Consider the following 56059-nt stretch of genomic DNA (forward strand, 5'->3'; position numbering starts at 1 on the left):
CGGCGTCCAGTTGAGGGATCTCACCGGCGGACGCCGCCGCGCGCAGCTCCCGCGCCAGCAGCCGAACCCACGCTCCCTGATCGCGGAGCAGGGCGTCGCGCACCGGGCCCGGCTTGCTGTCGTGCTCGGCCATGGTCGCGACGCGGAAGCATCCGCCCGCGAACAGCGGCGTCGTGGCATAGACCATCCAGTGCTCCACCAAGGCCCGCAGACGGGCGACGCCGTGCGGCGCGGACCGTGCGGGTTCGACGACCGCTTCCACGAAGCGGTCGCGTGCGTGATCGATGGTGGCCAGCTGGAGTGCTTCCTTGGTGCGGAAGAGGGTCTGGATTCCGGCCTTGCTCAGACCGGTGTCTTCGGCCAGCCTGCCGAAACTCAGGCCGTCCAATCCGTCGAGCGAGGCGATGTCGACCGCATGCCGCAGCACCGTGGCACGCGTCTTCGCACCGCGCAACAGGCGCTTGTCGGTGATCTCGGCGGTTCGCTGACCACTTTCCATACGGTCGATCGTACTTTCTGCCGCCGGGTTCGTGGGGCTCAGTTCCGCTGGTAAGGCCAGTTCCAGTCGGCGACCTCGGGGAGGTCCTCGCCGTGTTCCCTGGTCCACGCACGGGCCGTCCACCGCGCGTCGACCATCTCTTGCCGCAGCCCCGCGGCCCGCTCGCGCAGGGACGGCACCCGATCGATCACGTCCATCACCAAGTGGTAGCGGTCCAGATCGTTCAGCATCACCATGTCGAACGGCGTGGTCGTGGTGCCGCGCTCCCGATAGCCGCGCACGTGCAGTTCGTCGTGGTTGGTGCGCCGATAGGTCAGCCGGTGGATCAGCCACGGATAGCCGTGGAAAGCGAAGATCACCGGCCGGTCCTGGGTGAAGAGCGTGTCGAACTCACTGTCCGGCAGGCCGTGCGGGTGCTCGTCCTGCGTTTGCAGCCGCATCAGGTCGACTACGTTCACCACCCGGACGCGCAGGTCGGGCAGACGTTCGCGCAGGATCGCGGCCGCGGCGAGGGTCTCCAGCGTCGGTATGTCTCCCGCGCAGGCGAGCACCACGTCCGGCATGGTGCCCACCTCGTCGCCGTGGCCCGCCCACGGCCAGATCCCGATCCCGCGTGCGCAGTGCTCGGCGGCCTCGGTCACCGACAACCAGTCGGCCTGCGGCTGCTTGCCCGCGACCACCACGTTCACGTAGTGGCGGGAGCGCAGGCAGTGGTCGTAGGTGGACAGCAGCGTGTTCGCGTCCGGCGGCAGGTACACCCGCACGATCGAGGCCTTCTTGTTCAGCACCACGTCCAGGAATCCGGGGTCCTGGTGGGTGAAGCCGTTGTGGTCCTGGCGCCACACGTGCGAGGACAACAGGTAGTTCAGGCTGGGGATCGGACGCCGCCACGGCACCGCCGAACTGGCGTCGAGCCATTTGGCGTGCTGGTTGAACATGGCGTCCACGATGTGGATGAACGCCTCGTAGCAGGTGAACACGCCGTGCCTGCCGGTCAGTAGATAGCCCTCCAGCAGTCCCTGGCACATGTGTTCGGACAGCACCTCGATCACCCGGCCGCCGCGGTCGAGTTTCTGGTCGCGGCGGTCGATCTCCGCCTGCCAGTTGCGGCCGGTGACCTCGAGGATGTCCTGCAAGCGGTTGCTGGCCAGCTCGTCCGGCGCGAAGATGAGGAAGTTGTCCGGATTGTGCCTGGTGACCTCACGCAGCCAGCCACCGAGCACCCTGGTGGCCTCGTGCCGGGTCGCGCCCGGCGCGGTGACCTCGACGCCGAAGTCGCGCCAGTCCGGCAGGTACAGATCGCGCAGCAGCGTACCGCCGTTGGCGACCGGGTTGGCGCTCATCCGCCGTTCGCCGACGGGTACCTGAGCGGTCAGCTCCGGCACCGGCTTGCCGTCGTCGTCGAACAGTTCCTCCGGACGGTAGGAACGCAGCCACTGTTCCAGCACCGCGCGGTGGTCCGCGTCGGTGCGCGCGCCCGGCAACGGCACCTGGTGCGCGCGGAAGGTGCCCTCGACCTGGTCGCCGTCCACCACCGGCGGACAGGTCCAGCCCTTCGGTGTGCGCAGCACGATCATCGGCCAGCTGGGCCGTGCCCCATCGGCGCCGTCGCGTGCGGCGCCCTGGATCCGCCCGATGCGTTCCATGCTCGTGTCCACCGCCGTGGCCATCGCCTGGTGGACGGCCGCGGGATCGTCGCCGGCGACGACGATCGGCTCGTAACCGTAGCCACGCAGCAGCGACAGCAACTCCGGCTCCGGGATGCGCGCCAGGATGGTCGGATTGGCGATCTTGTACTCGTTCAGCGCCAGGATCGGCAGCACCGCGCCGTCGCGCGCCGGATTGAGGAACTTGTTCGCATGCCAGCTCGTGGCCAGCGGACCCGTTTCCGCCTCGCCGTCGCCGACCACGCAGAACACGGTGAGATCGGGGTTGTCCAGGGCGGCGCCGAACGCGTGCAGCAGCGAATAGCCGAGTTCGCCGCCCTCGTGGAAGGAGCCCGGCGTCTCCGGTGCGCAGTGACTCGGCACCCCGCCGGGAAAGGAGAACTGGCGGAACAGCGCGCCCATCCCCGCGGCGTCCTGCGGAATGTGGCTGTAGACCTCGGAGTACGTCCCCTCCAGCCAGCCGCACGCGTTCGGGCCCGGACCGCCGTGCCCGGGGCCCGCGACGAAGACGGCGTTCAGGCCGCGTTGCCGGATCGCGCGATTGGCATGCACCCACACGAGATTCAGGCCGGGCACCGTGCCGAAGTGCCCGAGCAGCCTGGGTTTGACGTGCTCGGCGCGCAGCGGTTCGCGCAGCAGCGGATTAGCCGTCAGGTAGATCTGGCCGACCGCGAGATAGTTCGCGGCGCGCCACCACGCGTCGATCGCCGCCAGCTCGTCGCGTGCCAGTGGCCCCGGCACGTCCGCCAGCCGGTAGGGACGCGGTGCGACGGTCCGGCCGCCGGTGCTGCCGACGTTGTCCGCCGAAGTATCGCCACCCGCACTCGCCATGTGGGTCATGTGCCGACTCTCCTCACGCTCATGGCATCGGGGACGGCGGCGCCACGACCGGCCGCCGTCGCGGTCCTGCGAAGGTTGCCGATCGGAATCGACAACGCCGGATGGAGAATTCACCGCCAGCCTAGCCGCAGCGGGCCGCGCGGCGGTCCGAGCGTGTCGCGGGAAGCTCGTCCCACCCGGGGCCCGTTCGTGGTCTAGGGTCCGCGGCATGCACATTCTCGGCAGGATCATCGGTATCGGCGCCGTCGCCGCGACCACCATCGTGCTGGCGGCCTGCGGCTCGGACGACGAGTCCGCTCCCGCCGTCTCCACGACGCGGACCACCGCGGCGGCTGGGCCTTCCGCGCAGCGCCCGGCTACCCAGAGCAAGGGCCGCGAGTGCACCGCCGACGACATCCGCGTCACCGGAGATTTCGGCGCCGCGCCGAAGATCACCCTCCCCGACAACTGCGACCCGCCCAAGCAGCTGATCGTCAAGGATCTGAAGGAGGGCAGCGGGCCCGGCGCCGCGCCCGGCCAGCAGCTGACCATGAATTACGCGCTGGTCACCTGGTCGGACAAGAAGACGCTGGACAGCTCGTTCCAGCGCGGCAAGCCGTTCCAACTCACCCTCGGCGGGGGACAGGTCATCCCCGGCTGGGATCAGGGACTCGTCGGCGTCAAGGAGGGCGCGCGCCGCTTGCTGATCGTGCCGCCGGAGCTGGGCTACGGCGCGGGCGGGCGTGGCATCGCCCCGTACGAGACGCTGGTATTCGTCACCGACGCGGTCTCGGTGGGGAAGTAGCCCGGCCGCTCGCGTCGCCCGCCGGGCACCGCCGGATGCAGGTCCGCTCGGCCGGTCAACTAACCTGGTCGGGATGCGTGGCGTACGCCGCACCCCTCGTCGTCTCGGCCGAGGCCGGGACTCCGGTTCGGATCGGCGCCGGTGGGGGAATGCGGCAGCCGGCGTAGGGCCGCCTCGCCCGCCGTTCCGATCCCGGAATGCCGGGGGCGGGGCGCCGCAAGACGAACGTCAACCAGTACGAACAACGAACAAGGAGCATGTCCGTGAAGAGCACCGTCGAGCAGCTGAGCCCGACCCGGGTCCGGATCAACGTCGAGGTGCCCTTCGAGGAGCTGAAGCCGGATTTCGACCGCGCGTACAAGGCACTGGCCAAGCAGGTCCGCATCCCCGGCTTCCGTCCCGGTAAGGCGCCAGCGAAGCTGCTCGAGGCCCGTCTCGGCCGTGGCGCGATCCTGGAGCAGGTCGTCAACGACGCGCTGCCCGGTCGCTACAGCGAGGCCGTCACCACCTCCGAGGTGAAGGTCATCGGTCAGCCCGAGATCGAGATCACCAAGATCGAGGACGGCCAGGAGCTGGCCTTCACCGCCGAGGTCGACGTGCGGCCGGAGATCACGCTGCCGGACTACGCGAGCATCGCGGTCACCGTCGACGCGTTCACCGTCGGCGACGAGGACATCGAGGAGCAGTTGCAGTCGCTGCGCCAGCGCTTCGGCACCCTGACCGGGGTGGAGCGTCCGGTGCAGGACGGCGACTTCGTCTCGATCGACCTGTCGGCGACCGTGGACGGCCAGGAGGTGGCCGAGGCCGCCACGACCGGCCTGTCCCACGAGGTCGGTTCCGGTCAGCTCATCGAGGGCCTGGACGAGGCGCTGGTCGGATTGTCGGCGGGCGAGTCGAAGGAGTTCACCTCGAAGCTGGTCGCGGGCGTGCACGCGGGCAAGGACGCGGTCATCACCGTGACCGTGCAGACCGTCAAGGAACGTGAGCTGCCCGAGGCCGACGACGAGTTCGCGCAGCTGGCCAGCGAATTCGACACGCTGGAGGAGCTGAAGGACGATCTGCGCGGCCGCGTCGAGCGGGTCAAGAAGGTGCAGCAGGCGGGCGAGATCCGCGACAAGGTGCTGGACACCCTGCTCGAGCAGGTCGAGGTGCCGCTGCCCGAGGCCGTGGTGAAGGCCGAGATCGACGCGGTGACCCACGACGCGGTGCACGGCTTCGACCACGACGAGGCCAAGTTCGCCGAGGCGCTCGAGGCGCAGGGCAGCACCCGCGAGGAGTTCGACGCCGACACCAAGCAGGCCGCCGAGAAGTCGGTCAAGACCCAGCTGCTGCTGGACGCGATCGCCGAGGCGGAGGGCACCCAGGTCGGCCAGGAGGAGCTCACCGAGCGGATCCTGTTCCAGTCGCAGCGCTACGGCCTGTCGCCGGAGCAGTTCATCCAGCAGGTGCAGCAGGCGGGCCAGCTGGGCGCGATCTTCGCCGACGTGCGGCGCGGCAAGGCGCTGGCGGGCGTGGTCGGCCAGGTGACCGTCACCGACTCCGCGGGCAACTCGGTGGACACCACCGAAATGTTCGGCGCCCCCGCCGATTCCGCCGACGAGGACGCGGCCGTCGAGACGGCCCCGGCGGACGCCGAATAATTCCATGGAATGTCGGCGTGATCGACGCCCGCGAGGTGCGCTGATTGCGCTGTGAGCGAAGAAAGGGCGGTACCGGGAGTTCGGTGCCGCCCTGCTTCGTTAATGTTTGTGACGACAAGTTGGATGGCCATGTCCGACCGGGTGCGGCATATCCAACCAGTGATGGCTATGTGGCAATCCGCAACGAGCCGGCGAGAGAAGGCAGGTATCCGTGACAATCAACCAGGCAGGGGTCATGACAACCGCGACTGCTGGTCTCAACCTCAGTGATTCGGTGTACGAGCGCCTGCTGCGTGAGCGCATCATCTTCCTCGGCACACAGGTCGACGACGACATCGCGAACAAGCTGTGCGCGCAGATCCTGCTGCTCTCGGCGGAGGATCCCACCAAGGACATCTCGCTCTACATCAACTCGCCGGGCGGCTCGGTGACCGCGGGCATGGCCATCTACGACACGATGCAGTTCGCCGAGTGCGACATCGCCACCTACGGCATGGGCCTGGCCGCGTCCATGGGGCAGTTCCTGCTCACCGCGGGCACCAAGGGCAAGCGCTACGCGCTGCCGCACGCGCGGATCATGATGCACCAGCCCTCGGCGGGGATCGGCGGCTCGGCGGCCGACATCGCGATCATGGCCGAGCAGTTCGCGCACACGAAGCGTGAGCTGAACGAACTGCAGGCGCAGCACACCGGCAAGTCGGTCGAGCAGGTCACCGCCGATGCCGACCGCGACCGCTGGTTCACCGCGGCCGAAGCCCTGGAATACGGCTTCATCGACCACGTGATCAGCCACGCGAATCAGGCCAACGGCGCCAAGAAGTAACGCACCGGATCACCCACAGGCCCCCGGACACCTCGAACGTCCGGCCGCCGCACCGACTTTGGAGACGAAGATGGCCAATTCGATCGACCCGCGCGCCGGCCTGTCCGGCATGGCACCGCAGAGCCCGCAGGCGCGCTACATCCTGCCGTCGTTCATCGAGCACTCGAGCTTCGGCGTAAAGGAGTCCAACCCGTACAACAAGCTGTTCGAAGAGCGCATCATCTTCCTCGGCGTGCAGGTGGACGACGCCTCGGCGAACGACATCATGGCGCAGCTGCTGGTGCTGGAGTCGCTGGACCCCGACCGCGACATCACCATGTACATCAACTCGCCGGGTGGCTCGTTCACCTCGCTGATGGCCATCTACGACACCATGCAGTACGTGCGCGCCGACGTCGCCACCGTCTGCCTGGGCCAGGCCGCCTCGGCCGCCGCCGTGCTGCTGGCCGCGGGCACGCCGGGCAAGCGCGCCTGCCTGCCCAACGCGCGCGTGCTGATCCACCAGCCCTCGCTGGAGGGCGGCATCCAGGGCCAGGTGTCGGATCTGGAGATCCAGGCCGCCGAGATCGAGCGCATGCGTCGCCTGATGGAGAGCACGCTCGCGCGGCACACCGGCAAGGACGCCGACACCATCCGCAAGGACACCGACCGCGACAAGATCCTGACGGCCGAGGAGGCCAAGGAGTACGGGATCATCGACACGGTGTTCGACTACCGGAAGCTGAGCGCGCAGAAATAAGGCGCGAATCGTCGTTTCCGGCCGGGGCCGGGACGGCGGGGGCGAATTGCCGATCCCGGGGCTGTTCGCTCTAAATTGCTTTGTGACAGGGAATTCCGGCCGGGAAGTACGCAACGGGGCATACCGCCCGGCCGGGCCGCCCTCGCGCCGCCGCGGTTCGAGAATTTGTTCGAACCGACGGCGCCGCGCGGCGGGCGGTGCGGAGGTATGGCTCGTGACGACTCGCACAACCCGCGCGAGAAACATGCGCGAGTTGTCGACCTCCATCCCGAACACCGGGTACGGTCAACCTAGGGACCTTTGCTCCCGGTTGACGGCACTGCCCCACCGGCCACGAAATCAGCCGATGCGTTTGCGGCTGCGAAAGTGGTGGACAGCTGGCAACCTGGACGGACGGTTGCACGCGGACAAGGAAGTAGGGACCCACGAGATGGCGCGCATCGGAGATGGCGGCGATCTGCTGAAGTGCTCGTTCTGCGGAAAGAGCCAGAAGCAGGTCAAGAAGCTCATTGCGGGACCAGGGGTGTACATCTGCGACGAGTGCATCGATCTCTGCAACGAGATCATCGAGGAGGAACTCGCCGAGTCCAGCGAGGTCAAGCTCGATGAGCTGCCCAAGCCCGCCGAGATCCGGGATTTCCTGGAAAACTACGTGATCGGCCAGGACACCGCCAAGCGCACTCTCGCGGTGGCCGTCTACAACCACTACAAGCGCATCCAGGCCGGTGACAAGGGGCGGGACAGCCGCGGCGAGACCGTCGAGCTGGCCAAGTCCAACATCCTGATGCTCGGTCCCACCGGTTGCGGCAAGACCTACCTCGCCCAGACCCTGGCGAAGATGCTGAACGTCCCGTTCGCCATCGCCGACGCCACCGCGCTGACCGAGGCCGGGTACGTCGGCGAGGACGTCGAGAACATCCTGCTGAAGCTGATCCAGGCGGCCGACTACGACGTCAAGCGCGCCGAGACCGGCATCATCTACATCGACGAGGTCGACAAGATCGCCCGCAAGAGCGAGAACCCGTCGATCACCCGTGACGTGTCCGGCGAGGGCGTGCAGCAGGCCCTGCTGAAGATCCTGGAGGGCACTCAGGCGAGCGTGCCGCCGCAGGGCGGGCGCAAGCACCCGCACCAGGAGTTCATCCAGATCGACACCACCAACGTGCTGTTCATCGTGGCGGGCGCCTTCGCCGGTCTGGAGAAGATCATCTCCGACCGCACCGGCCACCGCGGCATCGGTTTCGGCGCCGAGGTGCGGTCGAAGGCCGAGATCGACACCACCGATCACTTCGCGGAGGTCATGCCAGAGGACTTGATCAAGTTCGGCCTGATCCCGGAGTTCATCGGCCGCCTGCCCGTGGTCGCGTCGGTGACGAACCTGGACAAGGAATCGCTGGTCAAGATCCTCTCCGAACCGAAGAACGCGCTGGTCAAGCAGTACGTCCGGCTGTTCGAGATGGACGGGGTCGACCTCGAGTTCACCGACGACGCGCTGGAGGCGGTCGCCGACCAGGCGATTCTGCGCGGCACCGGCGCGCGTGGCCTGCGGGCGATCATGGAGGAAGTCCTGCAGCCCGCGATGTACGACATCCCCAGCCGCGACGACGTCGCCAAGGTCGTCGTCAACGCGGATACGGTCAACGACAACGTTCTGCCCACCATCGTGCCGCGCAAGGCGCAGCGGCCGGAGCGCCGGGAGAAGTCGGCGTAATTCGGGTGTGGCGACCCGTCGCAGGGGGTACTCCTCGGTGAGGGTTGAGCAGACAGCCTAGTTCCGGCGTTTTTCTCCGGGGCGCATCATTGAACCCGCGAGCAAGCCCGTTTCCGAGATTGCTCGCGGGCGACTGGACCGAGGTCCTCATGTCGACAGGCTTGGCCAACCCCACGTACGTTCTCACCGCCGCTCGCAATGCCGATCACCCCGCCGAGCGGCTCAAGATTTCGGTCACAGTGCCGAGCGACTCGGTCACGCTGTGCGCGCTCGCGGGCGAAGTCGATCATTACACCGTCGAAGTGTTTCGACGCAGGCTGATCGGCTCGCTGGGCACGGCGGCGCCTTTGGTGGTCGTAGATCTGTCGAAGATCACGTTTTTCGGCGTCGCCGGGTTGCACGTCCTGGTCGACGCGCGGTCCATGCTGGCCCAGACCGGCCGTAGGATGCGCCTGGTGACCGGACCCCGGTGTGTGGACCGGCTGCTGGAGCTGGCGGGAGATCTGGCGCGCTTCGAGACGATGTCGAGTCTCGCCGACGCCGTGCTCGACGCGGCCTGACGCGGCCGGGGTCGATACCATCGGGGCATGTTCGCCAACCGGCGCTTGGAGCGCAAGGTCGACGCCCTGCACGCCAAGCTCGACCTGATCATGACCCATCTGGGCATCGAGGCGCAGGCAGCGGCCGTGCCGCCGCGTGCCGTGCCTGCGGTCCCGCGCGGCGACGGCATGGCCGAGATCGATGCGCTTCTGGCGCAGGGCAAGAAGATTCACGCGATCAAGCGGTATCGCGAACTCACCGGGTGCGGCCTGAAAGAGGCCAAGGAAGCGGTCGAACGCCGGTATCCGTACTGATCACCGGGGCGCGAGCACAGGGCCCGACGGCTCGCGCGCCGGCGCGGAAGTAGAGCGGGCATTCTTCGACGACTTGCCCCGCACCGCAGGCTGATAGGTCTAGCTGTGTGCGCCCTGCACCACGGGGGTGTGCAGATCCACTGGGAAGTCGGCGTCCGCGCTGGACAGGCTGTCCGCCGCGGAGCGTTCCGGCAAGGGGTCGCGCCCGGTCGGGTCGGGCAAGCTCCGCACCTGCTCGGTGGCATAGCCGATCGCGCGTCCGTATCGCGCGCTCGCGGCATCGTGGATGAGCAGGGCGACGCCGATCATCACCGGGGCGACACCGTGCACGGCGGCGTCGAACCATCGCCCGGCGCTCACGTATGGGTAGGTGTTCAGTCCGACGGTGAGCGCGAGCAGGGCCATTTCCGCCGCCGCCACTTGGCTCCGGTTGTCCAGCACGCCCCATTCGGTGACCTTGTTCGTGCCGATCATGATGATGATCAGCGACACGCTGATCATCGCCTCGAGCAGGTAGCTGAACCAGTACAGTGGGTCGTCCGGGCCACCTGGGGCGATGTTGTGCTGAACGTTGACCGCCGACCACAGCATTCCGGCGGCGACCACGCCGGCCAGCGCGCCGAGCGACCAGGAGCGGTGCCGGTACAGCGACGCCAACCTGGCGTGCGGGCTGGACGCGCGCCGCTGCGCGGCAATCGCCTTGCGCGCCAACAGCAGGTCCCTGATCTCGGCCTTCTCGATGGCCTCCGCGGTGTGCCGCGCCCGGTCGGAGGCCGCGGCGCCCGCCTCGGCGTGCTTCCAGCGCTGTTCGCGGTCCTGGGTCCGGATCCGTTCGGCCAGTTCGCGTTCAGCGAGCAGTTCCTCCTCCGACAGCGCGCCGGTCAGAGCCGGGTCGAACTGGTAGGCGAGACGGCCGCGGGCCTTCTCGACTCGTCTCGCCAGCCGTGCGACGTCGTCGTCCGGGGTCTGTTCGTCGAGCATGCGGCTCCAAACGGTCGGGCGGAGGGGAACTCGAGAAACCGAAGACGCCGTTACCCCGCACCGAAACTCGCGAAGGTAGCCCGCCGGCCGCGGCACGGCCAGGCGACGTCAACACCTCTTATTCTTAGTGCATTCCGGGCCGTAACGACAGCCCCGGGTGAACGCGGCGCCGAAGTACCAGGTCGGATCGCACCATTCCCGCAGCGCCGCGGCCCTTTTCACGACCAGGGCACCCGGCACGAATCGGTGCTGAAACCCTGCGCCGTGATCCCGAGCGCCGAATTGAACCGGGCGCGTGAGTTTTCCAGCGCGATCTGATAGCTGAGCTCCACCACACCCGCTCGGCCGAAGCGCCGCTCCAGGTCGGCGACCTGTTCGTCGGTGACCGTGGTCGGCGTTGCGGTCATCGCGTCGGCGTAGGCGATGGCGGCGCGCTCGTCGTCGGAGTACAGCGGCGAGGTCGCGTAGTCGGCGATGTGTTCCAGCCGCGCGACGTCCAGCTCGCCCAGGCGCATGAGCATGGCTCCGAAGTCGACGCACCACGAACAGCCGATCGTCCACGCCGTGCGATACACCGCGATCTCGCGGATGACGGCGGGCAGGGCGGTGCTGGCCTTGCCGACCATGGTCTCGTGGACCGCGCTGGCCCTCAGCAATTTCGGATGGTTGGCGGTGACGGCGAAGGGCTCCGGCACTTCGCGGAAGCGGCGCTTGGCCAGCCGGTAGAGCAGCTTGGTCGTCGGTCCCGCGTGTTGCGGGGTGACGGCGGCGATACGGGTGGCGCTCATGTCGATCTCCTTCGATCAGCGGATGTGGTTCCTACTTCTCGGACGAGAGACCGTGCCGGAATGTGATGGGGCCGCGATGTGACCTGGCGCACCCGGCCGCCGCGCGCGCTACTCGGGCTCGACCCGCATGTCCTCCTGGCTCCAGTAGGCGCGCATCCCGGTGATCCGGCCTTCTTCGTCGAACTCCATCACATCGATCGGTGACAGGACGAAGCGCTGTCCGCCGACCTTGGTGACGATGGTGAATGGGAACGCGGCCTGATTGCCCGCGATTCTCACGTCCTCCGGCCGCAGCTCGGTCTCCCGATCCAGTGCGGCGATCACCTCGTAGAACTCGCGGATGGCCTCGTGGCCGCGCTTGGGTGGAGTGCCGACGGGGTCCTCCACGATCGCGTCGGGCGCGTACAGGGCGACGATGTCCTCGGTCGGCCCCGAGCCGACCAGCTTGACGTATTGCTCCACCACGTCGCGAATCTGTTTGGCCATCGAGTCTCCTCTGAAATGAAACGTGTTCTAATTTGTAGCCTAGCGCGTTCGGACGCCCGATTCGATCCCTTCCGCTTCGTCCAGCACGACGATCCGTACTCCGGTGGCGAGCAGTGTGGTGGCCGACAAGCCGAACAGGGTGCGGAAAGCGTCGCTGAAGTGTGAGGGGCTGGCGAAGCCCGCGTCGGCCGACGCGGCGGTGAGGTTCGCGCCCTCGGCGAGCGCGCGGCCGACGCCGAGCATCCTGGCCCACAGCCGGTACCGCCGGAACGAGGTGCCCGCCTGGGCGGCGAACAGATGCAGGAAGCGCGACTCCGACAGGTGCGCGGCCGCGGCGAACCGGGCGGCGGTGAACTCCCGCGCGGGATGGGCGAGGAGGGTCGCCATCGCCTCGGCTACCCGGTCGTCCGGCGTGGGGACCGGCCCGGCGCCGATGAGTTCGGCCAGCGAGCGCGGATCGGGGCACGTGCCGCTCGCAGCCGTGGCGAGCGCGGCTTCCGCCCGATGGCCGAGTCCGAATTCAGCGTGCCACCGGATCATCCGATCCCGGCAGGCTCGGGCGCCCCGCGACCCCGGATCCAGATAACAGAACATCATCTGGTCGCCGCCCGCGACGACGCGGTGCACCCGGCGCGGCGGGATCAGCGCGCTGCGCACGGTGTGCGTGACGGCATCGGTCGCGAGTGTGAACGGCGCGTCCAACCCAACGGCCAGACAGTTCACGGCGGTGGAATGCGCGTCCGGACGCAGGGACGGTCCGCGATAGATCGCCTGCCCAGGCCATAGCCACAGAATCGCGGACGCAGTCGTCCCCGGCGGAGTGCTCGGCTCCATGCCGTCATGCTGTCACGGGCCGTGCGAACCGCGATATTTTCTGTTGTCCGGGGTGAAGGCTCCGCTCGGTGTGACCCGAGCGGGCCCGGGGGATCGCCGTTGATCCCCCTTGGTTCGCCGTTGAACCAGACCCGCGTTCGGTATTTGCTGACTCTGTCGGTAACGGCTCATCCCGCGTTACCGTGCGGCGACGGCCGCTTCGGAGTAGTCGCCGTCCCGGCGCACCGCTTCTGCTCGGGGTTCTCGGTACGTGTCGTCCGACGCGACGATCCGTGCGAGGGACAGCTCCGTGACGTGGTGTTCCTTTCGTCCTATTCGTCTGTAGCCCGTCGGCCGTCCACTGATTCCGACGGCGCGAACCGGGGAAATTCATCGTCATTTCCGCAGTTCGTGCCCGGTGTGTCGAGCTTGCGCTCCCGGTGCCGTGCTGTTTACTCGGTCCGGTCAACCAGATGTTCGAGTGACGAGTGGAAGCGGAGGAGACATGGCACTGCCTACCATGACCGCAGAGCAGCGCACCGAGGCCTTGGCCAAGGCGGCTGCGGTCCGCAAGGCACGCTCCGAACTGATCGGCAAGGTGAAGGCGGGCAAGGTTTCGGTCGCGGATCTGCTGAAGAAGGCAGACTCCGACGAGCTGGTGAAGAAGACCAAGGTGGCCGCGGTGATCAAGGCCCTGCCCGGTGTCGGGCCGGTGAAGGCCGCGAAGTTGATGGACCAGGCGGAGATCCCGGAGGATCGCCGGATCGGCGGGCTCGGTGCGCGTCAGCGCGCGGCACTGCTCGAAGCGCTGAAGGACTGACGGTCGGGGAATTCGCCAAGTCGCGGCGTCATCCGCGGATCCACCGGATCACGCCCGTGGTGATCTCCCACGGGCGTCCCGGACTCTGCTGCCGGGTTCGCCGATCAGCGGACGGCGCGCGGACGGCGGCGCGGGAAACGCAGCGTCACCGGTTGCGGGTCCGAGAGGGGCAACTCGCCGCGCGGCGGCAGGAAGAGGCAGGCCGCTCCGCCGATCACGAGCAGCAACGCCGCGATCAGGCTGGCCGTGAAGCTCGCCGCGCCCATGTCCGCGGGCTTGTGGAAGAGGTGGTAAAGGGAATGGGGGACACCGAAGGTGAGCCAGCCGACGCCCCCGATCCGGGCCGCCGTGGTTCGGTTGACCGCGAGCGCCGCGATCGTCACCGCTGTCAGCGCCAGGAAGAAGGCACCCACGTCGGCCGCCAGATGGTGGTTGTAAGGGCCGTCCGCCGCCACCCACTTGGCGCCGAACCCCGGAAAACTGGTGTACCAGGAATGCGGCGCGAACGTGGCCCAAAGGCCGACGATCGCTCCTTGTACCGCCAAGACGGCCAGCACGATCCGCGTCAGCAGCAGGCGGCGGTACTGCTCGAACCGCATCCGGACCCGCAGGCCCTCGGAGGTCCCCTCCACCGATATCCGCATCGGCCGCTCCGTTCTCGCCGAATCCGTTCCGGCTCCGTGCAGTCACGGTAGAACGGGCGTCCGGCGCGGGCAATAGTGAGTCAGGCCAACAACGAGTCGGCGCCCGGATCGGTGCGCAGCCGCTCGGGGACGGTGTAGACGTTCATCGTGTCGCCGCGGAGGAAGCCGATCAGACTCAGTCCGGCGTCGGCGGCGAGATCGACGGCCAGCGAACTCGGCGCCGAGACCGCGCCGAGCATCGGGATTCCGCCCATGACGGCTTTCTGCACCAGTTCGAACGACGCGCGCCCGCTCACGATCAGCACCAGATCATGGGCGGGCACCCTGGATTCGCGCAGTGCCCAGCCGATCACCTTGTCCACCGCGTTGTGCCTGCCGATGTCCTCGCGCACCGCCAGCGCTTGCCCGTCGGTGGTGAACAGGCCCGCCGCATGCAAGCCGCCGGTGGCTTCGAACACCGATTGGCGGTCACGCAGCATGCCGGGCATCGCGGCCAGTACCCGGGTGTCCACCACCGGGCCTGCGGCGGGCAGAGGGAATCGGGTGCGCTTGCGGACCTCGTCCAGGGCGGTCTTTCCGCACAGTCCGCAGGCTCCGGTGGTGAGGAACGAGCGGGTCGACACCGGCACGGGGGTGCGCAGGGTGACGTCGAGGACGTTATACGTGTTGTGGCCCTGGTCGTCGGTGCCCGCGCAGTAGCGGGCCGCCACGATGTCCTCGGCGGAACCGATGACGTCTTCGCTCAGCAGGAATCCGTGCACCAGGTCGATGTCGTTGCCGGGGGTGCGCATGGTGACCGTCAGCGACTGCCCGTCGATGCGGATCTCGAGCGGTTCTTCGACGGCCAAGGTGTCCGGGCGCTGGATCTGCCCGCTGGGCGAGATCCGGCGCATCCGGCGGCGAGCGGTGACGCGGCTCATGCCGTGTTCCCTTCGGCGCGAGCACTGTCCTGCGGCCGGACCCGGCTGGTCATGCCTTGCTCGCCTCGAAACGAATGGTGACCGCTTTGGAGACTGGCGTGTTCGATCGTTTCGCGACGTGGTCCAGTGGCACCAGGGGATTGGTCTCGGGGTAGTAGGCGGCGGCGTTGCCGCGCGGTGTGGGGTAGGAGACCAGGCGGAAGCCTTCGACGCGGCGTTCGGTGCCGTCGGTCCACTCGGAGACGATGTCGACCAGATCGCCGTCGCGGAAACCGAACGCGGTGATGTCCTCGGGGTGGACCAGCACCACTTTGCGGCCGTTGTGGATGCCGCGGTAGCGGTCGTCCAGGCCGTAGATGGTGGTGTTGTACTGGTCGTGACTGCGCAGGGTTTGCAGGATCAGTCTGCCCGCGGGGACCGGCAGCCAGGTCAGCTCGTTGACCGCGAAGTTGGCCTTGCCGGTGGCGGTGCGGAATTCGCGGGCGTCGCGCGGCGGATGCGGTAGCTGGAAGCCGCCCCGGCCGCGAACTTTCGCGTTGTAGTCGGCGCAGCCGGGCACGACGCGGGCGATGGCGTCGCGGATGCTGTCGTAGTCACGGGCGAAGCGCGCCCACGGCACCGGGTGGTCGGGGCCCAGGACTGCCCGGGCGAGTTCGCAGACGATGGCGACTTCACTGCGCAACTGGTCGCTGACCGGCCGCAACCGTCCGGTGGACAGGTGCACCATCGACATCGAGTCCTCCACCGAGACTTGATTCTTGGCGCCGTCCGGGGCCAGGTCGAGGTCGGTGCGCCCGAGCGTCGGCAGGATGAGCGCGGTACGGCCGTGCACGACGTGGCTGCGGTTGAGTTTGGTGGAGACCTGCACGGTGAGCGCGCAGTCGCGCAGCGCGGCTTCGGTCACGGCGGTGTCGGGGGTGGCGGAGACGAAGTTGCCGCCCATGCCGATGAAGACTTTCGCCTGTCCGTCGCGCATGGCGCGGATGGCGGCGACGGTGTCGAGGCCGTGCTCGCGCGGGCTGCTGATGCCGAATTCGCGGTCGAGGGCGTCGAGGAAGGTGTCGGGCATCTTCTCCCAGATGCCCATGGTGCGGTCGCCCTGCACATTCGAGTGACCGCGCACGGGGCACACACCCGCGCCCGGTTTGCCGATCATGCCGCGCAACAGCAGCAGATTGGTGGCCTCCTCGATGGTGGCCACCGCATGGGCCTGCTGGGTCAGGCCCATGGCCCAGCACAGGATGATGTTGCGCGAGCGGGCGAACAGCTCGGCGGTGTGCTCGAGTTCGGCCGCGGTGAGACCCGTCGCTTCCAGTACGGTGTCGAGATCGACCGTGCGCGCGTGCTTTTCGTATTCGGCGTAGCCCGCGCAGTGGGCGTCGACGAACGCCCGGTCGACCACCGTGCCCGGTGCGCGGTCCTCCGCTTCCAGCAGCAGGCGGCCGAGCGCCTGGAACAGGGCCAGGTCACCGCCGAGGCGGATCTGCAGGAAGTCGTCGGCGATCGGCACGCCGGTGGTGACGCCCTTGATCGTCTGCGGGTCGCGGAAGCCGAGCAGCCCGGTCTCGGGCAGGGGGTTCACCGCGACGATCCGGGTGCCGTTCGCCTTGGCCGCGGCCAGCGCGCTGAGCATCCGGGGATGATTGGTGCCCGGATTCTGTCCCGCGACGACGATCAGGTCGGCCTTGGCGAAGTCGTCGATGGAGACCGAGCCCTTGCCGATCCCGATCGAGCTCGACAGCGCCGCGCCGGAGGACTCGTGGCACATGTTGGAGCAGTCCGGCAGATTGTTGGTGCCGTAGCTGCGCACCAGCAGCTGATAGAGGAACGCGGTCTCGTTGCTGGTGCGGCCGGAGGTGTAGAACACCGCCTCGTCCGGGGAGTCCAGCCCGCGTAGCGTGTCGGCGATCAAACGGTAGGCGTCGTCCCAGGCGATCGGCCGGTAGTGGGTGTCTCCGGGACGCAGCACCATCGGGTGGGTCAGCCTGCCCTGCTGGCCGAGCCAATAGCCGGATTTGTCGCTCAGGTCCGCCACCGAGTGGGTGGCGAAGAACTCGGGAGTCACCGTGCGCAGCGTGGCTTCCTCGGCGACGGCCTTCGCGCCGTTCTCGCAGAACTCGGCGGGCCTGCGATGGCCGCTCGGCTCCGGCCAGGCGCAGCCCGGGCAGTCGAAGCCGTGCACCTGATTGACCCGGGCCAGGGTGCGCGCCGTGCGGATGACGCCCATCTCCTCGATCGAGCGTTTCAACGCCACCGCCACGGCGGTGACGCCCGCGGCCTGCTCTTCGGGCGGGGTCACCGTCAGCTCGGACTCGTCGATGTCGCGGCTCGGTCCGTTTCGGTGCATGTCGCCATTGTGCTCCCCGCGCGATCCGGGCTCGACTCGACCGGTTGATCGGCCGTCCCCGGCGCGAGGCCGATGAGCCGGGCGCGAAGCCGTCCGGTACGCGGCCGTGGTGCGGCCTGGCCTCGGCCGTGCGAGGGGCCGACCCGGAGCCCGGTTCCGCGAGCGCGGCGGCTCGGCGAGCCGTTCACGCTGTGCGGCGCCCTGGTGCGAGGCAGCCGCGAGCGCCGGGGTCATGACATGCTCGAACGGTGGTCGGCGCCGGTCCGGGTGCCCGATGCCGTGCGTGTGCGGGCGCGGCGACGCTGTTCGAGTACCCGGGCGCCGGTGCTGGCAGGCGAACTTGTCACCGCGGCCACTTTGCCAGGCGCCCTCGGCGGCTACGAACGGCGGCGCGCTCCCGCGATATCCGCCGTGCCCGTGCGCTGCTCGTCGCCTCGGTAGGTGAGGACCCGCTCGCTGATGCGGACCCGCCAGCCGGGCGGGAGCTCGGTCGGGGACGTGCTGATCCTGGTCCACTGGTCGGTGCCGGGACCGGCGATGAAGGTGCCGGAGGTAGCGGCGGCGTCCCGGATGTACACCTTGCCGCCGTCCACCGACACATAGGCGTGGACCCGCGAGACATGCCGATCGCGCTGGATGACGATCGGAGTGGCGGCGGCGGTGCGGACCGCCTCGTCCACCTGCGGTCCGCGCCCGATGACGTAGGCGCGGTCCAACGGGTAGGCCGCCCCCTCTTCGGTGACCAGCGCACCGACGGCGTCTCCGGACAGCGCCGCCGGGCTCATGGCTCGCGTTCCGCCGTTCTCGGGCGCTTTGCGCAGGGCGACCGGTTCGCGCGCGGGCTGCACCTGGGACCACGCCGGCGGTCGGTCCGGGACCGGCCGGGGCGGACGCGGTTTGGCAAAGGGGCGGACCGACTCGTTCGGCCTGGGTGTCGCTGGTGCGAGGGCGTCGGCGGCGCTGGTCTGCCGAGGGATCGGCGTTGCCTGTGCGGCGGCGTCGGACGCGCCGGTCGGTCGCGGAGCGGGCGATGCTTGCGCGACGGCGTCGGACGCGCCGGTCGGTTCCGGCATCGCCGCGAAACCGGCCGCCGCCGTCGCCTCGGGCTCGGCCTGCGCGGAAGGCTCGGACGTGCGTGGTTCGGCGGCTTTTCCGGTGCGTCGTACCGCGGCGTGCAGCACGAAGCCGCCGCCGGGGACCACGCCGGCGCGCAGGTCGGTGCGAGGCAAGGCGGTCGGCGGCTCGCCGGTGTCCGCGCCGATCGTGATGCGGCGCACCGGTTCGCGCACGATCTCGTCCACCCAAGTGAACGCACGCCCGCCGTCGAGGCGGCGGGTGCCCTCGGCGCCTTGGATCTCCGCGGTGACCGGTCCGCGCAACAGGATCAGCACGCCGTCCGCGGTGGGGGCGACCACACCGAACGGCGGCGGTTGGACGGTGCTGCCGAAGATCACCGCGGCCAAGCGTTGCGCCAGCGCGGCGCCGGGATGCTCGCCTTCGGCCACGGCTTCGATGGTGCCGAGTATTCGGTCCGTGGAGGTCGTTTCGGCCCCGAGGTAGGCGACGACCGCACCGAAACGGGCGACGAGTCCGTCGCCCGGTGCGACACCCACGGTGGACGGTTTTCTGCGCACCCGCGCCCTCCTTCCCGGCGCACTACCGGCATACCGAAGCCAGCATAGAGCGTCGGCGACAACCGAACCGGGGTCTGCGCGCATCGCGAAGCGGACAGTGCGAACGTCTCGCCGTGTCATCGGATTCTCGAATCACGCTCTGTCGGGCGGGTTCTCGCGAGCGGTCGCCGTCAAGCTTCGCAAGGCTGTGAGCTGCGTGTTGTGGTGTTTTCCGCAGCAAGCGGCGTTCGGCGGCCTGCTCCGTCCCGCCGGATCGGCCTCTTCGCGGCAGCTCCGGACGCGCATGGACTTGCGCCGCTCACCCGAACGGCGTTCGTCCCTCGTTATGCTCGGCTCATGAGCGCAGCAGCCGTCAGCCGCAGGGCCCGCCCGGCCAAAGCTCCGCTGAGCCGCGAGGTGATCGTCGAGACCGGCCTGCGCATCCTGGACCGGGATGGAGCGGCGGCGCTGACCATGCGCCGGGTCGCACAGGACTTGGACACCGGCGCCGCCTCGCTGTACGTATACGTCGCCAATCGCGACGATCTGATGGCCGCCATGCTCGACCATGTCCTCGGTTCCGTCCCCGAGCCCGCCGGGGCGAGCTGGCGCGAGCGGCTCACCGAGCTGGTCGATGCCACGGTGGCGGCGATGAGCAGGCACGAAGGGCTGGCGCTCGTCGCGCTCGGTGTGATTCCGAGCAGTCCGAACGCCCTGCGGCTGGTGGAGCTGATGCTCGGTGCGCTCACCGAGGCGGGACTGGACGAGCTGACCGCGTCGTGGGCGGTGGACCTGCTGTTCCTGCACATCACCGCGTCGGCGTCCGAACAGAGTGCGCACCGCATCGGGGGCGGCAGCGAGCAGGAGTACCTCGCCGCGATCGAGCGGCGCTTCGCCGAACTGCCCGCCGACCGCTATCCGACCGTCGTGGCCATGCGGGAGGCTCTGCTGGCGGGCGGCGGTGCGGCGCGCGCGGCCTGGGCCGTGCAAGTGCTGCTCAACGGCATCCTCGCCACGCGGGCGCAGTGAAATTCGCTGGCTTATGTCGTGGGGGCGGACCGACAATGGGCCGGTGATCCGACCCGCGACATTCCGAGACCTCCCCGTGCTCCAGGACATCGAGCGCGCGACGGGTGAGCCGTTCGCGCGAATCGGGATGACGACCGTGGCCGACGACGAACCGCCCTCGCTGGCGACTCTGCGACAGTTCCAGCAGGCCGGGCGGGCCTGGGTGTGGACCGACGACGACCTGCCGATCGGCTACCTCGTCGCGGCAGTGGTCGACGGGAACGCCCACATCGAGCAGGTCTCGGTGCGCCCGGATCACGCCCGGCGCCGGATCGGCAAGCGCTTGCTCGACCAGGCCGCCCGATGGGCCGCCGTCGCGGGCCTACCCGCGATGACGCTGACGACGTTCACCGAGGTGCCGTGGAACGGGCCGTATTACGAGCGGCTCGGCTTCCGGTACCTGTCGGCGGGGGAGGAGACGCCGGGGCTGGTCGCGCTGCGCGCCGCCGAGCAGGCCCACGGCCTCGACCGCTGGCCGCGCGCGTGCATGCGCGCGGAACTGTCCGCATGGTCGATGGACTGAGCCGCCCGGACGCGTCGTGCCGTCAGGCGAGGGCGCGTACGGCCGCGGGCGCCGCGGCGGCCCGATCTTCGGCGATCAGGCCGATGCGCGTGCGCCGATCCAGCAGGTCGTCGGCCTCCAGCGCGCCCTCGTGGGACACCGCGAACGCGAATTCGGCTCCGAGTACGTCGATTCCGGGCGCGACCGGCTCGGCGAGGGCAGGATCACGGCGCGCGGCGGCCAGCACGGCGTCCGCCTCACCGCCGTAGCGTTCGATCAGCACCGGCGGCGCGTCGATGCGGTCGCGCGCCGCTCCGGAGACCGCGCCTACCAGTGGTAGCCGCCGGGTGCGGCACGGTGCCGCGGCGAGACCGTTGTGCGTGACGGCGGCGTCGATCACGTCCTCGGCCATCTTGCGGTAGGTGGTGAGTTTGCCTCCCACGATGGTGACGATCCCGCTCGGGGAACGCAGCACCGCGTGTTTGCGCGAGATGTCGGCGGTGCTGTCGTCGGCGGTCTCCAGCAGTGGGCGCAACCCGGCGTAGGAGCCGCGAATATCGGCGCGGGTCAGCGGCTCGCGCAGGGCGGGATTGATGGTCTCGAGCAGGAAATCGATCTCGCCGTCGGTGGCCTTCGGCTCGTCGGGAACCGGGCCCGGCGCGTCCTCGTCGGTCAACCCCAGGTACACCCGGCCGTGCGCGGCGGGGAAGGCGAAGACGAAGCGGCCGATGCTGCCGGGCACCGGTACGGTGAGCGCCGCGGACAGGCCGCCGAAGGACGCGGCGGAGAACACCAGGTGGGTGCCGCGGCTCGGGCGCAGCCGGATGCTCGGATCCACCTGATCGGCCCAGACTCCGGTGGCGTTCACCACGGCGCGCGGCCGCACCGCCAGGGTCTCGCCGGTGCGTGTGTCACGCAGGGTCGCCGAATTCCCGGTCACGTCGATCGCTTCGACGCGGGTCAGAATGCGCGCGCCGTTGGCCCCCGCGGTGCGCGCCAGTGCGACGACCAAGCGCGCGTCGTCGACCAGCTGTCCGTCCCATGCCTGCAGCCCGCCGCGCAGGTCCGCGCGGCGCACGGTCGGTGCGAGCCGTACCGCCTCCGCGGCGGCGACGTGCCGGGACCGGGGCAGCAGCGCCGCGGGGGTGCCCGCACCACGCCGCAACAGATCACCCGCCAGGAAACCGGCGCGCACCAGTGCGGCTTGCGTCGTGCCGATATTCGGCAGCAGCGGGACCAGTTGGGGCAGCGGGCGCACCAGATGTGGCGCCGTGGTGCGCATGAGAATGCCGCGCTCCGAGGCGCTTTCGTGGGCGATGCCGACGCGGCCGCTCGCGAGATAGCGCAGGCCGCCGTGCACCAGCTTGGAACTCCAGCGGCTGGTGCCGAAGGCCAGGTCGTGGCGTTCCACCAGCACGGTGCTCAGCCCGCGGGCCGCGGCGTCCAGCGCCGCGCCCGCGCCGGTGACGCCACCGCCGATCACCAGCACGTCGACCTCGGCGCCGTCGCCGAGCCGCGACAGATCCGCCGCACGGCGGGCGGCGTTCAACGCGGAGTCCCCGGTGTGCCCCGGATCAGTGCTCATCACAATGCCTTTCGGTTACGGCGAGAAGGGTGCGAAGACGGCTCATCGCGCTTGTCTCCGGTCGGTGTCCTCGGTCGTCTCCCGGGCGTGGTCGTCCAGGTACCCGTCGATCGCGCGACGGAGTTCGGCGTCGAGATGCTCGCCCGACAGCAGCGGCGCGACGGTGCCCGCCGATTGCACCGCGGATTGGGCGATCAGCAGCAGCATCGTGGCCATCCGTTCCGGGTCGCCCCCGCGAATGGAGCCGTCCCGCTGGCCGTCGCGGATACCCGCCGCGAACAGCTCGATCAGAGCGCGCTGGTTGCGCCCCAGCCTGCCGAAGACGTAGGTGAGCATCAGATCGGTGTCGGTACGGAAGATCTTGCCGAACAAGGGATTCGACCGGACCGTCGCCGCTCCCGCGACCACGCCCTCGACCAGCCTGACGCGCGCGCTGCCCGCCGACGGCATGGTCGCCGCCACGATCCCGCGCAGCTCGCGGACCAGCAGCTCGGCCACCAGCGCGCCGGTGTCCGGCCAGCGGCGGTAGACGGTCGGCCTGCTGACGCCCGCTCGCCGCGCCACTTCGGTGAGGGTGGTGCGGCGCACGCCGAATTCCTCCACGCACGCGCGAGCGGCGTCGAGGATCGCCAGGTCGGTCGCCGAGAGGCGCTCGGCGGAGTCGTCAGGAGCGGTCAAGGTGTCACCACCGGGGGTTGATCGGCCGACGGCTGGCGTCGACCAGGGGAATGGTCCGAACCTTCGTTACTGCTTGACAGTATATGTCAAACTGTAACGCATGGTGGAGACACGGCAGCACTCCGCGGGCGATTCGGCTTCCGCGGCAAAGACCGGCGTGAGCGGGTCGGCGGCGAGTATGGTCTGGGATGCCTGGGGAATCCCGGCTGGGCACCAGCCACTTTCGGAGCGGATCCGTGGTCTGCTGACGCAGGTGTTCGGGGTGTCCGGCGATCCGGTGGCGCGCCGCGATGAGGGCGACGTGCCACTGCGCGAATCGGCGTTGACGCCCGCGCGGCGGGCCGGGTTGGTCGAGGTGGTCGGTTCCGGGAACGTGTCGGCCGACCACCGCGATCGGTTGCGGCACGCAGGGGGGAAGAGCACACCCGATCTACTGCGCCGCCGGGCCGAGGGCCCGCAGGACGCGCCGGACGCCGTCGTCTTCCCCGCCGACCACGACGAGGTGCTCGCCGTGCTCGCCTACTGCGCGGCGAACGCCGTCGCGGTGGTGCCGTTCGGCGGCGGCACCAGCGTGGTCGGCGGCGTCGAACCCGTGCGCGGTCGCTTCGACGCCGTGATCGCCCTGGATCTGCGCAGGCTGGACACGATCACCGCGATCGATCCGATCAGCGGCACCGCCACACTGGGCGCGGGACTCACCGGCCCGCGCGCGGAGGAACTGCTCGGCGGGCACGGCTTCTCCCTCGGCCACTTCCCGCAGAGCTTCGAGTTCGCCACCATCGGCGGCTTCGCGGCGACGCGATCCTCTGGCCAGGCTTCGGCGGGCTACGGCCGTTTCGACGACATGGTGCAGCGGCTCGAGATCGCCACGCCCAGTGGCACGCTCGTCCTCGGGCGCGCCCCCGCCTCGGCGGCGGGCCCGGATCTGCGTGAGCTGTTCGTCGGATCGGAGGGCACGCTCGGCGTGATCACCGCGGTCACCTTGCGCGTGCACCCGGTCCCGGAAACCGTCGCCTATCAGGCGTGGTCGTTTCCCGATTTCGCGACCGGCGCCGCAGCGTTGCGCGCGGTGGTGCAGGAGGGTGCGGCGCCGACCGTGCTCCGGCTGTCCGACGAGGCGGAGACCGGGATCAACCTCGCCCGCTCCGGCGATATCGGCGGCAACCCGGTGGCCGGATGTCTGGCCGTCACCACCTACGAGGGCAGTGCCGCGCACGTCGCCGCGCGCAGCGCCGAGGCGGGTGCACTGCTGGCCGCGGCGGGCGGCTCGGCCCTGGGCGAGGCAGCGGCCAGGGAATGGGAGCACGGTCGTTTCGCCGCGCCGTACCTGCGCGACGCGCTCCTGGATGTCGGGGTGCTCTGTGAAACGCTGGAAACCGCCACCACTTGGTCGAATCTGAGCGCGCTGAAGGAGAAGGTGACCGGGGCGCTGACCGATTCGCTCAGTGCGCAGGGGACGCCCCCGCTGGTCATGTGCCACATCTCGCACACCTACCCGACCGGTGCGTCGCTGTACTTCACCGTCGTCGCCAAGCAGTTGGACGACCCGCTGGCGCAGTGGCAGGCCGCCAAACGCGCCGCGGGCGACGCCATCGTCGCGGCGGGCGGCACCATCACCCACCACCACGCGGTGGGCACCGACCACCGCCCCTGGTTGCCGGACGAAGTGGGTGACCTCGGCGTGCGCGTCCTGCGCGCGGTGAAGGCCGAACTCGATCCGGCCGGCATCCTCAATCCGGGAAAGCTGGTGCCGTGACCGAATATTCGCCGGTACGCAAGGTCACCGTGGTGACCAACCCGCGGTCCGGGCACGGTAAGAGCGGCGCGGCGGCGAGCGCCGCGATCGCCCGTCTCCGCGCGGGCGGCGCCGAGGTCGCCGAGGTGTGCGCGCCCTCGGCCGCCGAAACGGTTCGGCAGGTGCGAGATGTCATCGCGGGCGACGCGCCGCCCGATGCCGTGGTCTGCGTCGGCGGCGACGGCTTGATCAACCTGACCCTTCAGGCCGTCGCGGAGACCGGCGTCCCGCTCGGCATGGTTCCCGCGGGCACCGGCAACGACCTGGCCAGGGAACTCGGTGTGCCGACCGACGACCCGCTCGCCGCCGCCGCGCTCGTGCTGCGCGGGCGGACCAGGACGATCGATCTCGGCCGGATCGAGTCGCCCGGCGCGCCGATGTGGTTCGCCACGGTGACCGGCACCGGATTCGACGCGCGAGTCACGCTGCGCGCCAATGAGATGCGCTGGCCGAAAGGCAGGCTGCGCTATACCGTCGCCGCGCTGGCCGAGATCTCCGGGCGCTTCACCGTTCCTTACCGCGTCGAGTTGGTGGACGCGGTGACCGACGGGCTCACCAACCCCGGCATGGGCTCGCTGCTGGAGACCGAGGCGGTCATGGTCGCGGTCGGCAACACCCGCACCTACGGCGGCGGCATGTTGATCTGCCCGGACGCGATCATGGACGACGGACTGCTCGACTTGACCGTGGTCGGCGCGCTGTCGCGGCGGGAGATGCTGCGCTTGCTGCCCGCGCTGTCGGCGGGGAAACGCCAGAATCACCCGGAGGTCAAGCAGTTCCGCGCCGCGGCCGTCACGTTGACCGCCGCGGGCGCGCCCGCCACGGCCGACGGCGAACCGGCGGGCACCCTGCCGCTCACCATCAGGGCCGTCCCGGCGGCACTGACCGTCCTGGTGCCCTGAGGCGCACCGAGGCGGCGGTTTCGCCGGTCAGGCGAAGGTCACGCACCCAAGGCGGTCGACGGCCGCGCGGTCGACGATGACGACCGACCGGGAACCGCGGGCCGCGGGTTCCGTCGCCACCACGCTCATCAATCGCCGCCAGCCGCGCACGTGCAGCCGGAAGGCCACGTGATTGATCCGTCGTCCGCGGCTGTGCTGGCCCGCCCTGGCCACCGGCGCGGGCACATCGAGCAGGAGCAGGTGCAATTCACGTCCCGCCGCCCAGCGCGCGATCAGAACGCGCGCCCACCGGAAGGTGGCGCAGTCGTGGATGACGACCGGGCCGTCGACCTCACGCAGCGCGGCGCGAACAGCGACGAAGTGCGCCACGTGCACCACCGGACGCCACAGCAGGTAGGGCAGCCACCAGAGTCTGGGCCGCCAGCGATTGCGCGCCTGCATCGAGTCGAGCACCAGCACCCCGGCGGGACTGTGCGACGGTGCGGTGGCCGCCGCGTCGGCGCCGAAGAATTTGCGCAAGGCGGTGCTCTTACCCGCGCCGGGGACGCCCGCGACGATCAGCGCCGCCGCGGCGGGGTATCGAATCTCCGCGACCGCGCGACCGCGTAGATCGTGCAGCGCATCCGGGACCAGGATCGGCGGTCGCGGTTCGGGGGCGTGCCCGGGCACGGCTTCCAGCGGGGGGTTCACCTCTCCCAGCGTCCGCAGCCGAGACGGGTTCGGCATCCGGGAAAACCCCCGTTTTTCTTGGTGATTCGCCGAGTGAGATGCGCGTGGGGTGTTCACCCTTCCCAGAGTCCCGAGGTTTCGTCCTTTCGGCAATACTGGACATTTCGGACACTATCGGTTCATGTGGGTTTCCGGCCCGCCGACCGCGCGCGAAGATGCATTCGTTCACCCTGGGACCCGAAAAGGCTGAGAATTTCCACCGGTCCCCGGCCCGCGCTACCGAACCAATGCGGTTGGCGGGTGTCGAATTCCGCGGCCTCGCCGGGGCCGAGCACCAGATCGTGTTCGCCCAGCACCAGCCGGAGTCGTCCGGACAGGACGTAGAGCCACTCGAAACCCTCGTGCACCTTCGGGTCGGGCTCACCACGCTCGGGCGGGATGATGATCTTGAACGCCTGCAACGGCCCCGGCTGCCGGGTCAGCGGAAGAATGCTGAGCCCGTTCATCTTCCGTGCCGTCGTGTGGACCCGAGGGTCGGCGATCCGCGGTGCGGCCACCAGTTCGTCCAACGGCACCTGGTGGGCCATCGCGATCGGCAGCAGCAGTTCCAGGCTGGCTTTTCGCTGGCCGGACTCGAGCCGCGACAGCGTGCTCTTGGAGATCCCGGTGCTTTCCGCCAGCGCGGTGAGCGTGACGTTGCGTCGAGTCCGCAGCGCTTTGAGTCGCGGACCGATGTCGGCGAGGGCTTGGGCGACGCCTGGTGGTGTGGACATGTCACCAGTGCACCGCGTCGTCCCGGATTTGGCAACAATAGTTGCTGATATGCGCCGAGCCACGGCACTGTGTCGGTGGAGGTGATCGCGGATGAGCGAGACATATGACGTGGTGATCGTGGGTGGCGGTGCGGCGGGGTTGTCCGCGGCGTTGGTCCTGGCCCGGGCGCGGCGGCGGGTCGCGGTGGTCGGAGGCGGCGCGCCGCGCAACGCGCCCGCCGAGCACATGCACGGGTTCCTGTCCCGGGACGGGATGCCACCCGCGCAGTTGCTGGCGGCCGGAGCCGAGGAGGCGGCGGGCTACGGCGCAAAGGTGATCTCCGATGTCGTCGTCGGCGCGGAACGGGTGGGTGAGTCGGAGTTCGTGCTGCGGCCGCGGGGCGGTGCGACGCTGCGGGCGCGCCGCCTGCTGGTCGCGACCGGGCTGCGCGACGAACTGCCGCGGCTGCCCGGAGTGCGCGAACGATGGGGGCGCGACGTGCTGCACTGCCCTTATTGCCACGGCTACGAGGTGCGTGACCAGCCGCTCGGCGTGCTCGGCGGGCGGGAACCCGGCGCATCGGCGCGGGCGGTGCACTTGGCCCTGCTGCTGCCGCAGTGGTCGGACGACGTCATTTTCTTCCCGAACACGATGCCACTGTCAGACGACGACCGCGCTCGCTTGGACGCGCGCGGCGTGCGGGTGCTCGACGGCGAGGTCGCCCGGTTCGTGGTGCAGGACCGGCTGCGCGGTGTGGAGCTGGCCGACGGGCGAGCGGTGCCGAGGACGGCGATGTTCGTCGCGCCGACCTTCCGCGCCAACGACGACGTGCTGGTGGCGCTCGGGTGTGCGTTCGACGACAGCGGCTGGGTGGTGACGGACGCCACCGGGCGCACCAGCGTGGCGGGCGTATGGGCCGCCGGTAATGTGAGCGATCCGGCTGCGCAGGTGATCTCCGCGGCGGGCGCGGGCTCGACCGCCGCGATCGCGATCAACGGCGACTTGGTGTCGGCCGACGTCACCGTGCCGGCCCGATAAGGGGAATATCCGGGGTAGAAAATGCCGGAAGCTGAGAATTGCTTATGGATTCCGAGTCCGGCCTCGGATCGCCGGTAAGCTACTGGCATAGGCGGAGTGTTCGGTGTCCCTCATCCACCGAAGACTCCGCCTTTCTTTGTCTCCGTCGCGAAATACCGCTCCGCGCGATTCGTCCGGAGCGCCCCGCGGGCCGATATCCCGCCCGATTTCCGCAGCGCTGCCGCCCGGCGGATCCGCGGGTAGCGGCGAGCCGGGTCGACCGACCCGAAGTCGGCGCGGCGACGCGCTCTAGAATCGCGGGGTGACCAGCGCAGCCCCTGACAACACGCGTAATCGTGCCGATGCCCTCCCCAAGAGCTGGACTCCCAGCGAGGTGGAGGCCGAGATGTACGAGCGCTGGGTAGCCGCTGGCTATTTCACCGCCGACACCGGCAGCGGCAAGCCGCCCTACTCGATCGTGCTGCCGCCGCCGAACGTCACCGGCACGCTGCACATGGGCCACGCGCTCGACCACACCCTGATGGACACGCTGTCGCGCCGCAAGCGGATGCAGGGGTACGAGGTGCTCTGGCTGCCCGGCATGGACCACGCGGGCATCGCCACCCAGACCGTGGTGGAGAAGCAGCTCGCGGTGGACGGCAAGACGAAGGAAGACTTCGGCCGCGAACTGTTCGTGCAGAAGGTCTGGGATTGGAAGCGGGAATCCGGCGGCGCCATCCAGTGGCAGATGCGCGCGCTCGGTGACGGCGTCGACTGGAGCCGGGACCGCTTCACGATGGACGAAGGCCTGTCGCGCGCCGTGCAGACGATGTTCAAGCGGCTCTACGACGCGGGCCTGATCTACCGCGCCGAGCGGCTGGTGAACTGGTCGCCCGAATTGCGCACCGCGATCTCCGACATCGAGGTCAAGTACGAGGACGTGGAAGGCGAGCTGGTCTCGCTGCGCTACGGCTCGCTCCGCGACGACGAACCGCACGTCGTCGTCGCCACCACCCGGGTGGAGACCATGCTCGGCGACACGGCGGTGGCCGTGCATCCGGAGGACCCGCGCTACCGGGCGCTGATCGGCACGACCCTGGAGCATCCGATCACCGGACGGCAGATCCCGATCATCGCCGACGACTACGTCGATCCCGAATTCGGCTCCGGCGCGGTGAAGATCACACCGGCGCACGACCCCAACGACTTCGAGATGGGTCTGCGGCACGGGCTGCCGATGCCGACGATCATGGACGAGCGCGGCCGGATCACCGGCACCGGAACCGAATTCGACGGCATGGACCGCTTCGAGGCCCGCGTCAAGGTGCGCGAGCGGCTCACGCGAGAAGGCCGCGTGGTCGCCGAGAAGCGGCCGTACCTGCACTCCGTGGGGCACTCCGAGCGCACCGGCGAGCCGATCGAGCCGCGCCTGTCCATGCAGTGGTGGGTGAAGGTCGAGTCGCTGGCCAAGGCCGCAGGCGACGCCGTGCGCAGCGGCGACACCGTGATCCACCCCAAGAGCCAGGAGCCGCGCTGGTTCGGCTGGGTCGACGACATGCACGACTGGTGCATCTCGCGTCAGCTGTGGTGGGGCCACCGCATCCCGATCTGGTACGGCCCCGAGGGCGAAGTGGTGTGCGTCGGGCCCGACGAGCAGGCGCCCGAGGGCTGGGTGCAGGACCCGGACGTCCTCGACACCTGGTTCTCCTCCGGCCTGTGGCCGTTCTCCACGATGGGCTGGCCGCACGCCACCGCCGAACTCGAGAAGTTCTATCCCACAAGCGTGCTCGTCACCGGCTACGACATCCTGTTCTTCTGGGTGGCGCGGATGATGATGTTCGGCACCTACGTCGCCGAGGACGCCGTGCTGACCACGGGCAAGGGCGGCGCGCGGCAGGTGCCGTTCAAGGACGTGTTCCTGCACGGCCTGATCCGCGACCAGTTCGGCAAGAAGATGTCCAAGTCGCGCGGCAACGGCATCGACCCGCTGGACTGGATCAACGCCTTCGGCGCCGACGCCACGCGCTTCACCCTCGCACGCGGCGCGCAGCCCGGCGGCGACCTCTCGGTCGGCGAGCCGCATGTGCTCGCCTCGCGCAGTTTCGTGACCAAGGTGTTCAATGCGACGAAGTTCGCGCTGATGAACGGCGCGCGGGTAGGCGACCTGCCCGATCGCGCACAGCTCACCGACGCCGATCGCTGGATCCTGGACCGGCTGGACGCGGTGCGCGCCGAAGCGGACGCCGCGTTCGACGCCTACGAGTTCGGCAAGGCGTGCGAGGCGCTCTACCACTTCGCCTGGGACGAGCTGTGCGACTGGTACCTCGAGCTGGCCAAGGTGCAGTTCGCCGCCGACGGCGCGCGGGCGGAAGCGACCCGGTTGGTGCTCGGTACCGTGCTCGACGCGGTGCTGCGCCTGCTGCACCCCGTCGTGCCGTTCGTCACCGAGGCGTTGTGGCAGGCGCTGACCGGCGGCGAGTCGATCGTGATCGCGCCGTGGCCGCAGGCCTCCGGGGTGCCCGTTGACCAGGAGGCGGCGCAACGTATCTCCGACACTCAGCGGTTGATCACGGAGATCCGGCGGTTCCGCAGCGACCAGGGCTTGGCGGACAAGCAGAAGGTCGCGGCCAAGCTGATCGGGGTCGGCGAGGCGGGGCTCGGCGAGCAGGCGGCGTCGGTCGCCAACCTGGCGCGGCTCACCGAGCCGGACGCGGGCTTCGCCGCGACCGCGTCGGTGGAGGTCCGCCTGAGCGCCGGGACGGTCACCGTGGAGCTGGACACCTCGGGCGCGGTCGACCTGGACGCCGAGCGCCGCAGGCTGGAGAAGGATCTGGCCGCCGCGCAGAAGGAACTCCATGGCACCGCCGCCAAGCTCGGCAACGAGGCGTTCTTGGCCAAGGCGCCCGACCACGTGGTCGAGAAGATCCGCGGCAGGCAGCAGGTCGCCGCGGACGAGGTGGCGCGCATCGGGGCCCGACTGGCGGAGTTGAGCGGCAAGTGAACCACGAGCCGGAACCGCAATACGGCGACGACGAGGGCCGTGGCGGCGGAGCGCGGCTCGGCTCCGGTCCGTCGCCGGTGGAACTGGCCGAGATGGCGCTGGTCGAGGCGGAACTCGACCAGCGCTGGCCGGAGACCAAGATCGAACCGTCGCTCACCAGGATCGCCACGCTGATGGATCTGCTCGGCTCGCCGCAGCAGAACTATCCGGCGATCCACATCGCGGGCACCAACGGCAAGACCTCGGTGACCAGGATGATCGACGCGCTGCTCACCGCACTGCATCGGCGCACCGGCCGGATCACCAGTCCGCATCTGCAGCTGGCCACCGAGCGGATCAGCATCGACAACGCGCCGATCACCCCGGCGAGGTATGTGGAGATCTATCGCGAACTGCTGCCGTTCGTCGAGATGATCGACAAGCAGTCGGCGGCCGCGGGCGGGCCCGCGATGAGCAAGTTCGAGGTGCTCACCGGCATGGCCTACGCCGCCTTCGCCGAGGCGCCGGTCGATGTCGCGGTCGTCGAGACGGGAATGGGCGGCACCTGGGACGCCACCAACGTCATCGACGGGCAGGTGGCGGTGATCACGCCGATCGGCCTGGACCACACCGATTACCTGGGTCCGGACCTGGCCTCGATCGCGGGGGAGAAGGCCGGGATCATCAAGCGCGCCCCGGAGAGCCTGGTGCCGCGCGACAACGTCGCGGTGATCGCGCAGCAGGAACCCGAGGCGATGGAGGTGCTGCTGCGCCGTGCCGTCGAGGTGGACGCCGCGGTCGCGCGCGAGGGCTCGGAGTTCCGCGTGCTCGCCCGGCAGATCGCGGTGGGCGGGCAGCAACTCGAGTTGCAGGGCCTGGGCGGGGTGTACGACGAGATCTTCCTGCCGTTGCACGGCGAGCATCAAGCGCGCAACGCGGTGCTCGCGCTCGCGGCGGTGGAGGCTTTCTTCGGTGCGGGCGCGCAGCGCAGGCTCGACATCGACGCCGTGCGCGCGGGCTTCGCGAGCGTCATCAGTCCCGGGCGGATGGAGCGGATGCGCAGCGCGCCCACCATCTTCATCGACGCCGCGCACAATCCGGCGGGCGCGCGGGCGCTGGCCGCGGCGCTGACCGACGAATTCGACTTCCGCAAGTTGGTCGGCGTGGTCGCGGTGCTCGGTGACAAGGACGCCGACGGCATCCTCACCGCGCTGGAGCCGGTGTTCGACGAGATCGTCGTCACCAGCAACGGGTCGCCCCGCGCGCTGGACGTGGAGACCCTCGCCGACCTCGCGGTCCAGCGGTTCGGCGACGAGCGCGTGGTATCCGCCGCCACCCTGCCCGACGCGCTGGAGACCGCGATCGCGATCGCCGAGGAAGTGGGCGACGCGGGCGAGATGGTGTCCGGCGCGGGAGTGATCATCACGGGATCGGTCGTCACAGCGGGCGCGGCTCGCGCGCTGTTCGGAAAGGACCCGGCGTGAGCGGCAGGTGCGTGCACCGCGGCCCACTGGACCATCGTGGGACCGGGAACCACCGCATGAGCGCCGGTCACCGCACGAGCCCGGCGGATGCCGAGGAGGGCACAGCATGAGCGAACCGGCCGAACGAGACGAGCAGTCGGTGCCCGCGCCCGCGACCGACCCGTGGAAGGGCTTCCGCGGGGTGATGGCGGGCACGCTGGTGCTCGAGGCGATCGTGGTGTTGCTCGCGTTGCCGGTGGTTGCCGACGTCGGCGGCGGCGTGACCTGGTTGTCCGGCACCTATCTCGTGGTGCTCGCGGTGGTGATGTTCCTCGGGGCCGGGTTGCAGCGGCGGTCCTGGGCGCTGCCGTTCAACCTCGGGTTGCAGGTCCTGGTGCTGCTCGGCGCGTTCATCCATGTGTCCATCGGCGTCATCGGTGTGGTGTTCGCCGTGGTCTGGGGCTTCATCCTGGTGCTGCGCGCCGACGTGCGCGGCCGGATGGAGAAAGGGCTGCTGCCGAGCCAGCGCATCCAGCGGTCGTAGCCGCAGGGCCGCCAAGGACGCTGCCGGTCGCACTTTTTCCGGCGGAGGTCTCCCTGCCGAGCGCCCGGGAAGCCGATCAGCCCGACCGCTGGTGCGGTGCCCGGAAGTATGCCGGATAGGCTGTGCGCCGTGACTGAGCAGACGTTGGTACTCATCAAGCCGGACGGTGTGGCCCGTGGCCTTGTCGGCGAGGTGCTGGCACGGATCGAGCGCAAGGGCCTGAAGATCGTCGCCCTGGAGCTGAAGCACGTGTCGGAGGAACTGGCCAAGGGCCACTACGCCGAGCACGCCGAGAAGCCGTTCTTCGGGTCCCTGATCGAGTTCATCACCTCGGGCCCGGTCGTCGCGGCCATCTTGGAGGGCCCGCGCGCCATCGCCGCGTTCCGCCAGATCGCCGGCGGCACCGACCCGGTCGAAAAGGCCGTGCCCGGCAGCATTCGCGGAGACTTCGCTCTGGAGACCCAGGAGAACCTGGTCCACGGCTCCGATTCACCCGAATCGGCCAAGCGGGAGATCGCCCTCTGGTTCCCCGAACTGCCCGCCTGACCGAGTCTCGATCGTCGTGCCCGCGCCGCCGCGAGACCCGCGTTCGCGCCGCGGGCGGGACCGAGTCGAGCGCCGATGGCGAACGCCCGGCGCGCGGTATGGGATACTGGCATCGGCTGCTTTCGACGCCGACTGTTCGTGCAGGTGCGCGAACGAAACGTGACGAGGGCAGCCGGATGACACCACGGTTCGATGCCGATCATCGCTGCCATGGACAAACGGCCTGGTCACCGGGTCCGCTGTTCGTCTAGGCACGCTGGATGAGCGCTCGCGCCGCGGAGTTCAGCCATACAGCCAGGCGCCGCGTGACCAGTTAGCCCGACCGACGCACAACCGAGGAGATAACCGGGCACGCGGGGCGAGACCACTTGATCTCGCGCCCACCGGGTGCGAGTCGAACGGACAGCGCCCCCGCGTCGGCCGCGTCACTCCCGCCGGGAGGGACGCGCCCGGGGGCCCGAGGAGACTTCGTGGCCGATCAAGAGCCGCTGGAAACAACATCACAGGATGCCGAACAATTGCCGGAGCGAATCCGAGTTCACGCACTCGCCAAGCTGCTGGGGGTGACGAGCAAGCGCATCCTGGCCAAGCTCACCGAGATGGGGGCGGACGCGCGCAGCGCCCAGTCGAACGTCGACCGAGCCGTCGCGGAGTCCGTGCGCGACGCCTTGGTGACGGTCGAGGCGGACGCCGCGGCCGAGCAGCCCGCCGCCGGGCCGGGAGACGCCTCCGTACCGGCGCAGCCGGAGGAAGGCGCGCCCACTCGGGCGCCCGTGGCCGAGCAACCGGCGCCGGAACAGCCGACGCCCGCGGCCGAACGACCCGCGCCTGCCACGGAACCACCGGCACCCGCCGGTGACGTTCCGTTCTCCGGTGCGGGCGTCATCTTCTCCGCGCCGGACACGGTGTCCACCGCGCAGCCGCCGCTCAGCGCGCCGGCCAACCACACGCACCTGTTCACGCACTCGGTGCGGCCGGAACCGGAGCCGGTGACTCCCGCGGTGTTCGAGGCCGCCGCCGTCGTGCAGGCGCCGCTGTTCCTGTCGCCGGACGCCGCGGCCGCCGAGGAGGCGCGCAAACAGCGCCGCGCCGAGCGTGCGGGCCGCCGCGCCGACGAGCAGGCACCCGAGCCCGTCGAGGACGAGACCGAGGTCACCGAGGACGAGCGCGAGTCGTCCGATCAGCACGGCGACGCCGACCAGCCGCGGCGCCGTCGCCGTGGCCGCCGGGGGCGCGGTCGCGGCCGGGGCGAGCAGCAGTCCGATGGCGACGGCGAGGGCGAGGACACCGAGACCGACGACGAGTCGGCTCCCGCAGCCGCCGAGTCCGCCGAAGCCACCGATGCGGCGGAATCCGCCGAGACCGCCGAGGGCGAAGGTGAGGACGAGGACGGCGTGCCGGAAGGCTCGAGCCGCCGTCGCCGTCGCCGCCGTCGGCGCAAGGTGGCCGGTGACTCGGGCGAGAACGAACCCGCCGACGACGATCCGCCGAACACGGTCGTGCACGAGCGCGAGCCGCGCAACAAGAGCCGCGGCCGCGTCGCGGTCGACGAGGTCCAGGGCATCACCGGCTCCACCCGGCTGGAAGCCAAGCGGCAGCGCCGTCGCGACGGGCGCGAGGCGGGCCGTCGCCGCCCGCCGATCCTGACCGAGTCGGAGTTCCTGGCCCGGCGCGAAGCGGTGGACCGCGTGATGGTCGTGCGCGAGAAGTCCTTCCCGGATCACCCCACCGCGACGCAGGTGGCCGTGCTCGAGGACAACGTCCTGGTCGAGCACTTCGTGACGAGCACAGGTTCCGCGTCCATGGTGGGCAACGTCTACCTGGGCAAGGTGCAGAACGTGCTGCCCAGCATGGAGGCCGCGTTCGTCGACATCGGCCGCGGCCGCAACGGCGTGCTGTACGCCGGTGAGGTCAACTGGGAGGCCGCTGGGCTCGGCGGCAAGGAGCGCAAGATCGAGCAGGCGCTCAAGCCGGGCGACCAGGTGCTGGTCCAAGTGAGCAAGGACCCGGTCGGCCACAAGGGCGCCCGGCTGACCACGCAGATCAGCCTGGCCGGGCGCTTCCTGGTGTACGTGCCCGGCGGCACCTCCACCGGGATCAGCCGCAAGCTGCCGGACACCGAGCGCAAGCGCCTCAAGGAGATCCTGCGCGACATCGTGCCCGCCGACGCCGGTGTCATCATCCGCACCGCCTCCGAAGGCGTCAGCGAGACCGAACTGGCCCGCGACGTGGAGCGGCTGCAGGCGACCTGGCGCACCATCCAGGAGCAGACCGGCAAGGACGGCAACGCGCCCAAGACGCTCTACGAAGAGCCCGACCTGTTGGTCAAGGTCATCCGCGACCTGTTCAACGAGGACTTCTCCAAGCTGGTCATCGAGGGTGACCGGGCCTGGAGCACAGTGGAGAAGTACATCGGCACCGTCGCGCCGGACCTGCTCGCCAGGGTCTCCCGGCACGAGAACAACGGCGTCGACGTGTTCGAGACCTACCGGATCGACGAACAGCTGTCCAAGGCGCTCGATCGCAAGGTGTGGCTGCCGTCGGGCGGCACCCTGGTGATCGACCGCACCGAGGCCATGACGGTGATCGACGTGAACACCGGCAAGTTCACCGGCGCGGGCGGCAGCAACCTGGAGGAGACGGTCACCAGGAACAACCTGGAGGCGGCCGAGGAGATCGTGCGCCAGATGCGGCTGCGCGACATCGGCGGCATGATCGTCGTCGACTTCATCGACATGGTGCTGGAGTCCAACCGCGATCTGGTGCTGCGCCGCCTGACCGAGGCGCTGGGCCGGGACCGCACCCGCCACCAGGTCTCCGAGGTCACCTCGCTGGGCCTGGTCCAGATGACCCGCAAGAAGCTGGGCACCGGCCTGGTCGAGGCGTTCTCCACCACCTGCGAGCACTGCCACGGACGCGGCATCCTCGTGCACAGCTACCCGGTGGAGCCCGGCTCCGGTGAAGAGCCGGCCGCGCGCACCCGCGAGAGCGGTTCGCGCAGGCGTCGAGGCCGGGACAAGGCTGCCGCGGCGGCTCCCCAGCCTGCCAACGGGTCCGGTCCCGCGGCCGAACCCACCGAGGACGACGCGGCCGTCAAACGGGCGCATCCGGTGGCGCTGGCGATGGCCGCGCACCAGTCCGAGGAGGCGCCGGAAGCGACCGCGGACACGTTCGCCGAGCCGCGGGTCGCGGACACGGCCGAGGCCGCCGTCGCGGACGAGGCCGCCGAAGAGCGCGTCGTCACGGAGACCGTCGAGGCCGCGGTCGCGGTGCCCGCCGAGGAGCCGGAGACCGAGCCCGCCGAAGTGGTCGAGGTCGTCGAGCAAGTCGAAAAGGTCGAGTCGGCACCGGCGGAAGAGCCCGTCTCCGAGCCCGTCGGTGCGTCCGTCTCGGATGCCGCGCCGCAGCCGGTCGCCGACACCGTCGCGGCTGCCGAGCCCGTCGCGACGACCGAGAACGGTGCCGCCGCCAACGGGGTCGCCGAGCCGGGCCCGAGCCGTCCGGCTCGTCGCCGGCGGGTTGCCCGTTCGGCCGCCGCGCCCGGCGCGGACAGCTCCGGAGCGGTGTTCGTGCTGCCCACCGGAGACCAGGCGCCCGCGCCCGCGGTCGACTACTCCCAGCCCGAGCCGGTCGAGGTGCCGCAGCGTAACCGGCCGCGCAGGCGGTCGGTCGGCCGCCCGGCAGGCGCGCCGGACGCCGCGAACTGAGTTCTCGCCGACACCACTGTGGCCCCCGCCGGTCCTTCCGGTCGGGGGCCACAGGCGTTCCCGCAGCGAACGCGTGGCAGGGCCGCGGTGCGCGGGTGAACGCCGGTTTGGTCGTCGCGGTAGCCGTCCTGTAATCTTGGACAGTCGCTGCCCGGTGACAACATGTTTTGTCTTCGTGGCCCGGTTCTCGACAGTTCGATACCGAGAGCCACCAGGTGCCGAGGCGGTGGCGATTACCAGACCAGTCGTGTGGCGGTTTCCGGTGGATTCAGACCGGAGGTGTCGCCGCGTGAACGAGTGCCGAGCACTATAGGAAGAAGGGCAGCCGACCGATGGCAACGTACGCGATCGTCAAGACCGGCGGAAAGCAGTACAAGGTCGCGGTCGGTGACCTGGTGAAGGTCGAGAAGATCGAGGGTGCGCCGGGTACCGCCGTGGCGCTGGATCCGGTTCTCGTCGTCGATGGCGCCGAGCTGACCACCGACGCCGACAAGCTGGCCAAGGTTTCCGTGGCCGCCGAGGTGGTCGAGCAGACCAAGGGCCCGAAGATCCGCATCCACAAGTTCAAGAACAAGACCGGCTACCACAAGCGCCAGGGACACCGTCAGCCGCTGACGGTCCTGAAGGTCACCGGCATCAAATAAGACATCCCGAGGAGAACCAGCTATGGCACACAAGAAGGGTGCGTCCAGCTCCCGGAACGGACGCGATTCCAACGCCCAGCGACTCGGCGTCAAGCGCTTCGGCGGCCAGTCGGTCAAGGCGGGCGAGATCCTGGTGCGTCAGCGCGGCACCCACTTCCACCCCGGCGTGAACGTCGGCCGTGGGGGTGACGACACCCTGTTCGCCCTGGCGGCGGGCGCGGTGGAGTTCGGCACCAAGCGTGGACGCAAGACCGTCAACATCGTGGCCCCGGAGCCGGTTCAGGCCTGACCGCCGAACCACTTCCGGATAACAGCGAGCGGGTCAGGGTCTCGGAACCCTGGCCCGTTTTTCGTGTTCGCGAACGAGCAGCCCTCAGTACGACCAGTCCCGAAGGAGGATGATTCGGCGTATGTCCAAGTTCATCGACCGTGTCGTACTGCATGTGCGTGCGGGTAAAGGCGGCCACGGATGCGCCTCGGTGCACCGCGAGAAGTTCAAGCCGCTCGGCGGGCCGGACGGCGGTAACGGCGGCAACGGCGGAGACGTCATCCTCGAGGTCGACTCCAACGTGCACACCCTGCTGGACTTCCACTTCCACCCGCACGCGAAGGCGGGCAACGGCAAGCCGGGCGAAGGCGGCAACCGCGACGGCAAGCAGGGCGTCGACCTGGTGCTGAAGGTGCCCGACGGCACCGTGGTGCTCGACGACGACGGCAAAGTGCTCGTCGACCTGGTCGGTACCGGCAACCGCTTCATCGTCGCCCGCGGCGGCCGCGGCGGACTCGGCAACGCCTCGCTGGCGTCGAAGGCCCGCAAAGCGCCGGGTTTCGCGCTGCTCGGCGAGGACGGCGAAGAACTCGACTTGGTGCTCGAACTGAAGTCGGTCGCCGACGTCGGGCTCGTCGGCTTCCCTTCGGCGGGCAAGTCCTCGCTGGTCTCGGTGCTCTCGGCGGCCAAGCCGAAGATCGCCGACTATCCGTTCACCACGCTGGTACCCAATCTCGGCGTCGTCGCCAGCGGTGAGACCACCTTCACGATCGCCGATGTGCCCGGACTGATCCCGGGCGCGAGCGAGGGCCGCGGACTCGGGCTGGACTTCCTGCGGCACCTGGAGCGCTGCGCGGTGCTCGCCCATGTGGTGGACTGCGCCACGCTGGAGCCGGGCCGCGACCCCGTGTCCGATGTCGACGCGCTCGAAGCCGAACTCGCCGCCTACCAGCCGGCGCTGAGCGCGGACGCCGGGCTCGGCGATCTGGCCGACCGCCCACGCGTGGTGATCTTGAACAAGATCGATGTACCCGATGCGGCCGAACTGGCCGAGATGGTGACCGCGGAGTTCACCGAACGCGGCTGGCCGGTGTTCGAGATCTCCGCCGTGAGCCACGTGGGCCTGCGTCCGTTGACCTTCGCCCTCGCGGATCTGGTGCGCCGGTACCGCGAGGAGCATCCGCGGGCAGCGCCGAAGCGCCCGGTCATCCGCCCGATCGCGGTCGACGAGACCGGATTCAGCGTGCTCGCCGACCCGGAGGAGCCGGGCGGCTTCATCGTGCGCGGTACCCGGCCGGAGCGCTGGGTGCGGCAGACCCAATTCGACAACGACGAGGCCGTCGGCTACCTGGCCGACCGTCTGGCGCGCCTGGGCGTGGAAGACGAACTGGTGCGGCTGGGCGCGGAGCCGGGAGCGCCGGTGACCATCGGCGACGTGACGTTCGACTGGGAGCCGCAGATCTCGGCTGGCATCGACATGGTGCCCACCGGGCGCGGCACCGACATCCGGCTGGAACAGACCGACCGGGTCAGCGCGGCCGAGCGCAAGCACGCGTCCCGGGTGCGACGCGGTCTGGTACAGGAAGACGAGGAGTAGACGTGGACCACGGTCGAGTCGCCGTGCGCCCTCGGTGGGCGCCGTGTCCGGCGGACTCGATCGTTCGCGGCTGGGTCCCGACTACCGTGGATTCGATTGTGGTGCAAAGAGTTCGGTGGGGATGCAGGTGAGGTCTATCAGCGCCGAGGCGGATTCCTCGGGCCTGAGCGAGGCGCGGTTGGCGATCGCGGCGGCGCGCCGCGTCGTGGTGAAGATCGGTTCGTCCGCGCTGACCAGCTTGAAAGGCGGCCTGGATACCGCGCGGCTGGATCGGCTGGCCGACGCGGTGGAGGCTCGGATGCGCGCCGGATCCGATGTGGTGGTCGTATCCTCGGGCGCCATCGGCGCCGGCATCGCGCCGCTGGGCTTGACCAGCCGTCCGCGTGACCTGGCGACCAAGCAGGCCGCGGCGAGCGTCGGGCAGCTGGCCCTGGCGCATGCCTGGGGCACGTCGTTCGCCCGCTACGACCGCACGGTCGGGCAGGTGCTCCTGAGCGCCGACGACTTTTCCCGGCGTGAGCACCACCGCAACGCGCAGCGCACCCTCGATCGCCTGCGCTCGCTGGGCGCGGTGGCGGTGGTGAACGAGAACGACACGGTCGCGACGGAGGAGATCCGCTTCGGCGACAACGACCGGCTCGCCGCGCTGGTCGCCCACCTCGTCGGCGCCGACGCACTTGTGCTGCTGTCGGACGTGGCGGGCCTCTACGACGGTGACCCGCGCAAGGGTGCGGCCACGCTGATTCCCGAGGTGCGCAGCAGTGCCGACCTGGACGGCGTCATCGCGGGCAGCGGCGGCGCGCTCGGCACCGGCGGCATGGCGTCCAAGTTGTCGGCGGCGCGCCTGGCCGCGGACGCGGGCGTGCCGGTTCTGCTCGCCGCCGCTTCGTCGGCGGCTACCGCGTTGTCCACCGGCACCGTCGGCACCGCGTTCGCCGCGCGGCCGGTGCGGTTGTCCGCCCGCAAGTTCTGGGTCCGGCACGCCGCGGACAGCCGCGGCACGCTGCTCATCGATGACGGCGCGGTCCAAGCGGTGGCGGACCGCCGCAGGTCGCTGCTCGCGGCCGGGATCGTGGGCGTCCGTGGCCGCTTCTACGGCGGCGACGTGGTCGATCTGGTGGCTCCGGACAATCGCGTTGTCGCGCGGGGCGTCGTCGAATACGACAGCACCGAACTGGCGGGCATGCTCGGCCGCTCCACCGCCGAACTCCCCGACACGATGCAGCGTCCCGTCATCCACGCCGACGACCTCGTGAAGGTCTGATCAGGCACCGTTCGACAGGTCACCGGTACGACCGAGCGACTGACCCGGGAGCCGGGACGGCGGGTCGCTTCAGTCCCAATAGTTGAAGAGCGCGTCGCCGACGGTCTGTGGTCTCCAATACCGGACATCGTCTCGGTCCAGTTCGGGCCAGGCTGCCGCATCGAACGGCTGGGCGAGTTCGGCCGTTGTGAGTAGTTCGAACCCTGATTGTTCGGCCAGAGCAGCGATCAGGTCAGGAGCCTCGATGAATGTGAGGGGCCCGGACTCGATCGCCGCGTCATCGAAATCGATCACCCGGGGGTCGGCGACCGCCAGCACCGCGGAATCGCGCAGCGCGACCACCGCGACGTGATGGTCGTGGTAGGCGATGACTCCTTGGTGGAAGTTCGGGGTCGCATTCCCTGCCAGACGGAACTCGATCACGGTGCCGCCGGTGCGGCGAGCAGCCTCGTCGAGGTGCCCGCCCGCCACAAGGAGCGCTGCCGACGGTTTCCGAGGTACCGGGGTGTGGCTCGTGTTGCGGAGACTCCGGTGACGGGCCGTCAGGACGGGACGACGCCAGGTTGGTTGGTCGTCGGAATTTGCTGCTGGCTGCCGTCCACCGGCCCGGTGACGCCCGGTTGGCCGTTCGGGTCGGGCATCGGTACGGCTGGAACGGGAGCCGGTGCCGGTGCCTGCGGCGGGCTCGGCGGCAGCGCAGGGGCTGGGGCCGGGGTTGCGGGTGGCGGTGCGGACGAACTCGGCGGCTGCGTCGGTTCCGGGGTCGGAGGTGGGGGTGGTGGGCTCGGCGGCGGAGGTGGCGCGGATGAACTCGGCGGTTGCGTCGGTTCGGTAGTCGGCGGGGGAGGGGCCGACGAACTCGGCGGTTGCGTTGGCGCCGGGGTCTGTGGCGACGGAGCGGGACTCGGCGGCGCGGTCGTGGACGGCGCTTGCTGTGTCGGCTCGGGTGTCGGCGTGGGCTGTGGCGTCTGCGTGGACGGCGCTTGCTGTGTCGGCGGAGCCTGCTGGGTGGGCGGCGCCGAAGGCGTCTGTTGCGGATCCGGCTTCGGCCCGGGCGGTGTCGAATTATGCGACGGTGCGGGCGATTCCGGTGCGGCAGGCGCGGGTTGCGTTGTTCCAGGCGACCATTGGTTGTTCGGCGATGTCTGGTCGGGTGCCGAGTGTCGCGGCGTGCCGGGTGAGACCGCCTGCGGCGCGGACGGCGCCGTGGCGGCGGGTGGTGCCGGCAGCGCGGGCACCGCGGATCCCGCCGTGGAATAGGCGGGTTTGTAGACCATGTTCATCGCGAGCACGGCCTCTTGGCGCAGCGCCTCCTGCGCCATTTGCGCGTCGATGACGTGCGCCGCCTCCAGCAACTGCGCGATCGCGCCGACCGGTCCGGAAGCGCCGGGCGGCACCACCGCGAGTTTCACCGCCTCGGCGGCCGCGGCGACCCCGCCGAGGCGGGCGCCCACTTGACCGAGCACCGCCGCCAGCTCGTCGGCCGACGCCGCGAAGCTGCGTGCGCAAGCCTGAGCGGCGTCGGCGGCGGCGCCTTTCCAGTCCGCCGCGTCCATCACGCGATCGACGCCGCCGTGGGTGAGTGGGAACGACGTGGTGAGCGTGCTGGCCGCGTCGAGCCAGATGGTCGACGCGTGCAGCACCTGCGCGGGATCGATCTGCTGTGCCTTCGCGTAGATCTCGTCGTGCCGCATCGACTCGAAATGCTCCATCGAGTTGATGTAGGTGGGATCGGAACCGGTCATCGGGGCAACCTCGTCCGGACCGCGCGCAGGGCGGCGGCGCTCGCGGCGTCGGCCTCTTCGAACAGTCCTCCGCTGATCAAGAACGCTTCCTTCATGCGGTAGGCCGCTTCGATGTAGTGGTCGAGCAGCGCCGCCGCGTCACGCGCTTTGTGGCTGAATCCCGCCTGCAACTGCTGGGCGGAGACGAATCCACCGAAACCGCCTAGATCCGCGGCGGATTCGAGACTCTGCTGTAGGTGGATCAGCCGATCGGCCTGCCGTTCGTACATTTCGGCGCACTGCCGAGCCGCCGCCGGATCGAACTGGACGGTCCCGGCCTGCGCGGCCTCCTTGAATCGGGCGATATCGGCTCGGCTGGTATCGATCGTCATCGCTCACCCCTGAGATCGGTCGGTCTGCCCCAGACTAACCGGAAGCCCAGCGCCGGGTCAGCAATAGTCGGCGGCAGTGGTCACCAAAGTGGGCTATATCGGTATGCGCTTTTGCAATTGGGTCGCGATCTGATCAGCGGAGGCGGGCGCGATGCGCACCTCGTCGCCCGCTTTGATCAGATATCTTCCGTCGTCGCGCACATCGATCCAGGTGTAATGGATCGGCGGGGGCTGGGTCGGTCGATCGAGCCGCGACTCGATCCTGATGTGGCCCTCTGCGGTATGCGGCTCCAGCAGCAACTTGCGAATCCGCGGCGCTGCTTGCTGCCGCGCGGTCACGGTCTCTCGGTCGCGCACGGCGGCCCCGGACGCGACGCGAGCGGGTTCGCGGCCCGCGGGGGTCTTCGGCAGCAGCGCCGCGATCCGCCGGCCCAGTTTGGCGCTGTGCCCGATCGAAATGCGCACGCGACCACCGAAATCCGGAATCGCGCCGGGTTCCTGCACCGCGAGCACGGCACGATCGTAGATGGCGGCGGCCAGCAACCGCAGTTCGCCGCCCGGCTGGTGTGTACCACCGATGGCAACGATCCTGGTATGCGGCCTGGCCAGAATGCGCAGACATGCCGAAAGGTCGGGGTCGGAGCCCAGCGGCAGCCGTTCGGCGAGGGCGATGCGCAACTTCTCGGCGTCGTCCTCGGTTCTGGGCGTCTCCAGGATGCGCAGCGGGTAGGGGTGGCGATCCAGGTCGGTCTCGCGCCAGATATGGGCGAACTCGTCCGGAGTGAAGGTCCATTCCACGGCCGAATCACATCCTCACCGAACCAGCCAATGCTGTTCGTAGCCTAGCGGTCTCGACGCCGGACGGGGGAACTCCCGCGGGGAGACGCCACGGCCTCGCCGGATGGGTTCGGTATCCGCCCTGGAGAAACAGTATTTGCGCGGCGGTGTCGTGCTCGACCGTCCCCTTCGATTCTGCTGAAATAGTGGAAGAGCACGGCAGCGACCGGGTAGGGCTGAGATCTGCCGAGGAGGTATTGCGGTGCACACCATGATGCGGCGAGTGGGCGCGGGAACCGTTCTGTTGTTCCTCGCGGGTGGCCTCGCCTGGGTCGGAGCCGGGTCCGCCGCAGCGGAGCCCGCGGGCTGCTATGTCGACCGTGGCGTCACGGACGCGGCCGCCTTGTGCCACAGCGGTGAGGGAGCGTCGGTGCTGGAAGCCGAATGCCTCGGTTTCTTCCTGCCGTCGGAGCGGTCCGGGCCGGTGTTCGGCTACTACAGCGGCTTCGAGTCGCGGCAGACGCCGGTCGGCAAGCCGATGCGGGCCACCTGTGTGGCCGACGGCGCCGTGGGGATCGCCACGCTGGCGTTCGTCGTCCCGGCCACGTCGTAGCGCCGCCGAGCGGCAACGCGTCCGGCGAGCGGGTTCAGCTCGGCCTGGCCTCGAGCACGTTGTCCGGGGAAGCCGTCGGTACGCGCTGGGTCAGCGTGAATCCGTTCCTGGCGAGGAAGTCGCGGTACTCGGCCTCGGTGCGTTCCCGTCCGCCCGCGTTGACCAGCATCTCCAAGTCGATGTACTTGCTCGGGTGCGGTGCGGCGTGTTCGGGGACGACCAGTTCGACGATCAGCAACCGGGCGTCGGGTTCCATGGCCGCGCGCACGGTGCGGAGGATGCGACCGGCGTCCGGTTCGGCCCAGTCGTGCAGGATGTGCTTGAGGATGTAGGCGTCGCCGCCCCTGGGGACGCTGTCGAAGAAGGATCCGCTCTCCACCGCGCAGCGATCGGCGAGACCGAGCGCGGCGAGCCGAGCGGGGGCCGCGGCCACCACTTCGGGCACGTCGAACAGAATGCCACGCGATCGTGGTGCGCGGCGCAGGATCTCGGTGAGCATCGTCCCTTCGCCGCCGCCGACGTCGACCAGGGTCGCGTAGCGGCCGAAATCGTAGGCCGCGAACAGCGGCTCCATCGACAGGGTGCCGATGCTGGTCATCGCGCGGTCGAACAGTGCGCCGAGTTCCCGGTCGTGCTGGATGTATTCGAAGAACGGCATCCCGTCGAGCTTCACGCCGACCGGTTCGCCGGTGCGCACGGCGTCGACCAAGTGCGACCAGTGGTTGCGGTGCCCGGGCGAACCGAAGAACAGCACCGCGTCGCGCAACGACACGTCCGAGTCGCGGCACAGGGCTCGCGCCATCGGCGTCAGCGCGTACCGTCCGTCGCGTCGCTGGGTGAAGATGCCGTGGCTGATCAGCAGGCGCAGCAACCGCCGCAGCGCGTCCTCGTCGGCGCCGACCGCCGCCGCGAGGTCCGCGCCCGACCGCGGCCCCGCCGCGAGTGCGTCGGCCACGCCGAGCGCCGCGGCGGCGTGGATGGCCTGCGTGATCCATCCGGCGGCGATCAGCTCCATCAGCGCGAGGTGCCCGGGCACCAGCTTGCGGAACGCGAAGGCCAGGGCGGCGCGCACCGATTCGACGGCCCGTACCAGCGGCAGCGGCGGAATTCTCGGTCGGTCGGACGCCACGGCGACTCCATCCGTCGAAGGTCGGCACTCTGCGCTTGTCTAGGAGGGTACGTCGCGCCCGGATTCGCTGCGCTGTTTCTCTCGCTCGGCGGCGGTGGCGAGATAGTCGCCGAGTTCGCGGCGCAGCGTGACGTCCAGCGAGCGGGCGAGCGTGGCGTGCACCGAGGCGACCGCCAGCTCGCGCATCTTGTTGAGCATCGTTGTGGTCTCGGCGATTTCGCCGCTGGTGTCGGGCATCCAGCCGGGACCGTGCTCGTCGATGATGTGCTGTTTGGCGGCGGTGATCATGATGTGCGTGATGTCATCGATCCGGTCGGCCACCTTGGCATAGATCTCGATGAGCGTGCGCAGTTCCAGACCGTACTCGTGCAGTTCGGCGAACGAGGTGAGCAACTGGGTCTCGGTGAACACCACCGTGTCGCCCTCCAGCCGGACCAGCCGCATCTCGCGCAGCCGGTCGACCAGCTCGTCGGCGTCGGCGCCGAGGATGGTGCCGATCAGCTCGCGGGGCACCTCGAAGGTCTCGTCCTTGGCCCAGGACGCCGTCACGGCGTGTTGCAGGCCGAGTACCTCGGTCAGGTCCTTGCCGGTCTCCCAGCTGGTGATGAAGTCGGCGATGTGCGCGGTGGTGAAACCGCGCTGGAGCAGCGCGTCGATCAAGCGCAGCCGCTCGAGGTGCGCGTCGTCGTAGATGCTGGCCCGGCCGTCCTTGCCGACCGGCGGCGGCAGCAGCCCGCGTTCCTGGTAGGCGCGCACGTTGCGGGTGGTGGTGCCCGCGGCGCGCGCGAGGTCATCGATCCGGTACTCCGGCGTCGACCTCACCTCCCTCGCTGCCCACGGCGCCGAAGGACCGGCGGCGCGCTGTAGAACTCCCTGCGGACCGAGTCTATCGTCCGCGCCGCCGGTGCCTCCGGCACTCAGGAAACCCGTGCCACTCGTTGTCGCCGCTGGTCGGCGGTCGATTCGACCACGAAGTAGTCGTCCAGATCGACCTTGCGCAATTGATGGACGTACTGGGTGGCGAAGCCCGGATACATGGTCGCGTTGAAGCCGTCCTCGGTGAGATACCAGCTGTGGCATCCCGAGTTCCAGGTGGTGGCCGACAGTCTGCGCTGGATGGCGGCGTTGTAGCGGTCCTGCCGGTCGCGCCGCACGTCCAGCATGCGCAGGTCCCGGTCCAGGATGACGCCGATCGCGCCGACGAGGTAGTCGATCTGGGCCTCCATGTAGACCAGCGCCGAGTTGTGTCCCGGGCCGGAATTGGGTCCGAACGTGAGATACAGGTTGGGATATCCGGAAACCGCGACGCTCTTGTAGGCGTAGGCCCCGCGCGACCACTCGTCCGCGAGAACCCGGCCACCGCGTCCGACCACCGGAACGGGCGTCCCGGTTTTGGAGACGTCGAATCCCGTCGCGAAGACGATGCAATCCGCTTGGTGCTCGACGCCTTCCGCGGTGCGGATGCCGTGCTCGGAGATCCGGGCGATCGGCCAGGTGATCAACTTGCAGTTGTCCCGCTGCAGGGCGGGGTAGTAGTCGTCGGTCATCAGCAGGCGTTTGCAGCCGGCCCGGAAGTCCGGAGTGAGCTGGCGGCGCAGCCATGGATCCTTGACCTGCCTGCGCAGCTGCGCCTTGCCGACCAGCTCGACCACCCTGGTCAGCGGCGTGTTCCAGACCACGCCCAGCGCTACCGACTCGTGGCCGTAGAACCAGGCGCGTCGCGCCATTTGCTCGGCGGCGGGCAGCCGACGGTAGAGCTCCTTGGTCAAGCCGTTGGTCTGCCGATTGATCCGCGGCAGCACCCAGCCGGGAGTGCGCTGGAACACCTTCACCGAGGCGGCCTTGTCGACCAGTTCCGGGATGATCTGGACCGCGCTGGCGCCGGTGCCGACGACCGCGACCCGTTTGCCGGTGAAGTCGTAGTCGTGATCCCAACGGGCGCTGTGGATCTTGTGCCCTCGGTAGGTCTCGATGCCGCGGATGTCCGGAAGACTGGCATTGGCCAGCGGGCCGGACGCCAGTACGACGGTGCGGGCGAGGATCGGGTCCGCGTGGCCGTCGATCGATATCTCCCACACTCCGGCCTGCTCGTCGAACACCATGCCGGAAACGTTGTGGCCGAACCGGATGTGCGGACCGAGCCGGAACTCCGCGGCCATCGCCTCGATGTAGCCGAGGATCTCGTTGCTCCCGGAGTAGGTGCGCGACCAGTTCGGGTTCGGCGCGAAACTGTAGGAGTACAGCCGCGACGGAATATCGCACGCCGCACCGGGATAGGTGTTGTCGCGCCAGGTTCCGCCGATCGCGGTGCCGCGCTCGAGAATCGCGAAATCACGGATTCCGCGTTGCTTCAGCCGGATGGCCGTGCCGATTCCGGCGAATCCGCCGCCGATGACGGCGACGTCGAGGGTGTGCGTACTCATCGGATTCCCTGTCATGCCGCGGGCTCGTAGGTCAGTTCCTTCGACCAGGTCGGGTTGCTGCGCAGCAGCGTCTTCGGCACCAACCCGGTGATCTTCACCAGCGCGTCGGCCACGAGGTGGTAGGGGTGGCCACGGTCGATCACCCAGCTGCCGTGCGTCTTCACGATCTGGTACATCGGCAGCCTGCGGGCGAATTCACTACGCTCGCCCACGTTCGCGTACCGCTTGAGCGCGCCGTAGAGCTTCTCCTCGTCCACGCCCATCGCGACGATGTTGTCGCGCATCTTGTTCAGCAGCGGCACGTAGCTCAGCACGCCGATGATCAGCGAGGGCTTGGCCCAGCCGCCGACCAGGTCGATGAGCAGCTTGCGCATCTCCGCGTGCCCCAGCAGGTCCATCACGGCGAAATCGACCGCCAGATGGCGGGATTCGTCGGAGTTGATCTTCTTGAACGCCTCCTGGCAGACCGGGTCCTCGATCTCGTCCATGATGAACTTGATCAGCGCGCCGTCGAGCGCGACCTCGAGCATCGGGATGACGGTGCCGAGGAACGACAGCGACATGTCGTCGGAGTACTTGTCCAGGAAATCGATCACCAGCTTGACGTTGACGTTCGGCTGCGGGATCTCGTCGCCGTCGAGCATGCCCCACCGGCGCATCAGCGCCAGCTCGGCGTTGGCGTGCTTCTGCTCCTCGGCGTGGAAATAGCGGTAGATCTCGCGCAGCGTCTCGTTCGGCGCCTTCTTGGCCATCGCCGCGAAGCCGCGCGCGCCGACGTTCTCGATCCACATCAGATCGGCCATGAACGGCTTGAGCTTGGCGTGCAGTTCCGGCGTGATCGTCTCGGCGCCCGGAGCGTCCCAATCGATGTCGGCCAGTGCCCACTGGCGGTCCTTGATCTTGCGGAGCATGTCGTCGAAGTCCATCGCGATGGCGGCCATGTCAGACTCCTGTCTTGTCGGTGACCGACGTGCGGTCGGTGGTGGTCGAGTCCTCTTGTGGCAGCAGCCGCTCCAGGAGCCCGAGGGCAAAGGTGTATCGCGCGGGGAAGTACCGCTTGAGCAGCCAGACGACGTGCGCGTCCAGCTGGGGGAGTACGTAGAGCTGCCCGCGGTCGTGCGCGTCGAGGGCGGTGCGCGCGACGCGCTCGGGGGAGAATCCCGTCCAGCGCATGAGAAAGTCGGCCAGCTGCGCCGATTCCTTGGTGATCCGGCCGTCGCGCGCGACGTTCGTGCGGACGAACGTCGGGCACAGGACGGTGACCGCGACTCCGGAGCCGCTCAGTTCGGCAGCCATGGTCTCCGATAACGACAGCACGCCCGCCTTGGACACGTTGTAGGCGGCCATCGAGGGCGCGGCGGCGAATCCGGCGGCCGAGGCGACGTTGATGATGCCGCCGCGCCCGGCCGTGCGCAGACGCGGAGCGAACACTTCACAGCCGTGCACGACGCCCCAGAGGTTGATGCCCAGGGCCCACTGCCAGTCGTCGAAACCGATGTTTCCCACGGCTTTTCCGCCGATGCCGACGCCGGCGTTGTTGATCACCAGGCTGACCGGGCGGTCGAAAATCGTTTCGGCGAAGCGGGCCAGCAGCTCCACGTCTTCCCGTTGCGCCACGTCGCAGCGGAAGGCGTGCGCGGCGCCAGGGTGATCGCGTTCGATCAGGGCGACCGTCTCGTCGGCGCGCGTCTCATCGATGTCGGCGCAGATCACCCGTCCGCCGCGGGCCGCGATCTCCAGCGCGAACGCCCGGCCGATGCCGCTGCCCGCGCCGGTGACCACGGCTCGCGCGCCGTGCGTGCGCCGGGTGCGGCCCAGGGCCACCAACTTGTCCAATCCGAACATCTCAGCTCACCTTTTCCGTGCCGGAGGTAGCGACCAGCACCGCGCGCAGGAAGTCGGCGGCGCGGGCGAGAGCCTGGTCGGCTTCGGGCACCACCATGGGAAGGGCCTGGAAGACATGCAGTTGTCCCGGCCAGATCTCGAGTTCGCAGCTGCCGCCCGCGCGCCGGACCATTTCGCACAGCGCCTCTGCGTCGGCGCCGAGCATCTCCGTGCCGCCGACCTGCACCAGGATCGGCGGCAGCGCGAGACCGTGCGGGATGGCCAGCCGCAGGCGCGCCGCGTCGGCGGCGTGGCCGCTGGTGTAGGCCGCGGGCAGCTTGCTCGCGGCGGCGGCCGAGATCAGCGGATCGGTCCGGACGCGTTCCCGCTCGGCCGCCAGGCTCAGGGTGAGGTCGAGCAGCGGGGAGAACATCGCCACGGCCGCGGGCTGCGGCCGTCGGTGCCGTCCGTTCTCGACCAGCAGGTCGAGTGCGAGATGCCCACCCGCGGAGTCGCATGCGATCACCAGGTCTTCCGGGGCGATGCCACGGCCGAGCAGCCAGCGGTAGCCCGCTTCGACGTCGTCGGCCGCGGCCGGGAACCGGTGTTCGGGCGCCAGACGATAGTCGGAGAGGAAGACCGGGAGTCCCGTCTCGGCCGACAGCCGGGCCGCGAGCCCGCGATGGGTGCGAGCCGAGCAGATCACGTAGCCGCTGCCGTGGATGTAGTAGACGGCCCGCGTTCCGAACGGCACCCCCGCCGCCCGAACCCATTCACCGCGCACCGCGCCCGACCGGACCTGAGTGACGGAAGTGCCTGCCGGAACCGGACCGCCGACGGCCATCAGGGTGGCGATGAGCTTACGCGCGAACCAGACACCCGGCGGATTCATCGGAACCGCGCAGTTCAGCGGACGCAGGGTGAGCCTGGTAGCTGCCGCGGCCACAGTGGCGCGTGCCGAGGGCGCGGTGGGAACACCGGGGACCGAGGTCCTCGTCGACCTTGTCATGCGCTAAGAATCAGTGATGAATGTGCCAGTTGTCAATGGCACATTTCTAGAAGGCTGATGTGCGTGCCGGTTACCGTGACGTATGGCGACGTTGGATGACGACGACATAGCGGCGGCGACGGTCGGCGACTTGCGGCCCTACGCGGCCGGGGTGATGCTCGAGGAATACAACCCGGCGTGGCCGGTTCCCCCTCTCGCGGCCAAGGCGGTCATCGACGTCCTGCTGCTTGTTCCGGATGCCGCCGCCGAAGTCGCCTATCTATCAGCCCTCGAGGCTGCCGGGTATGAGCTGCGTATCCGGCAACCGGACTGGTACCAGCATCGCTGTTTCGTTCGTCGGGTGGACAGCGGTGCGCGGTGGAACGTGAATCTGCATGTGCTCTCGCCGGAATCGGGAGGGCCCGAGATCGAGCGGATCCTGGCCTTCCGCGACTGGTTGCGCACGCACGAGGACGATCGTGCGTATTACGAACGGACCAAACGCGAACTGACGCAGCGCGAATGGAAGTTCGTGCAGCACTACGCCAACGCCAAGAGCGGAGTTGTCGAGGAAATCCTCGGTCGAGCGTTGTTCGGCTGACACACTCGAATGTTGTTGCGCGCGAAGTGCCTTCGTCAGTACCCGAGCGCGGGATCGATCGGTGCGAGCAGCGGGCGGCGTTCGACGAAGCGCTCGACGTTCGCCTGGACGTGGTCGGCGAAGGCCGCCAAGCGGAGTTGGGGCGGATTCGAATCATGCGGGGTGATAATGGCATTCGGCAGCGACCAGAGCGGATGGCCCGCCGGGAGCGGCTCGGGGTCGGTGACGTCGAGTCCGGCGCCGCCGATCGCGCCGGAGCGCAGCGCGTCGACCAGTGCGTCGGTGTCGACGAGGCTGCCGCGCGCGACGTTGACGATCCAGGAGGACGGCTTGAGCCGCGCGAGTACGTCCGCGCCGATGAGATGCCTGGTGGCGGGCGTGGCGGGCGCGGCGACCACCACGTGATCGGTGTGCGGCCAGACCCGGCCGAGGTGCTCGGCGGAGATCGTCTCGACCGACGGCGGGATGCCTGCGCCGGTGACCGGCCGTCCGCTGCGGTTCACCGCGATGATGTGCGCGCCGAGCGGCACCAGCATCGGGATCAGCGCACGGCCGATGCCGCCCGCGCCGACGATCGTGACGGTCTTGCCGCGCAGCGTGCCGACGTGCGGAAAGAAGTCCTGCTGCCGCCAGTCCGCCGCGCGCAAGTGCTCGGGCAGGTAGCGGACGCCCGCGAGCAGCAGCATGAGCGCGTGCTCGGCCACACTGGCCGCGAAAGCGCCTGCGGCTGAGGTGAATCGCACACCGGGATGCCTGGCGATGACGCCCGCGGTGAACCATTCCTCGATACCGGCGGCCGGGAGCTGCACCCATTCCACGCCTGCGGGCAGTCGCTCCGGGAACTCGCCCGGGCCGCCGACCCAGATCAGCCCTTGCGCCTCGTCGAGATCGGAGACGGCGGCGCCCGCCTCCACCACGGCCTTCTCCACCAGGGTGGGGGCAGGATCGGCGGGGGCGATCGCGATCGTTACTGCCGGCCGGTTCATGGTTGGACCTCCTTCGGAGCAGTAGGACGTGGTCGCGAGCGGGTGGACGTTGCGACCGTAGCACCGCCGGGCGCGGCGCTAGGCCCCGCTCTGCTCGTCGTCGAGCTCCACGTCCACCTTGTCCCGCTCGGCCCACTCCAGGAGAGGATCCAGGTGGAACACCGCGTCATCCATGCCCGCGTGCAGATCGCCGAGTTCGGCGAAGCGAGCGGGGACGGAGGACATGGTGAAGTCGCGCGGATCGATGTCGGGAATCTCGTCCCAGCGTACCGGGGTGGAGACCGTCGCGGCGGGGACGCCGCGCACCGAGTAGGCGGCGGCGATGGTGTGATCGCGCGCGTTCTGGTTGTAGTCGACGAACAGCAGCTTCGGGTCGCGATCGCGCCGCCACCACGTGGTGGTCACGTCATCGGGTGCGCGGCGCTCGACCTCGCGGGCGAACGCCAGCGCCGCCCGGCGCACCTCCTGGAAACCCCAGTGCGGCGCGATCCGGACGTACACGTGCAGGCCGTTGCCGCCGGAGGTCTTCGGCCATCCGACGGCGCCGATCTCGTCGAGGATCTCTTGCACCACCGTCGCGACCCGCTGCACCCGCGACCACGGGCAGTCCGGCATCGGGTCGAGGTCGATGCGCCACTCGTCCGGACGCTCGGTATCGGCGGCGCGGGAATTCCACGGATGGAACTCGACGGTCGACATCTGCACCGCCCAGATGACGTCGGCGAGCTTCTCGACGCACAACTCGTCGGCGTGCCGTCCATAGCGCGGAAAGTACACCCGCACAGTCGGAATCCAGTCCGGCGCGCCCGCGGGAAGCCGCTTCTGATGCACCTTGTCGCCCGCGAGTCCTTTGGGGAACCGGTGCAGCATGCAGGGCCTGCCGCGCAACGCGTTGACGATGCCGTCCCCGACGCTCAGGTAGTACCGCACCAAGTCGAGCTTGGTCGCGCCGGACTCCGGGAAGTAGACGCGGTCGGGGTTGGAGACTTTGAGCGTGTGATCGCCGACCTCTAGCTCGATCGCCGACCCGGTGGATTTGCTGGCCACGGGTCGACTGTAGTGGCCGAGCCGAAGGAAATCCGCGCACGATCGCGCGCCGCCGCGACGGATGTCCCGTACCGGTCCGCGGCGCTGCACCGCTCTGGTATGCATACGGGTATGAGCAAGGCGACGCGCGTGACCGTCACGCTGGATCCACAGGTGGCCGAGTGGGCCAGAGCGGCCGCCGATCGCCAGAACCGCAGCCTGTCGGCGGTGATCAACGCCGCGCTGCGCACCACGCTCGTGCACGACAGCCTGACCGCGTTGACCATCGACGAGGAAGCCGAACTGGCCGCCGCCTACGACGACGTGGCGATCACCCAGGCCGCCGCCGACGACGACGCCGACGGCGCCGCATGAGACGCGGTGAGGTCTGGCGCTACGCCCCGACTCTCAGCGACGGCACCCCCTTCCCGCGGCGCATGACAGTGGTGCTGGTGTCCGATTCGGCGGTGATCACTTCGCGCTATCGCTGGTTGCAAGTCGTTCCACTGCGCGACGCCGACCCGGGCCACGTGCTGGCCACCCACACCGAGCACGGCTGGGCCGACACCCTGAAACTGCACCGCGCCTACCGGCCCTGGCTCACCGAACACCTCGGCGTGCTCTCCTTGGAGGAAACGGAATCCCTGGACGCGCGCTTGCGGGCGACGTTGAGTCTGTGACTTCGGCGGACGGGGCACGGGGACGGCGGTGCGGGCAGAATGCCGGGATGAGATCTCCGGGTGACGACGAGTCGCTGATCCTGGGGCTGATCAACGAGTTCTGGGTGGCGGTGGAGCGCGGGATCCCTCGTGAGATGGCCGCGTTGATGTGCGCCGAGGAAGCCGAGCAGTTCTTGGACAATGTGCCCGATCCCGACTATGACGAGCCGTCTGGTGAGCCGATCGGTGAGCCTACTTTCGAGGTTTCGGGCCTCCGCCTCTTCGGAGATGTCGCCTTCGCGCGAATCGTTCATGCACCGGACAACGTCGCTACTCTCTTTTTCCGGTACGAAACCGGGAGATGGACGGTATGCGCGGACGCTGATGAGGATCTGTCGTTGGAGCAGCTCGAGGACGACGTGTGGCCCACGATGCCTGCGGATGCGAGCGGTCTGATGCGTACTGTGCATGAGCTGCGGCGCAAGCCGATCGGGCGTCTGACCGACGAAGATGTTCGTCGTCTTCTGCAGCAGAACGAAGGCGTCGATGTCCTACTGCCGCGTGTGTTACACCAGTTGCAATGGAATCCACTGGCCGGAGGCGACCTTTTTCCTGGTGACCTGCTGGTCGCGACGCTGCGAGTCGGCCAGGAACATTGGAGGCGGGACCCGGTCGCGGTCACTCGCATACGAATCGTCATCGACAAGGTCCGTGACCTGGGTGATTTGACCGAACACGGTGCACCGCACGAAGAGATCTGGCACCGCATCACAGATTTTCTGACCGATCCGCCCGGCAACGACTAGCAGCTACGGTCCAGGACGTTCAGCGGGGCGAAGCCTACGAACCGGCGTTGCAGGCGTGCCGGATGGATGCCGGTGGAGCGGTTCGACGGCGTGCGGCTTCTTCGTTGGGCAGAAGACCCGCACGCGTTCGCTGGGTGTCGTCGTTATGTCGGTGTGGCCAAGGCGAAGGGGAGGATGGCGGCGGCGCCGGCTGCTCGGAGGGCGTGGGCGGCGACGGTGAAGGTCCAGCCGGTGTCGGTGATGGCGTCCACCAGCAAGATCGGGCCCGGTACTCGGGTCAGGTCGGGGATCTCCCAGGAATCGAAGAGTCCGGCGACGCGATGCGCGGAGTTCGCCGCCGAGACGGGCGGTCGGTCCGGGCGGGTGCGCAGCGTGCCGAGGTCGTGCAGGCGGCCGACTTCGGCGAGGCGGGCGGCGAGGGTGGCGGTGAGCACGGGGTGGCGTGGCGATTCCAGGGCGAGCACCGAGGTCGGGCGGGCGGCCCAATCCCACTCGCGCAGAACGGCGACGCAGGCGTCGAAGACCGCGTCGGGAACCGGGTCGTCGGGGCCGTCGAGCAGCGCGCGCAGTCGCTGCCCCCAGCCGAGGTCGGTCAGCCTGCCGAGAACACGACCGGTCTCGGCTCCGCCGGATATCTTGCCGGACAAAGGGATTCCCAGCTTGGCCATACCGGTGGGCCACTGCTTGCGCGGCGCGAGATCGAGGCCGGGACGATCGAGCCGGGCCTTGGTCGCGGCCACCGCGTCGGCGGCGACAGTGCGGTCGGGGCGGTGGCCGGTGCAGTTGTCGCAGCGGCCGCAGCCGGGCGAATCCGTGGACAAACCCGGGTCGTCGAGCTGGCGGCGCAGGAATTCCATGCGGCAACCGGCGGTCGATTGATAGTCGATCATGGCCTGCTGCTCGGCCTCGCGGGCGATGGACAGGCGCTCGTACCGTTCGGTCTCATAGGTCCACGGCCGGCCCGTGGCGATCCAGCCGCCGCGCACGCGGCGCACCGCGCCGTCCACGTCGAGCACCTTCAACACCATCTCCAGCCGGGAGCGGTTCAACTCCACCAGCGGTTCCAACGCCGCGGTGGACAACGCCCGGTCGGATTCCAGCGCGTCGAGCACGGCACGCACGATGTGCTCGCGGGGAAAGGCGACGGAGGCGAAGTAGCT

Annotated in this window: 54 protein-coding genes (2 of these 54 only partly in view); 27 read left to right on the plus strand and 27 right to left on the minus strand. The window is 69.4% G+C overall.

Annotation, left to right across the window (positions count from 1 at the left end; translation table 11 throughout):
- Nucleotides 1-499 carry the 5' portion of a TetR family transcriptional regulator C-terminal domain-containing protein gene (locus tag ACIHAX_RS11990; RefSeq protein WP_364431903.1) on the minus strand. Its footprint begins 122 nt before the window's first position, so the window shows 499 of its 621 coding nt (coding positions 1-499); its start codon is at nucleotides 497-499; its stop codon lies off the left edge, out of view.
- A 38-nt stretch (nucleotides 500-537) separates the two neighbouring features.
- Nucleotides 538-3006 carry a phosphoketolase family protein gene (locus ACIHAX_RS11995; protein ID WP_364431906.1) on the minus strand — a complete coding sequence of 823 codons (2469 nt, stop codon included), beginning with the start codon at nucleotides 3004-3006 and terminating at the stop codon, nucleotides 538-540.
- A gap of 208 nt (nucleotides 3007-3214) precedes the next feature.
- Here ACIHAX_RS11995 and ACIHAX_RS12000 point away from each other — a divergent pair, with 208 nt between their 5' ends.
- From ACIHAX_RS12000 to ACIHAX_RS12030, 7 genes are all read left to right on the plus strand, one after another.
- Entirely contained in the window at nucleotides 3215-3790 is a 576-nt protein-coding gene (locus ACIHAX_RS12000; RefSeq protein WP_355072237.1) for an FKBP-type peptidyl-prolyl cis-trans isomerase, read from the plus strand.
- A 263-nt stretch (nucleotides 3791-4053) separates the two neighbouring features.
- Nucleotides 4054-5430 (plus strand): trigger factor, encoded by a 1377-nt coding sequence (tig, locus tag ACIHAX_RS12005; protein WP_397277243.1) that lies wholly within the window; start codon nucleotides 4054-4056, stop codon nucleotides 5428-5430.
- Between the two features lie 235 nt (nucleotides 5431-5665).
- Nucleotides 5666-6253: an ATP-dependent Clp protease proteolytic subunit gene (locus ACIHAX_RS12010; RefSeq protein ID WP_355072241.1), complete on the plus strand. Its 588-nt coding sequence runs from the start codon at nucleotides 5666-5668 to the stop codon at nucleotides 6251-6253.
- Nucleotides 6254-6323: 70 nt separating this feature from the next.
- Complete coding sequence (locus ACIHAX_RS12015) at nucleotides 6324-6992, plus strand: ATP-dependent Clp protease proteolytic subunit (RefSeq protein WP_355072243.1); 669 nt, start codon at nucleotides 6324-6326, stop codon at nucleotides 6990-6992.
- Nucleotides 6993-7422: 430 nt separating this feature from the next.
- Complete coding sequence (gene clpX / locus ACIHAX_RS12020) at nucleotides 7423-8703, plus strand: ATP-dependent Clp protease ATP-binding subunit ClpX (RefSeq protein WP_195131826.1); 1281 nt, start codon at nucleotides 7423-7425, stop codon at nucleotides 8701-8703.
- Between the two features lie 149 nt (nucleotides 8704-8852).
- Nucleotides 8853-9263 (plus strand): STAS domain-containing protein, encoded by a 411-nt coding sequence (locus ACIHAX_RS12025; protein ID WP_364431915.1) that lies wholly within the window; start codon nucleotides 8853-8855, stop codon nucleotides 9261-9263.
- Between the two features lie 27 nt (nucleotides 9264-9290).
- Nucleotides 9291-9557, plus strand: a complete 267-nt coding sequence (locus tag ACIHAX_RS12030; protein WP_355072247.1) for a ribosomal protein L7/L12 — start codon at nucleotides 9291-9293, stop codon at nucleotides 9555-9557.
- A 99-nt stretch (nucleotides 9558-9656) separates the two neighbouring features.
- On the opposite strand, the gene ACIHAX_RS12035 is transcribed toward ACIHAX_RS12030, so the two are convergent.
- The 4 genes from ACIHAX_RS12035 to ACIHAX_RS12050 form a co-directional block, all read right to left on the minus strand.
- Nucleotides 9657-10538 carry a hypothetical protein gene (locus ACIHAX_RS12035; protein ID WP_364431919.1) on the minus strand — a complete coding sequence of 294 codons (882 nt, stop codon included), beginning with the start codon at nucleotides 10536-10538 and terminating at the stop codon, nucleotides 9657-9659.
- A gap of 218 nt (nucleotides 10539-10756) precedes the next feature.
- A complete protein-coding gene (locus ACIHAX_RS12040) occupies nucleotides 10757-11326 on the minus strand; it encodes a carboxymuconolactone decarboxylase family protein (RefSeq protein ID WP_355072251.1) in 570 nt (189 codons plus the stop codon).
- Nucleotides 11327-11434: 108 nt separating this feature from the next.
- Nucleotides 11435-11812 carry a nuclear transport factor 2 family protein gene (locus ACIHAX_RS12045; protein ID WP_356966518.1) on the minus strand — a complete coding sequence of 126 codons (378 nt, stop codon included), beginning with the start codon at nucleotides 11810-11812 and terminating at the stop codon, nucleotides 11435-11437.
- A gap of 39 nt (nucleotides 11813-11851) precedes the next feature.
- Complete coding sequence (locus tag ACIHAX_RS12050) at nucleotides 11852-12646, minus strand: AraC family transcriptional regulator (RefSeq protein WP_355072255.1); 795 nt, start codon at nucleotides 12644-12646, stop codon at nucleotides 11852-11854.
- A 484-nt stretch (nucleotides 12647-13130) separates the two neighbouring features.
- On the opposite strand from ACIHAX_RS12050, the gene mihF reads away from it, so the two are divergent.
- Nucleotides 13131-13445 carry an integration host factor, actinobacterial type gene (gene mihF / locus ACIHAX_RS12055; protein WP_039796616.1) on the plus strand — a complete coding sequence of 105 codons (315 nt, stop codon included), beginning with the start codon at nucleotides 13131-13133 and terminating at the stop codon, nucleotides 13443-13445.
- Nucleotides 13446-13549: 104 nt separating this feature from the next.
- On the opposite strand, the gene ACIHAX_RS12060 is transcribed toward mihF, so the two are convergent.
- The 4 genes from ACIHAX_RS12060 to ACIHAX_RS12075 all read right to left on the minus strand — a co-directional run bounded on the left by ACIHAX_RS12060 (nucleotide 13550) and on the right by ACIHAX_RS12075 (nucleotide 18990).
- On the minus strand, nucleotides 13550-14089 hold the full coding sequence (locus ACIHAX_RS12060) for a hypothetical protein (protein WP_397277247.1): 540 nt from the start codon (nucleotides 14087-14089) through the stop codon (nucleotides 13550-13552).
- An 80-nt stretch (nucleotides 14090-14169) separates the two neighbouring features.
- Complete coding sequence (fdhD, locus tag ACIHAX_RS12065; RefSeq protein ID WP_397277249.1) at nucleotides 14170-15009, minus strand: formate dehydrogenase accessory sulfurtransferase FdhD; 840 nt, start codon at nucleotides 15007-15009, stop codon at nucleotides 14170-14172.
- A gap of 49 nt (nucleotides 15010-15058) precedes the next feature.
- A complete protein-coding gene (locus ACIHAX_RS12070) occupies nucleotides 15059-17356 on the minus strand; it encodes an FdhF/YdeP family oxidoreductase (RefSeq protein ID WP_364431932.1) in 2298 nt (765 codons plus the stop codon).
- A 377-nt stretch (nucleotides 17357-17733) separates the two neighbouring features.
- Nucleotides 17734-18990, minus strand: coding sequence for an FHA domain-containing protein (locus ACIHAX_RS12075; RefSeq protein ID WP_356966507.1), 1257 nt, complete (start codon nucleotides 18988-18990; stop codon nucleotides 17734-17736).
- Nucleotides 18991-19326: 336 nt separating this feature from the next.
- Here ACIHAX_RS12075 and ACIHAX_RS12080 point away from each other — a divergent pair, with 336 nt between their 5' ends.
- Both ACIHAX_RS12080 and ACIHAX_RS12085 read left to right on the plus strand, forming a co-directional pair.
- Entirely contained in the window at nucleotides 19327-19998 is a 672-nt protein-coding gene (locus ACIHAX_RS12080) for a TetR/AcrR family transcriptional regulator C-terminal domain-containing protein (protein ID WP_364431939.1), read from the plus strand.
- A gap of 43 nt (nucleotides 19999-20041) precedes the next feature.
- Nucleotides 20042-20560, plus strand: a complete 519-nt coding sequence (locus tag ACIHAX_RS12085) for a GNAT family N-acetyltransferase (protein WP_364431942.1) — start codon at nucleotides 20042-20044, stop codon at nucleotides 20558-20560.
- A gap of 22 nt (nucleotides 20561-20582) precedes the next feature.
- On the opposite strand, the gene ACIHAX_RS12090 is transcribed toward ACIHAX_RS12085, so the two are convergent.
- Together ACIHAX_RS12090 and ACIHAX_RS12095 are read right to left on the minus strand one after the other, a co-directional pair.
- Nucleotides 20583-22124 (minus strand): glycerol-3-phosphate dehydrogenase/oxidase, encoded by a 1542-nt coding sequence (locus ACIHAX_RS12090; RefSeq protein WP_397277253.1) that lies wholly within the window; start codon nucleotides 22122-22124, stop codon nucleotides 20583-20585.
- Between the two features lie 42 nt (nucleotides 22125-22166).
- A complete protein-coding gene (locus ACIHAX_RS12095; protein WP_397277255.1) occupies nucleotides 22167-22802 on the minus strand; it encodes a TetR/AcrR family transcriptional regulator in 636 nt (211 codons plus the stop codon).
- A 178-nt stretch (nucleotides 22803-22980) separates the two neighbouring features.
- Here ACIHAX_RS12095 and ACIHAX_RS12100 point away from each other — a divergent pair, with 178 nt between their 5' ends.
- Together ACIHAX_RS12100 and ACIHAX_RS12105 are read left to right on the plus strand one after the other, a co-directional pair.
- Entirely contained in the window at nucleotides 22981-24558 is a 1578-nt protein-coding gene (locus ACIHAX_RS12100) for an FAD-binding oxidoreductase (RefSeq protein WP_364432099.1), read from the plus strand.
- Entirely contained in the window at nucleotides 24555-25499 is a 945-nt protein-coding gene (locus tag ACIHAX_RS12105; protein ID WP_364431951.1) for a diacylglycerol kinase, read from the plus strand. Before ACIHAX_RS12100 ends, ACIHAX_RS12105 begins: the two co-directional genes overlap by 4 nt.
- Before the next feature lie 27 nt (nucleotides 25500-25526).
- On the opposite strand, the gene ACIHAX_RS12110 is transcribed toward ACIHAX_RS12105, so the two are convergent.
- Together ACIHAX_RS12110 and ACIHAX_RS12115 are read right to left on the minus strand one after the other, a co-directional pair.
- Nucleotides 25527-26225 carry a hypothetical protein gene (locus ACIHAX_RS12110; RefSeq protein WP_355072276.1) on the minus strand — a complete coding sequence of 233 codons (699 nt, stop codon included), beginning with the start codon at nucleotides 26223-26225 and terminating at the stop codon, nucleotides 25527-25529.
- A gap of 122 nt (nucleotides 26226-26347) precedes the next feature.
- Entirely contained in the window at nucleotides 26348-26941 is a 594-nt protein-coding gene (locus ACIHAX_RS12115; protein ID WP_355072278.1) for an XRE family transcriptional regulator, read from the minus strand.
- Nucleotides 26942-27032: 91 nt separating this feature from the next.
- Between ACIHAX_RS12115 and ACIHAX_RS12120 the strand changes: the two genes are divergently transcribed.
- From ACIHAX_RS12120 to proB, 10 genes are all read left to right on the plus strand, one after another.
- Nucleotides 27033-27959, plus strand: coding sequence for an NAD(P)/FAD-dependent oxidoreductase (locus tag ACIHAX_RS12120; RefSeq protein ID WP_364431956.1), 927 nt, complete (start codon nucleotides 27033-27035; stop codon nucleotides 27957-27959).
- A 301-nt stretch (nucleotides 27960-28260) separates the two neighbouring features.
- Entirely contained in the window at nucleotides 28261-30939 is a 2679-nt protein-coding gene (locus ACIHAX_RS12125) for a valine--tRNA ligase (protein ID WP_355072282.1), read from the plus strand.
- Between the two features lie 92 nt (nucleotides 30940-31031).
- Nucleotides 31032-32402 carry a bifunctional folylpolyglutamate synthase/dihydrofolate synthase gene (locus ACIHAX_RS12130; RefSeq protein ID WP_397277463.1) on the plus strand — a complete coding sequence of 457 codons (1371 nt, stop codon included), beginning with the start codon at nucleotides 31032-31034 and terminating at the stop codon, nucleotides 32400-32402.
- A 106-nt stretch (nucleotides 32403-32508) separates the two neighbouring features.
- Complete coding sequence (locus tag ACIHAX_RS12135) at nucleotides 32509-32925, plus strand: DUF4233 domain-containing protein (protein ID WP_355072284.1); 417 nt, start codon at nucleotides 32509-32511, stop codon at nucleotides 32923-32925.
- A gap of 129 nt (nucleotides 32926-33054) precedes the next feature.
- Nucleotides 33055-33471, plus strand: coding sequence for a nucleoside-diphosphate kinase (ndk, locus tag ACIHAX_RS12140; protein ID WP_355072286.1), 417 nt, complete (start codon nucleotides 33055-33057; stop codon nucleotides 33469-33471).
- Between the two features lie 470 nt (nucleotides 33472-33941).
- On the plus strand, nucleotides 33942-37178 hold the full coding sequence (locus ACIHAX_RS12145; RefSeq protein WP_397277260.1) for a translation initiation factor IF-2 N-terminal domain-containing protein: 3237 nt from the start codon (nucleotides 33942-33944) through the stop codon (nucleotides 37176-37178).
- A 332-nt stretch (nucleotides 37179-37510) separates the two neighbouring features.
- Entirely contained in the window at nucleotides 37511-37822 is a 312-nt protein-coding gene (gene rplU / locus ACIHAX_RS12150; protein WP_039796660.1) for a 50S ribosomal protein L21, read from the plus strand.
- Between the two features lie 22 nt (nucleotides 37823-37844).
- Complete coding sequence (rpmA, locus tag ACIHAX_RS12155; protein ID WP_397277262.1) at nucleotides 37845-38111, plus strand: 50S ribosomal protein L27; 267 nt, start codon at nucleotides 37845-37847, stop codon at nucleotides 38109-38111.
- A 121-nt stretch (nucleotides 38112-38232) separates the two neighbouring features.
- Nucleotides 38233-39687 (plus strand): GTPase ObgE, encoded by a 1455-nt coding sequence (obgE, locus tag ACIHAX_RS12160; protein WP_397277264.1) that lies wholly within the window; start codon nucleotides 38233-38235, stop codon nucleotides 39685-39687.
- 163 nt (nucleotides 39688-39850) lie between these two features.
- The gene (gene proB, locus ACIHAX_RS12165; protein WP_397277464.1) at nucleotides 39851-40951 is read left to right on the plus strand and encodes a glutamate 5-kinase; all 1101 of its coding nucleotides are present in this window, start codon (nucleotides 39851-39853) and stop codon (nucleotides 40949-40951) included.
- A 69-nt stretch (nucleotides 40952-41020) separates the two neighbouring features.
- Here proB and ACIHAX_RS12170 read toward each other — a convergent pair whose 3' ends face one another.
- From ACIHAX_RS12170 to ACIHAX_RS12185, 4 genes are all read right to left on the minus strand, one after another.
- On the minus strand, nucleotides 41021-41374 hold the full coding sequence (locus ACIHAX_RS12170) for a hypothetical protein (RefSeq protein ID WP_397277266.1): 354 nt from the start codon (nucleotides 41372-41374) through the stop codon (nucleotides 41021-41023).
- Nucleotides 41375-41493: 119 nt separating this feature from the next.
- On the minus strand, nucleotides 41494-42696 hold the full coding sequence (locus ACIHAX_RS12175; RefSeq protein WP_397277268.1) for a hypothetical protein: 1203 nt from the start codon (nucleotides 42694-42696) through the stop codon (nucleotides 41494-41496).
- Nucleotides 42693-43067, minus strand: a complete 375-nt coding sequence (locus ACIHAX_RS12180; protein ID WP_355072299.1) for a hypothetical protein — start codon at nucleotides 43065-43067, stop codon at nucleotides 42693-42695. Before ACIHAX_RS12180 ends, ACIHAX_RS12175 begins: the two co-directional genes overlap by 4 nt.
- Nucleotides 43068-43160: 93 nt before the next feature.
- Nucleotides 43161-43865, minus strand: coding sequence for an ESX secretion-associated protein EspG (locus tag ACIHAX_RS12185; protein ID WP_355072300.1), 705 nt, complete (start codon nucleotides 43863-43865; stop codon nucleotides 43161-43163).
- Between the two features lie 241 nt (nucleotides 43866-44106).
- Here ACIHAX_RS12185 and ACIHAX_RS12190 point away from each other — a divergent pair, with 241 nt between their 5' ends.
- Entirely contained in the window at nucleotides 44107-44457 is a 351-nt protein-coding gene (locus ACIHAX_RS12190) for a hypothetical protein (protein ID WP_355072302.1), read from the plus strand.
- A gap of 34 nt (nucleotides 44458-44491) precedes the next feature.
- Here ACIHAX_RS12190 and ACIHAX_RS12195 read toward each other — a convergent pair whose 3' ends face one another.
- The 6 genes from ACIHAX_RS12195 to ACIHAX_RS12220 all read right to left on the minus strand — a co-directional run bounded on the left by ACIHAX_RS12195 (nucleotide 44492) and on the right by ACIHAX_RS12220 (nucleotide 50842).
- Nucleotides 44492-45586 (minus strand): methyltransferase, encoded by a 1095-nt coding sequence (locus tag ACIHAX_RS12195; protein ID WP_397277270.1) that lies wholly within the window; start codon nucleotides 45584-45586, stop codon nucleotides 44492-44494.
- 39 nt (nucleotides 45587-45625) lie between these two features.
- Complete coding sequence (locus ACIHAX_RS12200) at nucleotides 45626-46408, minus strand: MerR family transcriptional regulator (protein ID WP_355072306.1); 783 nt, start codon at nucleotides 46406-46408, stop codon at nucleotides 45626-45628.
- Between the two features lie 95 nt (nucleotides 46409-46503).
- Nucleotides 46504-48009, minus strand: a complete 1506-nt coding sequence (locus tag ACIHAX_RS12205; RefSeq protein ID WP_397277273.1) for a flavin-containing monooxygenase — start codon at nucleotides 48007-48009, stop codon at nucleotides 46504-46506.
- Between the two features lie 11 nt (nucleotides 48010-48020).
- Nucleotides 48021-48941: a ferritin-like domain-containing protein gene (locus ACIHAX_RS12210; protein WP_355072954.1), complete on the minus strand. Its 921-nt coding sequence runs from the start codon at nucleotides 48939-48941 to the stop codon at nucleotides 48021-48023.
- A gap of 10 nt (nucleotides 48942-48951) precedes the next feature.
- Nucleotides 48952-49854 (minus strand): SDR family NAD(P)-dependent oxidoreductase, encoded by a 903-nt coding sequence (locus ACIHAX_RS12215; RefSeq protein WP_397277275.1) that lies wholly within the window; start codon nucleotides 49852-49854, stop codon nucleotides 48952-48954.
- Between the two features lies 1 nt (nucleotide 49855).
- Complete coding sequence (locus ACIHAX_RS12220) at nucleotides 49856-50842, minus strand: alpha/beta hydrolase (RefSeq protein ID WP_397277277.1); 987 nt, start codon at nucleotides 50840-50842, stop codon at nucleotides 49856-49858.
- An 82-nt stretch (nucleotides 50843-50924) separates the two neighbouring features.
- On the opposite strand from ACIHAX_RS12220, the gene ACIHAX_RS12225 reads away from it, so the two are divergent.
- Complete coding sequence (locus tag ACIHAX_RS12225) at nucleotides 50925-51422, plus strand: GrpB family protein (RefSeq protein WP_364431990.1); 498 nt, start codon at nucleotides 50925-50927, stop codon at nucleotides 51420-51422.
- Nucleotides 51423-51457: 35 nt separating this feature from the next.
- On the opposite strand, the gene ACIHAX_RS12230 is transcribed toward ACIHAX_RS12225, so the two are convergent.
- Together ACIHAX_RS12230 and ligD are read right to left on the minus strand one after the other, a co-directional pair.
- Nucleotides 51458-52408, minus strand: coding sequence for a D-isomer specific 2-hydroxyacid dehydrogenase family protein (locus tag ACIHAX_RS12230; RefSeq protein WP_356966473.1), 951 nt, complete (start codon nucleotides 52406-52408; stop codon nucleotides 51458-51460).
- Between the two features lie 78 nt (nucleotides 52409-52486).
- A complete protein-coding gene (gene ligD / locus ACIHAX_RS12235) occupies nucleotides 52487-53455 on the minus strand; it encodes a non-homologous end-joining DNA ligase (RefSeq protein ID WP_364431994.1) in 969 nt (322 codons plus the stop codon).
- A 111-nt stretch (nucleotides 53456-53566) separates the two neighbouring features.
- Between ligD and ACIHAX_RS12240 the strand changes: the two genes are divergently transcribed.
- The 3 genes from ACIHAX_RS12240 to ACIHAX_RS12250 are packed head-to-tail and all read left to right on the plus strand — an operon-like array spanning nucleotide 53567 to nucleotide 54899.
- Complete coding sequence (locus tag ACIHAX_RS12240) at nucleotides 53567-53809, plus strand: hypothetical protein (protein WP_356966471.1); 243 nt, start codon at nucleotides 53567-53569, stop codon at nucleotides 53807-53809.
- Nucleotides 53806-54114 (plus strand): hypothetical protein, encoded by a 309-nt coding sequence (locus ACIHAX_RS12245; RefSeq protein ID WP_355072321.1) that lies wholly within the window; start codon nucleotides 53806-53808, stop codon nucleotides 54112-54114. The genes ACIHAX_RS12240 and ACIHAX_RS12245 overlap by 4 nt, the downstream gene beginning before the upstream one ends.
- A 47-nt stretch (nucleotides 54115-54161) precedes the next feature.
- The gene (locus tag ACIHAX_RS12250; protein ID WP_364432002.1) at nucleotides 54162-54899 is read left to right on the plus strand and encodes a contact-dependent growth inhibition system immunity protein; all 738 of its coding nucleotides are present in this window, start codon (nucleotides 54162-54164) and stop codon (nucleotides 54897-54899) included.
- Nucleotides 54900-55042: 143 nt separating this feature from the next.
- On the opposite strand, the gene ACIHAX_RS12255 is transcribed toward ACIHAX_RS12250, so the two are convergent.
- Nucleotides 55043-56059 carry the 3' portion of a RecQ family ATP-dependent DNA helicase gene (locus ACIHAX_RS12255; protein WP_397277281.1) on the minus strand. It continues 1098 nt past the right edge of the window, so 1017 of the gene's 2115 nt are visible here — the last part of the coding sequence; the start codon falls outside the window, past its right edge; the stop codon is at nucleotides 55043-55045.

Source organism: Nocardia sp. NPDC051929, from assembly GCF_044548645.1.
GTDB lineage: Bacteria > Actinomycetota > Actinomycetes > Mycobacteriales > Mycobacteriaceae > Nocardia > Nocardia sichangensis.

What these genes read in the sequence shown, in the direction of transcription:
- ACIHAX_RS11995 (WP_364431906.1), bottom strand. Translation starts at nt 3,006, where the DNA reads ATGACCCACATGGCGAGTGCGGGTGGCGATACTTCGGCGGACAACGTC.
- ACIHAX_RS12000 (WP_355072237.1), top strand. Translation starts at nt 3,215, where the DNA reads ATGCACATTCTCGGCAGGATCATCGGTATCGGCGCCGTCGCCGCGACC.
- ACIHAX_RS12010 (WP_355072241.1), top strand. Translation starts at nt 5,666, where the DNA reads ATGACAACCGCGACTGCTGGTCTCAACCTCAGTGATTCGGTGTACGAG.
- ACIHAX_RS12015 (WP_355072243.1), top strand. Translation starts at nt 6,324, where the DNA reads ATGGCCAATTCGATCGACCCGCGCGCCGGCCTGTCCGGCATGGCACCG.
- clpX (WP_195131826.1), top strand. Translation starts at nt 7,423, where the DNA reads ATGGCGCGCATCGGAGATGGCGGCGATCTGCTGAAGTGCTCGTTCTGC.
- ACIHAX_RS12025 (WP_364431915.1), top strand. Translation starts at nt 8,853, where the DNA reads ATGTCGACAGGCTTGGCCAACCCCACGTACGTTCTCACCGCCGCTCGC.
- ACIHAX_RS12030 (WP_355072247.1), top strand. Translation starts at nt 9,291, where the DNA reads ATGTTCGCCAACCGGCGCTTGGAGCGCAAGGTCGACGCCCTGCACGCC.
- ACIHAX_RS12035 (WP_364431919.1), bottom strand. Translation starts at nt 10,538, where the DNA reads ATGCTCGACGAACAGACCCCGGACGACGACGTCGCACGGCTGGCGAGA.
- ACIHAX_RS12040 (WP_355072251.1), bottom strand. Translation starts at nt 11,326, where the DNA reads ATGAGCGCCACCCGTATCGCCGCCGTCACCCCGCAACACGCGGGACCG.
- ACIHAX_RS12045 (WP_356966518.1), bottom strand. Translation starts at nt 11,812, where the DNA reads ATGGCCAAACAGATTCGCGACGTGGTGGAGCAATACGTCAAGCTGGTC.
- ACIHAX_RS12050 (WP_355072255.1), bottom strand. Translation starts at nt 12,646, where the DNA reads ATGGAGCCGAGCACTCCGCCGGGGACGACTGCGTCCGCGATTCTGTGG.
- mihF (WP_039796616.1), top strand. Translation starts at nt 13,131, where the DNA reads ATGGCACTGCCTACCATGACCGCAGAGCAGCGCACCGAGGCCTTGGCC.
- ACIHAX_RS12060 (WP_397277247.1), bottom strand. Translation starts at nt 14,089, where the DNA reads ATGCGGATATCGGTGGAGGGGACCTCCGAGGGCCTGCGGGTCCGGATG.
- fdhD (WP_397277249.1), bottom strand. Translation starts at nt 15,009, where the DNA reads ATGAGCCGCGTCACCGCTCGCCGCCGGATGCGCCGGATCTCGCCCAGC.
- ACIHAX_RS12070 (WP_364431932.1), bottom strand. Translation starts at nt 17,356, where the DNA reads ATGCACCGAAACGGACCGAGCCGCGACATCGACGAGTCCGAGCTGACG.
- ACIHAX_RS12080 (WP_364431939.1), top strand. Translation starts at nt 19,327, where the DNA reads ATGAGCGCAGCAGCCGTCAGCCGCAGGGCCCGCCCGGCCAAAGCTCCG.
- ACIHAX_RS12090 (WP_397277253.1), bottom strand. Translation starts at nt 22,124, where the DNA reads ATGAGCACTGATCCGGGGCACACCGGGGACTCCGCGTTGAACGCCGCC.
- ACIHAX_RS12100 (WP_364432099.1), top strand. Translation starts at nt 22,981, where the DNA reads ATGGTCTGGGATGCCTGGGGAATCCCGGCTGGGCACCAGCCACTTTCG.
- ACIHAX_RS12110 (WP_355072276.1), bottom strand. Translation starts at nt 26,225, where the DNA reads ATGCCGAACCCGTCTCGGCTGCGGACGCTGGGAGAGGTGAACCCCCCG.
- ACIHAX_RS12115 (WP_355072278.1), bottom strand. Translation starts at nt 26,941, where the DNA reads ATGTCCACACCACCAGGCGTCGCCCAAGCCCTCGCCGACATCGGTCCG.
- ACIHAX_RS12120 (WP_364431956.1), top strand. Translation starts at nt 27,033, where the DNA reads ATGAGCGAGACATATGACGTGGTGATCGTGGGTGGCGGTGCGGCGGGG.
- ACIHAX_RS12130 (WP_397277463.1), top strand. Translation starts at nt 31,032, where the DNA reads ATGGCGCTGGTCGAGGCGGAACTCGACCAGCGCTGGCCGGAGACCAAG.
- ACIHAX_RS12135 (WP_355072284.1), top strand. Translation starts at nt 32,509, where the DNA reads ATGAGCGAACCGGCCGAACGAGACGAGCAGTCGGTGCCCGCGCCCGCG.
- rplU (WP_039796660.1), top strand. Translation starts at nt 37,511, where the DNA reads ATGGCAACGTACGCGATCGTCAAGACCGGCGGAAAGCAGTACAAGGTC.
- rpmA (WP_397277262.1), top strand. Translation starts at nt 37,845, where the DNA reads ATGGCACACAAGAAGGGTGCGTCCAGCTCCCGGAACGGACGCGATTCC.
- obgE (WP_397277264.1), top strand. Translation starts at nt 38,233, where the DNA reads ATGTCCAAGTTCATCGACCGTGTCGTACTGCATGTGCGTGCGGGTAAA.
- ACIHAX_RS12175 (WP_397277268.1), bottom strand. Translation starts at nt 42,696, where the DNA reads ATGACCGGTTCCGATCCCACCTACATCAACTCGATGGAGCATTTCGAG.
- ACIHAX_RS12180 (WP_355072299.1), bottom strand. Translation starts at nt 43,067, where the DNA reads ATGACGATCGATACCAGCCGAGCCGATATCGCCCGATTCAAGGAGGCC.
- ACIHAX_RS12205 (WP_397277273.1), bottom strand. Translation starts at nt 48,009, where the DNA reads ATGAGTACGCACACCCTCGACGTCGCCGTCATCGGCGGCGGATTCGCC.
- ACIHAX_RS12215 (WP_397277275.1), bottom strand. Translation starts at nt 49,854, where the DNA reads ATGTTCGGATTGGACAAGTTGGTGGCCCTGGGCCGCACCCGGCGCACG.
- ACIHAX_RS12220 (WP_397277277.1), bottom strand. Translation starts at nt 50,842, where the DNA reads ATGACAAGGTCGACGAGGACCTCGGTCCCCGGTGTTCCCACCGCGCCC.
- ACIHAX_RS12225 (WP_364431990.1), top strand. Translation starts at nt 50,925, where the DNA reads ATGGCGACGTTGGATGACGACGACATAGCGGCGGCGACGGTCGGCGAC.
- ACIHAX_RS12230 (WP_356966473.1), bottom strand. Translation starts at nt 52,408, where the DNA reads ATGAACCGGCCGGCAGTAACGATCGCGATCGCCCCCGCCGATCCTGCC.
- ACIHAX_RS12240 (WP_356966471.1), top strand. Translation starts at nt 53,567, where the DNA reads ATGAGCAAGGCGACGCGCGTGACCGTCACGCTGGATCCACAGGTGGCC.
- ACIHAX_RS12245 (WP_355072321.1), top strand. Translation starts at nt 53,806, where the DNA reads ATGAGACGCGGTGAGGTCTGGCGCTACGCCCCGACTCTCAGCGACGGC.
- ACIHAX_RS12250 (WP_364432002.1), top strand. Translation starts at nt 54,162, where the DNA reads ATGAGATCTCCGGGTGACGACGAGTCGCTGATCCTGGGGCTGATCAAC.